The sequence below is a fragment of the Methylobacterium sp. Leaf89 genome (genome assembly GCF_001422215.1).
Classification (GTDB): Bacteria; Pseudomonadota; Alphaproteobacteria; order Rhizobiales; family Beijerinckiaceae; genus Methylobacterium.
Window position 1 is genome coordinate 780,057 of record NZ_LMML01000029.1, and the last position, 56,404, is coordinate 836,460.

Annotated in this window: 52 protein-coding genes and 1 tRNA gene (2 of these 53 only partly in view); 32 read left to right on the forward strand and 21 right to left on the reverse strand. The window is 69.9% G+C overall.

All coding sequences use genetic code 11. The features are described 5' to 3' along the window. On the reverse strand, positions 1 to 58 hold the 5' portion of the coding sequence (locus ASF18_RS18990; protein ID WP_056354048.1) for an HD domain-containing protein. 437 nt of this gene lie to the left of the window's left edge; only the first 58 of its 495 coding nucleotides appear in the window; the start codon lies at positions 56 to 58; its stop codon lies off the left edge, out of view. 210 nt (positions 59 to 268) lie between these two features. On the opposite strand from ASF18_RS18990, the gene ASF18_RS18995 reads away from it, so the two are divergent. Both ASF18_RS18995 and ASF18_RS19000 read left to right on the forward strand, forming a co-directional pair. Beyond that, on the forward strand, positions 269 to 682 hold the full coding sequence (locus ASF18_RS18995) for a hypothetical protein (protein WP_056354051.1): 414 nt from the start codon (positions 269 to 271) through the stop codon (positions 680 to 682). 351 nt (positions 683 to 1,033) lie between these two features. Continuing rightward, the gene (locus ASF18_RS19000; RefSeq protein WP_056354054.1) at positions 1,034 to 1,387 is read left to right on the forward strand and encodes a DUF3140 domain-containing protein; all 354 of its coding nucleotides are present in this window, start codon (positions 1,034 to 1,036) and stop codon (positions 1,385 to 1,387) included. A gap of 77 nt (positions 1,388 to 1,464) precedes the next feature. Here ASF18_RS19000 and ASF18_RS19005 read toward each other — a convergent pair. Then, positions 1,465 to 1,540, reverse strand: a tRNA-Ala gene (locus ASF18_RS19005). 121 nt (positions 1,541 to 1,661) lie between these two features. On the opposite strand from ASF18_RS19005, the gene ASF18_RS19010 reads away from it, so the two are divergent. The 4 genes from ASF18_RS19010 (at position 1,662) to ASF18_RS19025 (ending at position 6,671) form a co-directional block, all read left to right on the forward strand. Beyond that, positions 1,662 to 1,964, forward strand: a complete 303-nt coding sequence (locus ASF18_RS19010; RefSeq protein ID WP_056211211.1) for a YggT family protein — start codon at positions 1,662 to 1,664, stop codon at positions 1,962 to 1,964. A gap of 94 nt (positions 1,965 to 2,058) precedes the next feature. Next, positions 2,059 to 3,105 (forward strand): MaoC family dehydratase, encoded by a 1,047-nt coding sequence (locus ASF18_RS19015; RefSeq protein ID WP_056354057.1) that lies wholly within the window; start codon positions 2,059 to 2,061, stop codon positions 3,103 to 3,105. 1,098 nt (positions 3,106 to 4,203) lie between these two features. Beyond that, positions 4,204 to 6,276 (forward strand): TonB-dependent receptor, encoded by a 2,073-nt coding sequence (locus ASF18_RS19020; RefSeq protein ID WP_244472752.1) that lies wholly within the window; start codon positions 4,204 to 4,206, stop codon positions 6,274 to 6,276. 182 nt (positions 6,277 to 6,458) lie between these two features. Then, a complete protein-coding gene (locus ASF18_RS19025; protein WP_056354061.1) occupies positions 6,459 to 6,671 on the forward strand; it encodes a DUF4287 domain-containing protein in 213 nt (70 codons plus the stop codon). A gap of 81 nt (positions 6,672 to 6,752) precedes the next feature. On the opposite strand, the gene ASF18_RS19030 is transcribed toward ASF18_RS19025, so the two are convergent. Together ASF18_RS19030 and ASF18_RS19035 are read right to left on the reverse strand one after the other, a co-directional pair. Continuing rightward, positions 6,753 to 7,553, reverse strand: a complete 801-nt coding sequence (locus tag ASF18_RS19030; RefSeq protein ID WP_056211220.1) for a TSUP family transporter — start codon at positions 7,551 to 7,553, stop codon at positions 6,753 to 6,755. A 77-nt stretch (positions 7,554 to 7,630) separates the two neighbouring features. Continuing rightward, positions 7,631 to 8,203 carry a L,D-transpeptidase gene (locus ASF18_RS19035; protein WP_056354064.1) on the reverse strand — a complete coding sequence of 191 codons (573 nt, stop codon included), beginning with the start codon at positions 8,201 to 8,203 and terminating at the stop codon, positions 7,631 to 7,633. 248 nt (positions 8,204 to 8,451) lie between these two features. Between ASF18_RS19035 and ASF18_RS19040 the strand changes: the two genes are divergently transcribed. From ASF18_RS19040 to ASF18_RS19050, 3 genes are all read left to right on the forward strand, one after another. After that, positions 8,452 to 8,883 carry a hypothetical protein gene (locus ASF18_RS19040; RefSeq protein ID WP_156649992.1) on the forward strand — a complete coding sequence of 144 codons (432 nt, stop codon included), beginning with the start codon at positions 8,452 to 8,454 and terminating at the stop codon, positions 8,881 to 8,883. A gap of 332 nt (positions 8,884 to 9,215) precedes the next feature. Then, complete coding sequence (locus tag ASF18_RS19045) at positions 9,216 to 10,535, forward strand: efflux RND transporter periplasmic adaptor subunit (protein WP_244472753.1); 1,320 nt, start codon at positions 9,216 to 9,218, stop codon at positions 10,533 to 10,535. A 3-nt stretch (positions 10,536 to 10,538) separates the two neighbouring features. After that, positions 10,539 to 13,703, forward strand: coding sequence for a multidrug efflux RND transporter permease subunit (locus ASF18_RS19050; RefSeq protein ID WP_056354069.1), 3,165 nt, complete (start codon positions 10,539 to 10,541; stop codon positions 13,701 to 13,703). A 222-nt stretch (positions 13,704 to 13,925) separates the two neighbouring features. On the opposite strand, the gene ASF18_RS19055 is transcribed toward ASF18_RS19050, so the two are convergent. The 9 genes from ASF18_RS19055 to sseA form a co-directional block, all read right to left on the reverse strand. After that, positions 13,926 to 14,729, reverse strand: coding sequence for a succinate dehydrogenase iron-sulfur subunit (locus tag ASF18_RS19055; protein WP_056211228.1), 804 nt, complete (start codon positions 14,727 to 14,729; stop codon positions 13,926 to 13,928). A gap of 62 nt (positions 14,730 to 14,791) precedes the next feature. Then, positions 14,792 to 16,606, reverse strand: coding sequence for a succinate dehydrogenase flavoprotein subunit (gene sdhA, locus ASF18_RS19060; protein ID WP_056211230.1), 1,815 nt, complete (start codon positions 16,604 to 16,606; stop codon positions 14,792 to 14,794). A 29-nt stretch (positions 16,607 to 16,635) separates the two neighbouring features. Further along, positions 16,636 to 17,049, reverse strand: a complete 414-nt coding sequence (gene sdhD / locus ASF18_RS19065; RefSeq protein WP_056354072.1) for a succinate dehydrogenase, hydrophobic membrane anchor protein — start codon at positions 17,047 to 17,049, stop codon at positions 16,636 to 16,638. 12 nt (positions 17,050 to 17,061) lie between these two features. Further along, a complete protein-coding gene (gene sdhC / locus ASF18_RS19070; protein ID WP_056354075.1) occupies positions 17,062 to 17,463 on the reverse strand; it encodes a succinate dehydrogenase, cytochrome b556 subunit in 402 nt (133 codons plus the stop codon). A 165-nt stretch (positions 17,464 to 17,628) separates the two neighbouring features. Then, positions 17,629 to 18,933 (reverse strand): SLC13 family permease, encoded by a 1,305-nt coding sequence (locus ASF18_RS19075; RefSeq protein WP_056354078.1) that lies wholly within the window; start codon positions 18,931 to 18,933, stop codon positions 17,629 to 17,631. A 118-nt stretch (positions 18,934 to 19,051) separates the two neighbouring features. Beyond that, positions 19,052 to 21,277 (reverse strand): glycosyltransferase family 2 protein, encoded by a 2,226-nt coding sequence (locus tag ASF18_RS19080; RefSeq protein ID WP_082487728.1) that lies wholly within the window; start codon positions 21,275 to 21,277, stop codon positions 19,052 to 19,054. Positions 21,278 to 21,372: 95 nt separating this feature from the next. Then, entirely contained in the window at positions 21,373 to 23,178 is a 1,806-nt protein-coding gene (gene atzF / locus ASF18_RS19085; protein ID WP_056354082.1) for an allophanate hydrolase, read from the reverse strand. A gap of 266 nt (positions 23,179 to 23,444) precedes the next feature. Continuing rightward, positions 23,445 to 24,299 (reverse strand): urease accessory protein UreD, encoded by an 855-nt coding sequence (locus ASF18_RS19090; protein ID WP_082487730.1) that lies wholly within the window; start codon positions 24,297 to 24,299, stop codon positions 23,445 to 23,447. 9 nt (positions 24,300 to 24,308) lie between these two features. Beyond that, entirely contained in the window at positions 24,309 to 25,157 is an 849-nt protein-coding gene (sseA, locus tag ASF18_RS19095) for a 3-mercaptopyruvate sulfurtransferase (protein ID WP_056354086.1), read from the reverse strand. A gap of 198 nt (positions 25,158 to 25,355) precedes the next feature. Here sseA and ASF18_RS19100 point away from each other — a divergent pair, with 198 nt between their 5' ends. The 5 genes from ASF18_RS19100 (at position 25,356) to ASF18_RS19120 (ending at position 27,818) form a co-directional block, all read left to right on the forward strand. Then, positions 25,356 to 25,637, forward strand: a complete 282-nt coding sequence (locus ASF18_RS19100) for a hypothetical protein (protein ID WP_056354089.1) — start codon at positions 25,356 to 25,358, stop codon at positions 25,635 to 25,637. Between the two features lie 103 nt (positions 25,638 to 25,740). Next, positions 25,741 to 26,028 (forward strand): hypothetical protein, encoded by a 288-nt coding sequence (locus tag ASF18_RS19105; RefSeq protein ID WP_056272545.1) that lies wholly within the window; start codon positions 25,741 to 25,743, stop codon positions 26,026 to 26,028. 15 nt (positions 26,029 to 26,043) lie between these two features. After that, a complete protein-coding gene (locus ASF18_RS19110) occupies positions 26,044 to 26,397 on the forward strand; it encodes a hypothetical protein (RefSeq protein ID WP_056354092.1) in 354 nt (117 codons plus the stop codon). A gap of 39 nt (positions 26,398 to 26,436) precedes the next feature. After that, entirely contained in the window at positions 26,437 to 26,859 is a 423-nt protein-coding gene (locus ASF18_RS19115; protein ID WP_244472754.1) for a tautomerase family protein, read from the forward strand. Between the two features lie 185 nt (positions 26,860 to 27,044). Further along, on the forward strand, positions 27,045 to 27,818 hold the full coding sequence (locus ASF18_RS19120; RefSeq protein ID WP_056354568.1) for a prephenate dehydrogenase: 774 nt from the start codon (positions 27,045 to 27,047) through the stop codon (positions 27,816 to 27,818). A 16-nt stretch (positions 27,819 to 27,834) separates the two neighbouring features. Here ASF18_RS19120 and ASF18_RS19125 read toward each other — a convergent pair whose 3' ends face one another. Both ASF18_RS19125 and ASF18_RS19130 read right to left on the reverse strand, forming a co-directional pair. After that, the gene (locus ASF18_RS19125; protein ID WP_056354095.1) at positions 27,835 to 29,058 is read right to left on the reverse strand and encodes a GNAT family N-acetyltransferase; all 1,224 of its coding nucleotides are present in this window, start codon (positions 29,056 to 29,058) and stop codon (positions 27,835 to 27,837) included. Continuing rightward, the gene (locus tag ASF18_RS19130) at positions 29,055 to 30,473 is read right to left on the reverse strand and encodes a polysaccharide biosynthesis C-terminal domain-containing protein (protein WP_056354098.1); all 1,419 of its coding nucleotides are present in this window, start codon (positions 30,471 to 30,473) and stop codon (positions 29,055 to 29,057) included. The genes ASF18_RS19125 and ASF18_RS19130 overlap by 4 nt, the downstream gene beginning before the upstream one ends. Before the next feature lie 401 nt (positions 30,474 to 30,874). On the opposite strand from ASF18_RS19130, the gene ASF18_RS19135 reads away from it, so the two are divergent. From ASF18_RS19135 to ASF18_RS19155, 5 genes are all read left to right on the forward strand, one after another. Continuing rightward, entirely contained in the window at positions 30,875 to 32,362 is a 1,488-nt protein-coding gene (locus ASF18_RS19135) for a DEAD/DEAH box helicase (protein WP_056211254.1), read from the forward strand. 146 nt (positions 32,363 to 32,508) lie between these two features. Continuing rightward, positions 32,509 to 32,694, forward strand: a complete 186-nt coding sequence (locus tag ASF18_RS19140; protein ID WP_056211256.1) for a DUF1508 domain-containing protein — start codon at positions 32,509 to 32,511, stop codon at positions 32,692 to 32,694. Positions 32,695 to 32,844: 150 nt separating this feature from the next. Continuing rightward, positions 32,845 to 33,141: a hypothetical protein gene (locus ASF18_RS19145; RefSeq protein WP_056211258.1), complete on the forward strand. Its 297-nt coding sequence runs from the start codon at positions 32,845 to 32,847 to the stop codon at positions 33,139 to 33,141. A 189-nt stretch (positions 33,142 to 33,330) separates the two neighbouring features. Next, a complete protein-coding gene (locus ASF18_RS25100) occupies positions 33,331 to 33,459 on the forward strand; it encodes a hypothetical protein (RefSeq protein ID WP_280136479.1) in 129 nt (42 codons plus the stop codon). Positions 33,460 to 33,538: 79 nt separating this feature from the next. Further along, complete coding sequence (locus ASF18_RS19155) at positions 33,539 to 33,934, forward strand: acyl-CoA thioesterase (RefSeq protein ID WP_056354571.1); 396 nt, start codon at positions 33,539 to 33,541, stop codon at positions 33,932 to 33,934. Positions 33,935 to 33,965: 31 nt separating this feature from the next. Here the strand turns inward: ASF18_RS19155 and ASF18_RS19160 are convergent, their stop codons facing one another. After that, the gene (locus ASF18_RS19160; RefSeq protein ID WP_056272530.1) at positions 33,966 to 35,114 is read right to left on the reverse strand and encodes a putative zinc-binding peptidase; all 1,149 of its coding nucleotides are present in this window, start codon (positions 35,112 to 35,114) and stop codon (positions 33,966 to 33,968) included. Positions 35,115 to 35,522: 408 nt separating this feature from the next. Between ASF18_RS19160 and ASF18_RS19165 the strand changes: the two genes are divergently transcribed. Genes ASF18_RS19165 through ASF18_RS19175 form a run of 3 tightly spaced genes read left to right on the forward strand, consistent with a single transcriptional unit; the run spans position 35,523 to position 42,237 of the window. After that, complete coding sequence (locus ASF18_RS19165) at positions 35,523 to 38,807, forward strand: transglutaminase family protein (RefSeq protein ID WP_056354104.1); 3,285 nt, start codon at positions 35,523 to 35,525, stop codon at positions 38,805 to 38,807. Beyond that, on the forward strand, positions 38,804 to 41,323 hold the full coding sequence (locus ASF18_RS19170; protein ID WP_056354107.1) for a circularly permuted type 2 ATP-grasp protein: 2,520 nt from the start codon (positions 38,804 to 38,806) through the stop codon (positions 41,321 to 41,323). Before ASF18_RS19165 ends, ASF18_RS19170 begins: the two co-directional genes overlap by 4 nt. Then, positions 41,320 to 42,237, forward strand: a complete 918-nt coding sequence (locus ASF18_RS19175) for a transglutaminase family protein (RefSeq protein ID WP_056354110.1) — start codon at positions 41,320 to 41,322, stop codon at positions 42,235 to 42,237. Before ASF18_RS19170 ends, ASF18_RS19175 begins: the two co-directional genes overlap by 4 nt. Before the next feature lie 27 nt (positions 42,238 to 42,264). Here the strand turns inward: ASF18_RS19175 and mntR are convergent, their stop codons facing one another. Further along, the gene (mntR, locus tag ASF18_RS19180; protein WP_056211271.1) at positions 42,265 to 42,717 is read right to left on the reverse strand and encodes a manganese-binding transcriptional regulator MntR; all 453 of its coding nucleotides are present in this window, start codon (positions 42,715 to 42,717) and stop codon (positions 42,265 to 42,267) included. Between the two features lie 106 nt (positions 42,718 to 42,823). Continuing rightward, complete coding sequence (locus ASF18_RS19185; RefSeq protein ID WP_200917646.1) at positions 42,824 to 43,711, reverse strand: LysR substrate-binding domain-containing protein; 888 nt, start codon at positions 43,709 to 43,711, stop codon at positions 42,824 to 42,826. An 81-nt stretch (positions 43,712 to 43,792) separates the two neighbouring features. Here ASF18_RS19185 and ASF18_RS19190 point away from each other — a divergent pair, with 81 nt between their 5' ends. The 9 genes from ASF18_RS19190 to ASF18_RS19230 all read left to right on the forward strand — a co-directional run bounded on the left by ASF18_RS19190 (position 43,793) and on the right by ASF18_RS19230 (position 52,205). Further along, a complete protein-coding gene (locus tag ASF18_RS19190) occupies positions 43,793 to 44,104 on the forward strand; it encodes a septum formation initiator family protein (RefSeq protein WP_055953008.1) in 312 nt (103 codons plus the stop codon). A gap of 142 nt (positions 44,105 to 44,246) precedes the next feature. Beyond that, entirely contained in the window at positions 44,247 to 45,341 is a 1,095-nt protein-coding gene (pdhA, locus tag ASF18_RS19195; RefSeq protein WP_056354113.1) for a pyruvate dehydrogenase (acetyl-transferring) E1 component subunit alpha, read from the forward strand. Between the two features lie 100 nt (positions 45,342 to 45,441). Beyond that, on the forward strand, positions 45,442 to 46,884 hold the full coding sequence (locus tag ASF18_RS19200; protein WP_056354574.1) for a pyruvate dehydrogenase complex E1 component subunit beta: 1,443 nt from the start codon (positions 45,442 to 45,444) through the stop codon (positions 46,882 to 46,884). Positions 46,885 to 46,942: 58 nt separating this feature from the next. Continuing rightward, positions 46,943 to 47,224, forward strand: coding sequence for a DUF5076 domain-containing protein (locus ASF18_RS19205; RefSeq protein ID WP_056211469.1), 282 nt, complete (start codon positions 46,943 to 46,945; stop codon positions 47,222 to 47,224). Positions 47,225 to 47,270: 46 nt separating this feature from the next. Then, complete coding sequence (locus tag ASF18_RS19210; protein WP_056354117.1) at positions 47,271 to 48,701, forward strand: pyruvate dehydrogenase complex dihydrolipoamide acetyltransferase; 1,431 nt, start codon at positions 47,271 to 47,273, stop codon at positions 48,699 to 48,701. Positions 48,702 to 48,787: 86 nt separating this feature from the next. After that, positions 48,788 to 50,227 carry a dihydrolipoyl dehydrogenase gene (gene lpdA / locus ASF18_RS19215; RefSeq protein WP_056354120.1) on the forward strand — a complete coding sequence of 480 codons (1,440 nt, stop codon included), beginning with the start codon at positions 48,788 to 48,790 and terminating at the stop codon, positions 50,225 to 50,227. A 59-nt stretch (positions 50,228 to 50,286) separates the two neighbouring features. After that, positions 50,287 to 50,649, forward strand: a complete 363-nt coding sequence (locus tag ASF18_RS19220) for a GlsB/YeaQ/YmgE family stress response membrane protein (protein WP_244472755.1) — start codon at positions 50,287 to 50,289, stop codon at positions 50,647 to 50,649. Between the two features lie 130 nt (positions 50,650 to 50,779). Then, positions 50,780 to 51,742: a lipoyl synthase gene (lipA, locus tag ASF18_RS19225; protein WP_056354123.1), complete on the forward strand. Its 963-nt coding sequence runs from the start codon at positions 50,780 to 50,782 to the stop codon at positions 51,740 to 51,742. Between the two features lie 7 nt (positions 51,743 to 51,749). Next, positions 51,750 to 52,205, forward strand: coding sequence for a type II toxin-antitoxin system RatA family toxin (locus ASF18_RS19230; RefSeq protein ID WP_056354126.1), 456 nt, complete (start codon positions 51,750 to 51,752; stop codon positions 52,203 to 52,205). A 13-nt stretch (positions 52,206 to 52,218) separates the two neighbouring features. On the opposite strand, the gene ASF18_RS19235 is transcribed toward ASF18_RS19230, so the two are convergent. The 3 genes from ASF18_RS19235 to ASF18_RS19245 all read right to left on the reverse strand — a co-directional run bounded on the left by ASF18_RS19235 (position 52,219) and on the right by ASF18_RS19245 (position 56,064). After that, positions 52,219 to 54,009: an ABC transporter ATP-binding protein gene (locus tag ASF18_RS19235; RefSeq protein ID WP_056354129.1), complete on the reverse strand. Its 1,791-nt coding sequence runs from the start codon at positions 54,007 to 54,009 to the stop codon at positions 52,219 to 52,221. A gap of 259 nt (positions 54,010 to 54,268) precedes the next feature. After that, the gene (locus ASF18_RS19240; protein ID WP_056354134.1) at positions 54,269 to 54,772 is read right to left on the reverse strand and encodes a CinA family protein; all 504 of its coding nucleotides are present in this window, start codon (positions 54,770 to 54,772) and stop codon (positions 54,269 to 54,271) included. Beyond that, the gene (locus ASF18_RS19245) at positions 54,769 to 56,064 is read right to left on the reverse strand and encodes a bifunctional 2-C-methyl-D-erythritol 4-phosphate cytidylyltransferase/2-C-methyl-D-erythritol 2,4-cyclodiphosphate synthase (protein ID WP_056354137.1); all 1,296 of its coding nucleotides are present in this window, start codon (positions 56,062 to 56,064) and stop codon (positions 54,769 to 54,771) included. The genes ASF18_RS19240 and ASF18_RS19245 overlap by 4 nt, the downstream gene beginning before the upstream one ends. A gap of 181 nt (positions 56,065 to 56,245) precedes the next feature. On the opposite strand from ASF18_RS19245, the gene dusB reads away from it, so the two are divergent. Continuing rightward, positions 56,246 to 56,404, forward strand: partial view of a tRNA dihydrouridine synthase DusB gene (dusB, locus tag ASF18_RS19250; RefSeq protein ID WP_056354140.1) — the 5' portion only. 894 nt of this gene lie beyond the right edge of the window; 159 of the gene's 1,053 nt are visible here — the first part of the coding sequence; it begins with the start codon at positions 56,246 to 56,248; its stop codon lies beyond the right edge, outside the window.

The window sequence follows — 56,404 nt, forward strand, 5'->3', positions numbered from 1 at the left end:
CGATCTGCCCCGCATGCGCGATCATCGCGAAGCTGTGGGCCTCGAAGATGGATGCCATGCCGCGCGCTCCTCTCCGGCCGGACCTGCCGGCCCGGTAGACCATTCCGCCGAGCGATCCACAAGCGCGGCCGTGCACCGGTGGTTCGGCCCGGAAACGGGACACCGCCGACCGGTAACGTTAGCGGCCCATTAAGCGGAACCGTCGAAATCAGGGGATGTGCCGGGGCGTTCGCCCGGCCCTTCGAGTGCAGCGTGAGGACAGTGGCGTATGGGCAGCGTTCCGGCGATGATGGACAATGTGGTCCCCTTCCGACGCGCCCTCCGCCCCCAGCCGTCGGCGGCAGCCCCGTCGGCGCCCCGCGGCGGCCTCGCGGCCCGGCGCAGCGAGCAGCGTGCCCTGATGGATTCGGTTTATGCCACGGGCAGCCTGTCCGTGGCGGCGGGCGACCGCGAGACCAAGCTGATCGCGGCGCGGCTCCAGGTCTACGGCTTCGTGCTGATCGAGGAGATCGGGGCCGACGGCACGCCCCGGCGCCTGCGCCCGTCCGAGGCCATCCGCGCCCGGACCGAGTCGCCGTGGCGCCTCTCGAAGGCGAGCTACGGCGCGGGTGCCGGCCTCGCGGTCACCATCCCGGCCGTCGACGACTTCCTGTTCGACCAGCCGGCCGACCGTCCGGCCTGAGGAGGCCGCGCACGCTTCTGTGGCCGCCGGGAGACATCGGCAATTTCCTCGTCGGCGCCGTGGTTCTGATCATCGAATTCTCAGGCTGGGCGTGAGATGAAGGGTCTCGTTTCACTCCCGGCCATACCGCCATGCTGTCCGCCTCAGAAAACATCGTCATCCAGCACCGTGAGATCGTCGCCGTCCTGGTGACCTACGGGATATTCCTGGCCGGCGTGATGGGCGTGGCTTGGTTGATCGCGTAGCCGCGGCCCGGTTGATCGCGTAAGCTGAGCGGACGCGCCGTCGCGGGGTCGGAACCGCGCGGGTTTCACCCCGGTTTTCCGCCCGATCGTTTCGGGAGAGAACCGCATGGCAGACAAGGGCGACGACCACGCCGAGACCTACAAGGCGTTCCGCGAGGCCGTGAACATGACGGCGGCCAAGCTCGACGCGTTCCTGGAGACCGACGAGAGCCAATCGGTCGGCCAGAAGAAGGATGGCGGCGAAGCCACCGGCCACCGCGAGGGGCGGCGCATCGTCGAGCTTCTGCGCACCAAGAAGACCGACCTCACCGACGACGACTACGCGCACATGGCCAAGGTCGTCGGCTACGTGCACCGTCACCTGAAGCAGGGCGGCCCGAAGGAGGCCGACAAGGTGAAGGAGTCCCCCTGGCGCCTGTCGCTGATGAATTGGGGACACGATCCGCTGAAGGACGACTGAGTCCGGCCCGGAGCGGGCTTCGGATCAGGTCGGATCGCGGGTTGGAAAACCACCGGCCGTCCCGCGTTGGGGAAACCTGGTGGAGCTGAGCGGGATCGAACCGCTGACCTCCGCAGTGCGATTGCGGCGCTCTCCCATCTGAGCTACAGCCCCGTTCCGGGGTGGCGGCCTTTTAGGCTCGCTCACGCCGACCTGTCAATTCCCGAAATCCTGCAGCTTTGCGTGGGCGTGATGCGTCCCGCGGGCGCGGGCCACGAGGACATCGTTTCCGCGCATGAACGCCTTCATCTGGCTCTTCGACACCGTCGTGCAGCTCTACATCTACGTCCTCATCGCCAGCGCCGTCCTGAGCTGGCTCGTGGCGTTCAATGTGGTGAATGTCCGCAACCCGATCGTGTCGCAGATCGGCGAGGTGCTCTACCGCCTCACCGAGCCGGTGCTGCGCCCGATCCGAAACATCCTGCCCAACCTCGGCGGCGTCGATCTCTCGCCGATCGTGCTGGTGCTGCTGCTGCTGTTCGCCAGCCGCCTGCTGCACGAATTCGTGCCGACGCAGACCTCCGTCTACATCCGCTGACCGGTCGGGCTTTCGAGGGGCGGGGCGCAACGACGGCCCGCCCGACATCAAAAAAACAGACGCGCCACCGCGTCGCCCTGGGAACGAGACCGTCATGAAGACCAATCCCGGCCGATTCTTCGAGGATTACCGCCTCGGGGAAACCCTCCGTCACGCCACGCCGCGCACGGTCACCCTCGGCGACGTCGCGCTCTACACCGCCCTCTACGGCCCGCGCTTCGCCGTGCAGTCCTCGGACGCCTTCGCGCGCGCCATCGGCTACCCGCAGAGCCCCCTCGACGACCTCCTCACCTTCCACGTGGTCTTCGGCAAGACCGTGCCGGACATCTCCCTCAACGCGCTGGCCAATCTCGGCTACGCCGAGGGCGGCTTCCGCCGGCCGGTCTATCCGGGCGAGACCCTCTCGACAGTCTCCGAGGTCATCGGCCTGAAGGAGAGCTCGAACCGCCAGACCGGCGTCGTCTACGTGCGCTCCACCGGCTCGGACGCCAACGGCGAGACCGTGCTGAGCTACTGCCGCTGGGTGCTGGTGAAGAAACGCGACCCCGAGGCCAAGATCGCGCAGGAGCACGTGCCGACCTTCGCCAAGGTGGTGGACCCGGCCGACCTCGCCGGCGCCCTGCCGCCCCTGAACCCGGCCGCCTATGATTGCGCGCTCTCCGGCTCGCCCCACCGATTCGGCGACTACGTCGTCGGCGAGAAGATCGACCATGTCGACGGCATGACCGTCGAGGAGGCCGAGCATCAGATCGCCACCCGCCTGTACCAGAACACCGCCAAGGTGCATTTCGACGGCTACGCCGCCAAGGACACCCGCTTCGGCCGCCGGCTGATCTACGGCGGCGTCGTGATCTCCCTGGCCCGGGCCCTGAGCTTCAACGGCCTCGGCAACGCCTTCGCGCTGGCGGGCATCAATGCCGGCCGCCACGTCGCCCCGCTGTTCGCCGGCGACACGGTCTATGCCTGGAGCGAGGTCCTGGAGACCGCCGAGCTTCCCGGCCGCACCGACATCGGGGCGCTGCGCCTGCGCACGGTGGCCACCAAGAACCAGCCCTGCGGCAACCATCCCGACAAGGTCGGCGACGCCTACGACCCGTCGGTGATCCTCGACCTCGACTACTGGGCGTTCATGCCGCGCTGACCCCCCGGTCCCGGCCCGGCGCATGACGGGCCGGGCGGGCTGGTCCGGTGGCGACGAGCGGCGGATGCCGTGCGGGGTCGCGAACCGGACGTGGAAGGCGACGCAGTCTCGGGCCGTCGCCGTCGGCGAACCCCTCCCCGGCGACTCGGCGCCCTGCTCGCCGGCAGACCCGCGGCGGCGGTCGCGGGACGGCTCGCGACCATCCCGCCGAGGGTCGGGACCACCCCGCCGAACGCTCCGTCCGCGAAGGACCGGGCCTCGGCGTCCACGCCCCGGGCGGCGACGACGAGATTCTCGGCTTTGGACTGCTCCGCCGCGGACGCTCAACCGGTGCCCGTCGTCTGGTCGAGCCCCCCGCTCCCCCCGGCTTCGGATCCAGGCGCCGCGCGCACTGCGCGATGCCATCGGCGATGCCGCGACGGATCTCGTCGCCGCGGGCGCCCCCGGCGTTTCCGGTGCGGGCCGGCTCCGCGATATGCGCTTGGATCGCGTCGCTCAGGCTGCCGCCGACACAGTCGCCCCCGTCCAAAACGTCGCCTTGTCTGCGTGAAAGCCGACGCGTCTCGTGCGCAGGACTGCGGCTCCATTTCCCATCGTCGTCGAATACAGTCTGCCGGCCTCGCGCAGGAAGTCTTCAAAGCAGATCATCAGGACACCTGGGTCGACCTGCTTTTCTGGACACATGCGCCGGATCATCGCCCAAAAATGCGCGCAGCGACCGACCGGGGCCGGAGCGAAGCCCCCCTCCGCACCCCCGATTTCCGGTACTTCCGCATTAGAACAATTAGGAATTGTTGCCGCAAAGGCACGGGCCCCGAACCGTTTCCTGCCGACGCTTGATCACCAGCGCGTGATCGACTAACCGCCAGACATGTCGACGTATCGATGAGCAATTTAGGATCACTCTAAGGTAATCCTCAAGAGTTCGATACGCGGCGCGGGCGCCAGCACAAGGATCTACGGGTGCGCAAGATCACCTCAGCGCTGTCAGCAACCTCGACGTATGCTTTGATCAGCACGACTGCGCTGGTTTTCAGCTCGGCAGGTCTGACGTCGAGCGCCAAAGCGCAAGAATCCGTGCGGCTCGACGAGCTTTCGGTGGCGGGGCCTTCCGGGGGGACGGGGCGCGGCGGCCAGGGCGTCGGGCTCCTGAAGGATCTGCCGCCGCCCTATGCCGGGGGCCAGTTCGCGCGGGGCGGATCCCTCGGTGTGCTCGGAACCCGGGACGCCCTGAACACGCCGTTCAGCACCGTCAACTTCACGCAGCAGGTCATCCAGGACCAGCAGGCGCGCACCGCGGCCGATACCCTCGTCAACGACGCTTCGGTCCGCCTGACGACGGCCAGCAACGGCTTCAGCGACACCTTCCAGATCCGCGGCTTCGAGGTTCAGGCGCAGGATGTCGGGTTGAACGGCCTCTACGGCCTGGTCTCGTCCAATCGCGTGGCGGCGCAGTACATCGAGCGCATCGAGCTTCTGAAGGGACCCGGCGCGTTCATGTACGGCATTCCGCCGGGCGGCAGCGTCGGCGGCAGCATCAACATCGTTACGAAACGCGCCCTCGATGTGCCCTTCGTCCAGGTGACGCCGCAATATATCAGCCCCGGCAATTTCGGTGTTCATGTCGATGCCAGCACCCGCGGCGGCGAGAACAAGGAATGGGGCGTCCGCTTCAACGGCCTGGCCCGGGACGGTGAGGCGACGATCCGGGACGGAAACCTGCGGACGGGACTCGGGGCGCTGTCCCTCGACTATCAGGGTGAGCGCCTGCGCTGGGCGCTCGACGTGATCTCCCAGAACGACGAAACCAAGAATTTCCGGCCGCAGATCGGCCTGCAATCGGATATCGCCTTCATCCCGCGCCCGCCCAGCGGGCGCAGCAACTGGTTCCCGGGGACGCAGCTCCAGCAGCGGGACAACACGGTCGCCTCCTTCCTGGAATACGATCTGACCGACTGGCTGACGGCCTATGGCGGGATCGGATATCGCGCGGGGTCCAATCGGCAGACCTTCCCGGATTACCGGGTGTTCGGCTTCCCGAGCGGTGCCGACGTTCTCGGCAACTTCCGGCTCGTGAACGCCTTCTACGATTCCTACAGCAGCACCGTCAGCGGCAATGCCGGTCTCAAGGCCCGCTTCGACACCGGGTTCATCAATCACTCGGTGAACCTCGTCTATACCGGGTTCACGCGGGAGGACGGCTACGCCTACGTGGCGAACTCGGCCGACGAGTCGGTCCCGTCCAACATCTATCGGCCGGCGCCGCTGCCGGTCGTAACCGGCGAGCGGATCGCCCCGCAGCGCTATGCCGGGACCACCCTGACGAGCGTCGCCGTCGCCGACACGATGTCGGCCTTCGACGACACCGTCCTGCTGACCGCCGGCGTCCGCTATCAGATGGTGAACCAGAAGAGCTACGACACCGTCACCCAGGCGCGGACCAGCGAATACGACGCGGACGCCACGTCGCCGCTCGCCGGCATCGTGTTCAAGCCCTGGAAGAACGTCTCCCTGTACGCGAACTATGCCGAAGGCCTGACGGCCGGCACCATCGTGGGACCCGGCTACAGCAACGCGGGCGCGATCCTGAGTCCCTACAAATCGGATCAGCAGGAAGTCGGCATCAAGGTTGACTGGGGCACCATCACGACGACGGCGGCTCTGTTCCAGATCAGCCGGCCGGACCAGGTCCAGACGGCGACCAACGCCCTGGCGTATAACGGCGAGCAGCGCAACCAGGGTCTGGAGCTGTCGGCCTTCGGGGCGCTCGCACCGACCCTGCGCGGATTCGCGAGCGCGACCTTCCTGCGTCCCGAACTGACCAAGCCGATCGACCCGCTCCAGCGCGGGAACGACGCCGCGGGCGTCCCGGACCTGACCGTCTCCGCCGGCCTCGAATGGGATACCCCCTGGGTCCCGGGCCTCGCCCTGAACGGCCGGGTCCTCTACACCTCCGGCTCCTATCTCACCGGCGCCAACACCGTCCGCTTCCCGGACTGGACGCGGTTCGACCTTGGCTTCCGCTACGCGACGATCCTCGACGACAGGCCGTTCGTCTTCCGCTTCAACGTCGAGAACGTGGCGGACAACCGGTACTGGCTGACGACGGGCACCTTCGTAACGGTCGCCTCGCCCCGGACCTTCGTCGTGTCCGCCTCCTATACGTTCTGATGGGACCGAACGGCCTGGAGCGGCTCCGACCGGACGCGATGTCTCGGGGTCGCGACGGGAAACGGCGCAGGGACGCTCATCGCACCTCGTCGCTCCGACCGGGCTCTGGCGCGGAGGCCTTGCGGGCCGCGCCTCCCGACGGCAAACATCGGGCCGCCGACACCTTCGGAGGAAGCTTTGCCATGCCGGCTGAACCGACCAAGGGACCGGCGTGGTATTTCCCGTCGATCGAGAAGCGGTACGGCCGCCCGATCGCGGCGTGGCAGCAACTCGTCCGGGAGAGACTTCCGGCCAAGCACATGGACCTCGTGGCGATGCTGAAGGCCGAGCACGGGATGGGGCATGGACACGCCAACGCGATCGTGGCGCACGTCCTGGCAGCGCAGAAATCGTGACGCGCTCCCGCTGACACTGCGCGCCGACGGCGGCGGAGACCGCGCGGCCCTCTCAGTGGCGCAGACGCCCTGCGGTGGCCGTCACCCCCCGAACCATCCGGCCACCGCCCGGCGCAGCGGGTTGGCCGGGTCGGAGAGGAGGCGCAGGGCCATCAGGCAGGCGATGGTGACGAGGAGCGGGCGGATCAGCCGGGCGCCCATGCGGATCGCCAGGCGCGAGCCGATCTGCGCTCCGAGAAAGGCGCCCACCGCCATCATCAGGCCGATCGCCCAGACGACGTGGCCGCCGAGCGCGAAGAGTGCGAGGCTGCCGAGGTTGCTCGCGGCGTTGGCGAGCTTGGTGTGGGCGGTGCCCTTCACCACGCCCAATCCCAGCAGGGTCACGAAGCCGATCATGTAGAAGGCGCCGGCGCCGGGGCCGAACACTCCGTCGTAGAAGCCGACCGCCGGGGCCCAGGTCAGGGCGAACCAGTTCGGGGTGATCCGCGCGGTGGCGTCTTCGTTGCTCATGCGCTTGGCGGTCGCGAAGTAGATCGCGATGGCCACGAGGAGAATCGGCACGGCGGCGTCCAGCACCGCGCGCGGCAGCAGGCTGACGCAGAGCGCGCCCGCCACCGAGGCGCAGCCGGCGCTCACCGCGATCTTCCAGGCGTCGGGCCAGTGGATCAGGCGGCGGCGCGCGAAGGCGAGGGTCGAGGAGACCGCGCCGGCACTGCCCTGGAGCTTGTTCGTGGCGATCGCCGAGACGGGATCGAGGCCGGAGAGCAGCAGGGCCGGCAGGGTCAAGAGGCCCCCGCCGCCCGCGATCGCGTCGACGCAGCCGGCCGCCACCGCGACCGCGAACAGACCCGCGATCAGGCCGATATCCACCCCGAAGATCATCCCGTCCTCACGTCATGGTCCAGTGAGGGCCGACTGGAGGCGGGATGGCGATCGAGGGGAAGCGCCGGACGCACGCTTCAGTTGCGGACGACGACCTTGGTGCCGACCTTGGCGCGATCGTAGAGATCGACCACGTCCTTGTTGGTCATGCGGATGCAGCCCGAGGAGACGGCGGCGCCCATGGTCTCGGGCTCGTTCGAGCCGTGGATGCGGTAGAGCGAGGAGCCGAGGTAGAGCGCCCGGGCGCCGAGCGGATTGTCCTGGCCGCCGGCCATGAAACGCGGCAGGTCGGGGCGGCGCGCCAGCATCTGCGACGGCGGGCGCCAATCCGGCCACTCCTTCTTCATGGTCACGTGCTTCTCGCCGGACCACGAGAAGCCCTGGCGGCCGACGCCGACGCCGTAGCGCACGGCCTGGCCGCCGCCGAGCACGTAGTAGAGCCGCCGCTGGCTGGTCGAGACCACGATGGTGCCGGGCTTCTCGGCGCCCTTCCAGACGACGGTCTCGCGCGGAATCGCCTGCTCCTTGAAGATGTTCATGAAGTCGGCGATCGGTCCGCTGTCGAACGGGTTTCCGGCGAAGGCCGGTCCGGTCGATACGGTCAGGGCCGCCGCGAGGGCGGATGCGGCGAGAACGCGGCGCGTCTGCATGGTCTCTCCTCCAGCCGAGGACCGGCAAAGGGCGGGCGCGAGGACCCGGCTTTCCCGGAGGCTTGTGGTCGGGGGCGAGAGCCTTGGCGCGATGGGGAAGGGGGGTCAACCGCACCGCGATCGAACGCGGTGCCCCTGTGTGATCCCGGCAACGCCCCGACTCGGGATCCCTCGGAGGGCCATCAGGCCCCCAGACACGATGCCGCAGGAACTTGCGGCCAAGCCCGCTTATCCCCAGACTCGGTGCGGTGAGACCCAACACTGTCCAGATCGCACGCGCCGCCGAAGCGGCTTCGCACGTGCATGAACCGGCTTCGCCCTCGGCGGCGCGCCCGGTCGTGCGCGCCGTCGGCGTTCTTGCGTCCGGTCTCCTCGCGCTCCTGCTCCTCGTCTGCGCCGTCCTGCCTCTGATGCGGATGGCGGGGGACGTACCGCACGGCTTCGCCCGCCAGACCGTGATGTCTCAGGCCTCGCTGCCCGAGAACCGGGACACGATCCTGCGCGTCTCGGCTGCGATGGCCGACCTCGACGACAGCTTCGGCAGCGTCGCAACCCTGCGGATCCCGCGCGTGACGAAGCAGAGGGTGGATCGCCTCGCGATGCCGCGCAGCCTACGGGTCCTTGCGACGCGCGCGGTCGCTCCCCTCGAGCGCCCCCCCAGGCTCGCCCTCCCGGCCTGAACGGTCCGGAGTCGTCCAGCGCTCACGGAATTCGACGTCACTTTTTCGCGTTGAATACAACCCGTGTCGTCGGAACGCCCAGATTGTGGGCCATCTCCGGGATCGTCACCGGACGATTCGGGCCGGGTCTAAGCGATGCGACCCGCGCCGCCGCGGCGCGGGCGATGCCTCGGCCCCTGTCACCGCCCCCACCGCGCCCGGCCATGCCACATGGCCCAGCGCTTGCCATGGCCCGGACCGCTCGCGGCGACGGGGCCCTGGACCCTGAATGCGGCGATGCCGGCCTGCGCCACGCGGGCCATCCGCCAGAATCTCGCAGGAGCGACGCGATCGTGACGTCTTTCAACCACCGCCTGTTCGGGGCCCGGCCGACCGCGCTCGCCGCGGGCGTCGTCCTGGTCGCTCTCTCGGCCTGCAATCAGAAGCAGCAGGCCGCGGCGCCGGTTCCGGGCCCGATCCCCGAGGTCAACATCGTGACCGTCCGCGAGCAGCCGATTCCGTACGTCCGGGATCTCCCCGGCCGCGTGGCGCCCCTGCGCATCGCCGAGGTCCGCTCGCGGGTGTCCGGCCTCGTCGTGAAGCGCACGTTCGAGCAGGGCAGCCTCGTGAAGGAGGGCGACCTCCTCTATAAGATCGACCCGGCCCCCTTCGCGGTCGAACTGCAGAGCGCCGAGGCCGCCCTCGCCCGCACCGAGGCGGCGCAGGTCCTCGCGAGCCAGCAGGCCGACCGCCTGGAGCAGCTGCTGTCGCGCCAGACGGCGAGCCAGGCCCAGTACGACAGTGCCTACGCCGCCCTGAAGCAGGCCGAGGCCGAGGTTGCCGGCGCCAAGGCGGCCCGCGACCGGGCCAAGCTCAATCTCAACTGGACCGACGTCCGCGCGCCCATCTCCGGCCGCATCGGCCGCGCGCTCCTCACCGAGGGCACGCTGGTGGAGCAGGGCGGCACCGCCAACCTCGCCACCATCCAGCAGCTCGACCCGATCTACGTCGACATCACCCAGTCGGTGGGCGAGCTGAACAAGCTGCGCCGCGATCTCGCCAGCGGCGAGCTCTCGCGCCTCTCGGCGGACACGGCCAACGTTCACATCATCATGGATGACGGGACGCTCTACGGCTCGGCCGGCAAGCTGCTGTTCTCCGACGTCACGGCGGACCCGAGCACCGGGCAGGTCACCCTGCGCGTGCTGTTCCCGAACCCGCATGACGAGCTCTTCCCGGGGATGTACGTGCGCGCCCGCATCAAGCAGGGCATCGACACCGATGCGCTCGCGGTGCCGCAGCAGGCGATCCAGCGGACCAACGACGGCAAAGCCGAGGTCTGGGTGGTGCGCGACGACAGCAAGGTCATGCTTCAGCCCGTGGAAGTCGGCCCGGTGGTCGACAACCAGTGGGTCATCCGCTCCGGCCTGAAGGCCGGCGACCGGGTGGTCGTCGAAGGCGTGCAGAAGATCACCGTCGGCCAGCAGGTGAAGACCGTCGAGCTGAAGATCGCAACCGCCGACGCCGAGCCGAAGCCCCGTGATACGGAGGTACCGGAGCGCGAGGCCGCCGAGGCGCCCGGCACGCCCAAGCCTGCGTCATCGACCTCGGCGTCGCCCAATTCCGATTCACCGAGTTCTGCCTCACCCAAGCCCGTGTCGCAGGTGCGCTGAACCATGGCTCGCTTCTTCATCGACCGACCGGTCTTCGCCTGGGTCGTCGCCCTCTTCATCATCCTGGGCGGCCTGCTCACGATCCCGCAATTGCCGGTGGCGCAGTATCCCGTGATCGCGCCCCCCTCCATCGCGCTCTCGACCGCCTATCCGGGCGCCTCGGTGGAGAACCTCTACACGGGCACCACGCGGCTCATCGAGGATGAACTGAACGGGGCCGCCAACATCCTGAGCTTCGAATCGGCCAGCGACGCCTTCGGCGTCGTCGAGATCACGGCCCAGTTCCAGCCTGGCACCGATTCGAGCCTCGCGGGCGTCGAGGTGCAGAACCGCCTCAAGCGCGTCGAGGCCCGGCTGCCCGCCGAAGTGCGCCAGCAGGGCACCCTGGTGGAGGAGGCCTCTGCCGCGACACTGCAGATCATCACCCTGGTCTCGCCCGATAAGTCGATGGACGAGATCGCGCTCGGCGACTTCCTCATCCGCAACGTCATCAATGAGATCCGCCGCATCCCCGGCGTCGGGCGCGCGACGCTGTACTCCACCGAGCGAAGCCTGCGCATCTGGATCGATTCCGACAAGTTGCGCGGTCTCTCGCTCAACGCCTCGGACGTGTCGAAGGCGATCTCGAACCAGAACGTCCAGATCGCCTCCGGCGCCGTCGGCGCCATGCCGAGCCCGCAGAACAACCCGGTCAACTTCCCCATCATCGTGAAGGGCCAGATGACCGCGCCGGAGGAGTTCGGCGCCATCGTGCTGCGCGCCAATTCCGACGGCTCCAACGTGCGCTTGCGCGACGTCGCCCGGATCGAGCTCGGTGGCGAGGACTACAAATTCACGACCCGCCTCGACGGCGGCGAGGCCGCCGGCATCTCCGTCACCCTGGCCCCCGACGGCAACGCACTCCAGACCGCCTCGGCCATCCGCGCCAAAATGGAGGAGCTGTCGCAGTTCTTCCCGTCGAACGTGAAGTGGGACATCCCCTACGACATCACCCCGGCCGTCGAGGCTTCGATCGAGAAGGTGCTGCACACCCTCGTCGAGGCGGTGGTGCTGGTGTTCATCGTGATGTTCGTCTTCCTCCAGAACATCCGCTACACGCTCATCCCCACCATCGTGGTCCCGATCGCCCTGATGGGCACCTGCACGGTGATGCTGCTCGCAGGCTTCTCGGTGAACGTGCTCACCATGTTCGGCATGGTGCTCGCCATCGGCATCCTCGTCGATGACGCCATCGTGGTGGTCGAGAACGTCGAGCGCATCATGAACGAGGAAGGCCTCTCTCCGAAGGAGGCCACCCGCAAGGCGATGAGCCAGATCACCGGCGCCATCATCGGGATCACGCTGGTGCTGATCGCGGTGTTCATCCCGATGGCGTTCTTCCCCGGCTCGGTCGGCATCATTTACCGCCAGTTCTCCATCGCCATGGTGACCTCGATCGCGTTCTCGGCGCTGCTGGCCCTGTCGCTGACCCCGGCCCTGTGCGCGACCCTGCTGAAGCCCATCGAGAAGGGCCACGGCCATTCGAAGGGCGGCGTCTTCGGCTGGTTCAACCAGGTGGTGGATCGCGAGACCGCCCGCTACGGCCGCGGCGTCGCCGGGCTGATCAAGCGCTCCGGCCGGGTCATGCTGGTCTATCTCGCCCTGGTCATCGGCCTCGGCTACGCCTTCCTCCGCCTGCCGGAGGGCTTCCTGCCGGTGGAGGATCAGGGCTTCTTCACCGTCGACATCCAGACCCCGCCCGGCTCCTCCTTCAACCGCACCGAAGCGGCGGTGAAGAAGGTCGAGGAACACCTCCTCGCGCAGCCCGGCGTCGCCACCGTGACCGTCGTCAACGGCTTCTCATTCTCCGGCCAGGGACAGGTCACCTCGCAGGCCTTCGTGACCCTGAAGCCCTGGGGTGAGCGCGATGCCGACAACTCGGCGGCCAAGCTGATCGAGGGCACCAACAAGGCGTTGGCATCGTACAAGGACGCGGTGATCCAGGCCCTCGAGCCGCCGCCGATCGACAATCTCGGCAACGCCTCGGGCTTCAGCTTCCGCCTCCAGGACCGCGCGCAGAAGGGCTACTCGGCCCTGATGGCGGCCCAGGAGCAGTTGCTGTCGCTCGCCCGCAAGAGCCCCGTCCTGCAAAAGGTCTATGTCGAGGGCCTGCCCCCGGCGCCCCAGGCGGAACTCGTCATCGACCGCGAGAAGGCGGCCGCCCTCGGAGTCAACTTCGAAGAGATCAACAACACCATCCAGGTCAATCTCGGCTCGGTCTACACCAACGACTTTCCGAACCGGGGCAAGATGCAGCGCGTCATCGTTCAGGCCGAGGACGCACAACGCCTGAAGGCGGCCGACATCCTGAACTACGGGGTGAAGAACGCCTCCGGGACCATGGTGCCGATGTCGTCCTTCGCCGACCTGAAATGGGGCGTCGGCCCGGCCCAGATCATCGGCTTCAACGGCTACCAGTCGGTGCGCATCACCGGCGAGCCGGCCCCGGGCTACACCTCGGGCGACGCGCTGAATGAAATGGAGCGGCTGATGGAGCAGTTGCCGAAGGGCTTCGGCTACGCCTGGACCGGCCAGTCGCTGCAGGAGAAGCAGGCGGGCTCACAGGCCTCGCTGCTGCTCGGCCTCTCGATCCTGATCGTGTTCCTATGCCTGGCCGCCCTCTACGAGAGCTGGTCGATCCCGTTCTCCGTGCTGCTGGTCATCCCGCTCGGCGTCATCGGCTCCGTGGCGGCGGTGTACCTGCGCGGGCTGCCGAACGACGTCTACTTCAAGATCGGCATCATCACGATCATCGGTCTCTCGGCCAAGAACGCGATCCTGATCGTGGAATTCGCCAAGGACCTCTGGAAGCCGGGAACCTCCCTGGTGGACGCGACCATCGAGGCGGCGACGCTCCGCTTCCGACCGATCGTGATGACCTCGCTGGCTTTCATCTTCGGCGTGGTGCCCCTGGCGATCGCCTCCGGCGCCGCCTCGAAGAGCCAGCAGGCGATCGGCACCGGCGTGCTCGGCGGCATGATCTCGGCCACCATCCTGGCGGTGCTGTTCGTGCCGGTGTTCTTCGTGGTGGTGATGCGGATCTTCCGCCGCAAGGACGCCACCGAGGGCATCCAACCCAAGGTGGAGCCGGCCACGGTGCATGGGCCCCATCACGCCCCGGCCGAGTAGTCCGGCGCGGCGGAGCTCGCCCACCGGGGAGCCCCGCACATGAGAAAGGGGCGCGCGGTCCGATCGACCGCGCGCCCCTTTTCTTCCAGTGTCCGGTCGCGACCGGGGCCGAGCCTCAGACCAGATCCGGCTGATCCCTTCGGGATGGCGGATCTGGGCTTCGCCCAGACGACGCGCCGGCTTGCCTTAATTACGCTCCGCTTTGATCGAGCGGAGCCCGTATCAGACCTCGCGGGCGATCATCATCTTCTTGATCTCGGCGATGGCCTTGGCCGGGTTCAGGCTCTTCGGGCAGGTGTTGGCGCAGTTCATGATCGTGTGGCAGCGATACAGCCGGAAGGGATCGTGCAGCGCATCGAGGCGCTCGCCGGTGTTCTCGTCGCGGCTGTCGATCAGCCAGCGATAGGCCTGGAGCAGGGCCGCCGGGCCGAGGAAGCGGTCGCCGTTCCACCAGTAGCTCGGGCACGAGGTGGTGCAGCAGGCGCAGAGGATGCACTCGTAGAGTCCGTCGAGCTGGGCCCGGTCCTCCGGCGTCTGCTTCCACTCGCCCTCGGGCGCGGGCGTCTCGGTCTGGAGCCAGGGCTCGATGGACGCATGCTGGGCGAAGAAGTTCGTCAGGTCGGGGACGAGGTCCTTCAGCACCGGCATGTGCGGCAGCGGATAGATCCGCACCGCGCCGGTCTTCTTGCCCTTGGCGTGCTCCTGGCACTCGTCGATGCCCATGGTGCAGGCCAGCGCGTTCTGGCCCTCGATGTTCATGGCACAGGAGCCACAGATGCCCTCGCGGCAGGAGCGGCGGAACACCAGGGTGGAGTCGACCTTGCTCTTGATCCACAGGAGGGCGTCGAGGACCATCGGGCCGCAATCGTCGCGATCGACCTGGTAGACGTCGACGCGCGGGTTCTTCCCGTCGTCGGGATTCCAGCGGTAGATCCGGAATTCCTGCAGGTTGTTGGCGCCGGCGGGCCGAGGCCAGGTCTTGCCTTCGGTGATCTGAGAGTTTTTGGGAAGATTAAACTGAGCCATGGTGTGGCGTGCCTAAATCCGTCTCGTGAGAACCAGTCCAGGGAACGACGGGAGTCGTGTCCTCAATACACCCGCGCCTTCGGCTCGATGTACTGGATCTCGTTCGACATCGTGTAGGTGTGGACCGGACGGTAATCGATGCTGACCTGCTTGGACGAGTCGTCCATCCAGGCGAGGGTGTGCTTCATCCACTCCTTGTCGTCGCGGTCCGGGAAGTCCTCGCGGGCATGGGCGCCGCGGCTCTCCTTGCGGTTGGCCGCCGATTCCATGGTGACGACGGCCTGGCCGATCAGGTTGTCGAACTCGAGGGTCTCGAGGAGGTCGGTGTTCCAGATCAGCGAGCGGTCGTTGACGTGGATGTCGGGAATACCGGCGGCGACCTTGTGGATGAGGGTCTTGCCCTCCTCCAGCACCTCGCCGGTGCGGAACACCGCGCAGTTGTTCTGCATGGTCTTCTGCATCTCGGCGCGCAGCTGCGCCGTCGGGGTGCCGCCGCTGGCGTAGCGGAAGCGGTCGAGGCGGGCGAGCGCCTTGTCGGCGGAATCCTTCGGCAGGTCCATCTGGCGGGCGCCCGGCTCGACGATCTCGGCACAGCGCAGACCGGCGGCCCGGCCGAACACCACGAGGTCGATCAGCGAGTTCGAGCCGAGGCGGTTGGCCCCGTGAACCGAGACGCAGGCCGCCTCGCCCAGTGCCATCAGGCCCGGCACCACCGTGTCGGGGTTGCCGTTGCGCAGGGTCAGCACCTCGCCGTGATAGTTCGTCGGGATGCCGCCCATGTTGTAGTGCACGGTCGGCAGTACCGGGATCGGCTCCTTTGTGACGTCGACGCCCGCGAAGATCTTGGCCGATTCCGAGATGCCGGGCAGGCGCTGGTGCAGGATGGCCGGGTCGAGGTGGTCGAGGTGCAGGTAGATGTGGTCGTTGGACTTGCCGACGCCGCGACCGGCCCGGATCTCCATGGTCATGGAGCGGGAGACCACGTCGCGCGAGGCAAGGTCCTTGGCGCTCGGGGCGTAGCGCTCCATGAAGCGCTCGCCCTCGGAGTTGGTCAGGTAACCGCCCTCGCCGCGCGCGCCCTCGGTGATGAGGCAGCCGGCGCCGTAGATGCCGGTGGGGTGGAACTGCACGAATTCCATGTCCTGCAGGGGCAGGCCGGCGCGCAGCACCATGGCGTTGCCGTCGCCGGTGCAGGTATGGGCCGAAGTGGCCGAGAAGTACGAGCGGCCGTAGCCGCCGGTGGCCAGGATGGTCTGCTGAGCGCGGAAGCGGTGGATCTCGCCCGACGCCTGGTCGATGGCGATGACGCCGAGGCAGCGGCCCTCCTCGTCCATGATGAGGTCGAGGGCGAAGTACTCGATGAAGAAGTTGGTGTGGTTCTTCACCGCCTGCCCGTAGAGGGTGTGCAGCATGGCGTGGCCGGTGCGGTCGGCCGCCGCGCAGGTGCGCTGGGCGGTACCCTTGCCGTAATCGGTGGTCATGCCGCCGAAGGGGCGCTGGTAGATCTTGCCCTCTTCGGTGCGGGAGAAGGGCACGCCCCAGTGCTCGAGTTCGTAGACGGCGGCGGGCGCGTTGCGCACGAGGTACTCGATTGCGTCCTGGTCGCCGAGCCAGTCCGACCCCTTCACGGTGTCGTACATGTGCCAGCGCCAATCGTCCGGGCCCATGTTGCCGAGGGAGGCCGAGATGCCGCCCTGCGCCGCCACGGTGTGGGACCGGGTCGGGAACACCTTCGAGATGCAGGCGGTGCGCAGGCCGGCCTGGGAGCAGCCCACGGTGGCGCGCAGGCCCGCGCCGCCCGCACCCACCACCACCACGTCGAAGGTGTGGTCGTTGATCGTGTAGGCGGGGGTGCCGTTGGTTCCGTTGGTGGCCATGGGCTGATCCTTCGGGTTCGGGATGCGGGTCAGACGAGCTTGCCGAGGCTGACGCGCAGGATCGCGTACAGGCAGGCGACGGCGACGACGACCGCGTAGAAGTTGTTGGCGAGCAGGCTCAAGAGCTTGAGTGTCTTATCGTGCACGTAGTCTTCGATGATGACTTGCATTCCGATCCTCATATGGGCCGTGACCGAGATCACGGCGAGGATCAGGATGAGCGCCACCACCGGGTGCGACATCAGGGCGACGGCCTCCGGGTAGGGCCGGTTCGCCATCAGGGCGACGACCACCACGAAAGCCAGCATGAGCGGCGCGTTGGCGGCGGCGGTCAGGCGCTGGATCCAGAAATGGCCCGCGCCGTGGCCCGAAGCCCCGAGGCCCTTCACCCGGGCGCGGGGCGTACGCATGGTGACGTGGGTGTTCTGGCGATTGTCGACCATCGATCGGCCTCCTCAGCGCAGGGTCAGGGCGAGCGCCCAGATCAGGACGGTCAGGATGACGGAGCCGATCAGGGTGGCGCGGGCGAGGCCCATGCGCTGGGCGCGGTCGAAGCCGTAGCCGAGATCCCAGATGAAGTGGCGCAGGCCGCCCAGCATGTGGTGCATCAGGATCCAGGTGTAGACGAACAGCACCAGGCGCCCGACGATGGAGCCGAAGAACCACGACACGGTGCCGTAGGCGCCCGGACCCGCGGCGAGGGCCACCAGCCAGATCGCCACCAGGGCCGAGCCGCCGTAGAGCGCGGTGCCGGTGACGCGGTGGAACACCGACATCGCCATGGTCCAGGTCCAGCGGTAGATCTGGAGGTGGGGAGAGAGCGGCTGGGCGACCGTGGGACGGACGGTGGGAGCCATCGTGCGGAAGGTCCTCGACTGGGCGGCGCACCCCGATTTGAAGGTGCGCCAAGAAAAATTTGGATCGTCTCTAAAGTGCTAGCGGGCAGGCGCCAATGCGCAACCCCGGCTTGCCGCAGCGCACATGCGACACGGGCGCCAAATCGTCATTCGCCTCGCGCCGCGTCATGGCAGCCATCCGAGCATGCGCCACCACAGATAATCCAGGGGTGCGACGACGACGAGCGACGCGAGCCCCGTTGCCAGGGTCAGCTTGGTCGCTGCCCGCAGTGGCACCTTGCCGAGATCGACCGCGAGGACGATCGGCGGCGCCTGGTAGGGCAGGAACAAAGTCGAGTAGCCAACCACCTGGATCATCACCACGGCCATGAGGTCGAGACCGCTGACCCGGGCCATCTCGCCCGCGAGCGCCGTGTAGAGTGCCGGGGCGCCGTTCGCGGTGACCGCGAGGGTCAGGATCGCCGCGAGCCCTGTCAGAATCCCGAAATTGTAGCCCGGCGCGTCGGGCGTCAGGGGCGCGACGTGGAGCAGGGCATGGCCCAGGCGAGCGCCGAGGCCGGTCTCGTTCACGGTGGCCACGAGACCCAGGAGGGCGGCCACGTAGAAGCAGGTCCGCAGGTTCACGGCGCCGAAGGCCTCGGCGGGCAGGACGCCGATGCGGGGCATCAGGCAGAGGATCGCGGCGACGAGGCCCACCCAGGCGGGGGCGATGTGGTGCAGGCTGTCCGTGACCCAGAAGGCGAGGGTGGCGGCCAGGATCACGGCGAGGCGCCGCGCCTCCGGGCGCAGGGGTTCCTTGACCAGGGCGGCCCCGTTCTCGCCATGGTCGAGCCGGTCCGGAAACAGCCAGAGGATCGCCAGGACGAGCAGGACGCCCTTCGCCAGGGCTAGGACCGGCGCGTGCAGCAGCAGGTAGGACAGGTAGGCGATGTGGAGGCCGTACTGCGTCTCCGCGGTGCCGGCCATGACGAGGTTCGGGACGTTGGCGGGCAGGATCGCGGCGGAGAGGAGCGGCGTGGCGAGTCCCACCGCCAGGACCGCGCCGTGCCGGCCCGGGCGCCCGTTCGCGAGCCCGAAGGCGTCGCAGAGCGCGAGCACCACCGGGACCAGCAGGGCGATCCGCCCGAGATTGGACGGCATCACGAAGGCGACGGCGAAGGACAGGGCGACGATCCCGGCGACGAAGGCCGGGTAGGAGGCGGAGAGATGCCCCGACAGGCTTCGCGCCAGACGGTCGCCGAGGCCGGAGCGCGTCATGGCGAGCCCGACCACCATGCCGCTCAGGACAAGCCAGAACGCCGAGGAGGCGAAGCCCGAGAACACCGTCGCAGGGGGCGCGAGGTGGAACAGCATCGCCCCGGCGAAGAACAGCATCGCCGTGACGATCTCTGCGATGAGGCCGCTGGCCCAGAGGCCCATGCAGAGCACGAGCAGGAGCGCGGTCACCGCGACCGTCGCCTCCCCGCACATGAACGCCCCTGCCGGCATGCCCGACTCCGATCCGTCTCTTCCGGCGGGACGATGATCCTACCTTGGAGCCGTTCGCAATTCGGAGTTTTCCGATCCAGCCTTCGCGAAGCGCGAAGGCTCAGAAGCGGGCCGGGTCGAGCTCGAAGGTCGGGGGCAGGGCCTCGAACCACTCGCCGTAATAGGGATCGCGGGGGAGCTTCGCCGCCCAGCGATCGCGAAACCGCTGGTGCTCGGCCGGGTCGACGGTGCGGGCGCGATTGCGGCTCTCATAGTGGTAGAGGCTGGCCTGGGCGCAGTAGACGCTGCGCAGCCCGCGCTCGCGCAGGCGCAGGCACAGGTCGACGTCGTTGTAATTCACGGCGAAGCTCGCATCGAAGCCGCCGATGGCCTCGAAGTCCGTGCGCCGCACCATCACGCAGGCGCCGGTAACCGCAAGGTAGTTCCGGCTGCCGACGGTGGAGAAGAAGTGCCCGGGATCGTCGCCGGGATAGCCGCGCCGGACATGATCGGGGGTGGCGTCGACGATCGAGACGCCGGCATGCTGGATCTCGCCGGTCTCGAACAGGAGCTTGGGGCCGACGGCGCCGACGCCGGGGATCTGCAGCTGCGCCAGCATCGCCTCGATCCAGTCGGGCGTGATGACCGCGATGTCGTCGTTGAGGAAGACCAGAATGTCGCCGCTCGCCGCCGCGGCGCCGAGGTTCATCTTGGCCGCCACGTTGAAGACCGGCTCCGACCAGGTCACGCGCCGGGCGCCGTGGCGGGCGAGGGCCGCCTCCGTGCCGGATCGCAGGTCCCCGTTGTCCACCACCACGAACTCGATGTCGGGATAGGTGCTGGTCGCGGCGACGCTGTCGAGGCAGGCGGCGAGGAGATCCACCGTGCAGCCGCCGACGGTGCTGTCGCGCCCGGCCGTGGGGATCACGATGGAGACCAAAGGGCGCTCGGTCAGCTTGCGGCGCATCTCGAAACAGCCCTTGAACGCGCTCGAGCGGGCGAAGTCGAGTTCGCCGGTGCGCCGGGCCCGGTCCTCCAGGCCACGGATCGCCGCGGCGATGACGTAGTCCTTGTTGTCCATGGTCTGGGCGGTGGAGCCTGGGATCGCGCGCCAATGGTAGAGCACCTTCGGCACGTGGACGACGTTGCGGACATGCTCGGTGTAACGCAGGGCGAAGTCGTAATCCTGCGCCCCGTTGCATTCGTCGCGAAAGCCGCCGATTTGGCGGACGATGTCCATCCGGTAGAGCGCCAGGTGCGCCGTATACATGCAGGCTTCGAGGGCTTCGGGCGACCAGTCCGGCTTGAAGAACGGCTCGTAGCGGACCCCGTCGATCGAGATCTTGTCCTCGTCCGAGTAGATGAAGTCGACGCTCGCGTCGGCGTTCAGGATACGGACGAACTCGTAGAGCGCGTTATCGGGAATCGCGTCGTCGTGGTCCATCAGGGTCAGGTAGGTGCCGGTCGCCAGGGCCATGGCGTCGTTCGAAGTGGCCGAGATGCGCCCGTTCGTGGTGCGGCGATGGAGCTTGATGCGCGGGTCGGCGGCCGCGAAGGCCTGGAGCAGCGGCCAGATCTGCGGGTCGGGCGAGTTGTCATCGCAGAGGCAGAGTTCCCAGTCCGGATAGGCCTGGGCCTGCACCGAGGCGATGGCGGCTTCCAGCCAGCGCCGGGGAGTGTTGTAGACCGGCATGACGATGGAGATACGGGGGCGAGAGCGGAAGCCCTCGATCTCGGCCCGCATCGCCGCCACGCTGAGGCGGCTTGGCGTCTCCACCGTGTCGATCCAGGCCGTGTAGGAGGCCGGCACCGGACGGGGCCGGGCGCTCGCCCGGAAGTCGCGCCAGAGTTCCGCGGCGCCCTTCGCGCGCCAGGCGTCGCGGAGGTGGGCGAGGAGGCGGGCCGGCGCGCGCTCTGCCTCGGGCAGCGCCTGCACGCGGCGGCGGGCGGTCTCCGCGGTCGCGCCGAGGGGGCCGAGATGGGTCAGGGAGACGTGGCCCAGGCGAAAGCGTCCGGCGCCGCTCATCGGATCGAGGCGCAGGCCCCGGACCCGGCGCGGCAGGTGCACGAGGTTGTCGATGCCGGTCGCATCGGCCTCCAGCGGAATGGTCAGGGTCTCGCGAAACCCCTGGCCGTCATCGACGTAGAGGATCGGGACGAGCTTCGTGCGGTCGAGGGCGGTGAGGTCGGCGCGCAAGCGGACCCAGCCGCCGCGATGGCGCCGGCGTCCCTCCGCCGGCCAGAGGCGGAAATGCGGGTCCGACCCAGTCGCGCGCCACGTGTCGGGCGTCCCCTCCGCCTCGATCTGGCTGACGGCGTCGAGGCGACAGCGTAGGGTGCGCGGCAAACCCGGATCCTCTTCGAGGCGGGCGCAGGGCCTGCCGTGCCCGGGGGTTTAGGGCAAGCCCGCCGGCCCTCGCAAGGGCAGCCCCGGACCTCGCCTCAGCCGCGCCCGGCGGCGAGATAGGCACGCCACCCCCCTTGCCGGGTGATCTCTGGCGCCTCCGCGACGGCATGGGCTTCGCAGAGGAAGCCCGAGACGGGTTCGCCATCGGCCAGAGCGATCTTGCCGAGGCCGAGGGGCGCGGGAATCGCGGCGGCGAAACGCCCGAAGGCAGCCGCGTCGAGCGCCCAGACCTCGACCTCGAGCCCGGGGCCCGCGAAGCCGGGCGCGCGCACGAGGCCGGGTTTCGGCGGCACCGTGCCGGGCAGGGCATAGAGCCGGTAGTCGGGCGCCGTCCGGGTCGCGCGCAGGAACGTCGCTCCGAGGTCCTGGAGCTGGTGATTGAGGGCGAGCCCTGTGAGGTGCGCACCGACCACGACCAGGGGGATCTGCCCGGAGGGCGAGGCAGGAACGCGGCCTTCTTCGGGGAGGGAGCGGGCACGCTCGACGCCCATGCCGCCGGCGAGGTCGCGATGCAGGGCATCGGCCCAGGGCGCCAGGGCCTCGTCGCTGAAGCCGGGTCCCACCAGCGTCACGCCCGCCGGCAGGCCGTCCCGGCGGAACCCGGCCGGCACCGCGATGGCGGCCATCCCAAGCAGGTTGGCGAAATTGGTGTAGCGGCCGAGATGGCTGTTCCGGACGATGGGCTCCGCCGCCATCTCGGCCACCGTGTAGATCGTCGGCGCGGTCGGCAGCAACAGCACGTCGAGCCCGGCGAGGATCGCATCGGTCCGGCGCTTCAGGGCCTCGAAGGCGTACCGACCCCGGAAGGCGTCGACGGCGCTGTAGGTGCGGGCCGAGTCGAGGATGGCGCGCACGCTCGGATCCATCGCGGCGGCATGGTCGGCATGGAAGGCTTCGACCGCCGCCAGCCGCTCGGCGACCCAGGGGCCGTCATACAGGAGAGAGGCGATCTCCCGGAATGGCGCGTAGTCGAACGGCACGGCGACGGCACCGAGGCGCTCCAGCCGGGCGATGGCGTCGTCGTAGAGGGCCGCCGTCTCGGCATCGCCGTAGAACTCGCGCTCGGCCGGGGCGAGCACGCCAAAGCGCAGGCCCGTCGCCGGGAGGGGATGCGGGACCACCGGGCGCGAATACGGGTCGGCCGGGTCGAACCCCTCGGCGATCCGGCGCACGGCGAGGCCGTCCCCGACGGTGCTCGCGAACACCGTGATGCAGTCGAGGCTGCGGCAGGCCGGAACGAGGCCGGTGGTGCTCAGCGCCCCCGGCGTCGGCTTGATGCCGACGAGGTTGTTGAAGGCCGCCGGCACGCGGCCGGAGCCGGCGGTGTCGGTGCCGAGACTGAAGCAGGCGAGCCCGGCCGCCACGGCCACGGCCGAACCGGAACTCGATCCGCCTGAAACGAAGTCGGCGTTGAACACGCTGCGCGGGGCACCGTAGGGCGAGCGCGTGCCGTTGAGGCCGGTGGCAAACTGGTCGAGGTTGGTCTTGCCCGTTACCAGGGCGCCGGCGGCCTTCAACCGCGCCACCACCGCGGCATCGCGCTCGGGCGTGGTGGCGAAGGCCGGGCAGGCGGCGGTGGTGGGCAGGCCCGCCACGTCGATGTTGTCCTTGACGGCGAAGGGCAGGCCCCAGAGCGGCAGGGAATTCGGCTCCGGGTGCGCCTGCATCAGGGCGCGGGCCGCCGCGACGAGGTCAGCGCGCGGCACCGGGGTGATGAAGATGGCCGGGTCGGGCGAGGCCGCCATCCGCTCGGCGACGGTCTCGGCGAGGCCGACGGGGTCGAGGCTGCCGGAGGCGAAGGCCGCGCGCAGGCTCGCAATGTCCAGGATCGTGGGCAGCATGGATTCAGGTCTCCTGGGTCACCGCGACAAGATCACCGCGACAAGGCCGCCGCCGCGCCGGGTCGGGCCGGCGTGGATTCTCCGGCACGGGGTCCGCCGCCGGAGCGCCCCGACGCCCACGGACATTGCCCGGCCTCGTCGCGGACACTGCATCCTTCGTGCCGACCGGGCCGGCCTCGCCGACCGGATTTTCGGGACGGCAACCAGCGCCGGTGCCCGCACGCGTGCACCGGCCTGCCGAAATGGCGGTCGGCCCATCCGAATGCTCAGCTCTGCCAGACGCGGGGGAGGGGCCGTCCCCGATAGGCGGTGAGGAGGCGCTGGGCCACGGCCCGCAGGGCGTCCGGATCGCGGCCGAGAAGGCGGACGACGAGGTGTCCGTTCCAGGCGCTGGCCGCCGCGGCGACGCCGTCCACGCCGGTCGCGTCGAGCAGGGCGCGGGTCTCGTCCAGCCGGCCCTCCGCCACGGGCGAGACGTCGAGGAGCATCGCCATCGCCCGGGCGCCGTTGCCGATCGCCGTTCGGGCGAGCTGGTCCGAGAGGGCGCCGTCGAGGCGGAGGGTGTCGGCGTAGACGAGGCGTCCGTCGCGGCGGATGCGCCAGGTGTCGGAGAGGTGGCCTCGCGTCATCGGCTCGTTGCGGGCTGTCCGCCCGAAGGTAATGGCCTCGAAGGCGAGGAGGTGGGCACCCGGCGCCAGATCCGCCTCGAAGCGCCGCGCCAGGGCGGCTTGGTCGAACAGGATCGTTTCCTGCGGCAGGTGCGCGAGGCGCCCTCCGGCTCCTACCGTCACCACGGTGGCGATCCGGCTCACCGGCCCGTCCGAACGGTAGACCTTCTCGGCCGCCGTGGTGGTCAGGGTGAGGTCGCCCCCCGCACCGACATCGGCGGTGACGCGAAACGTGTCGCCGCAGGCGATGCCGCCAGCGGTGTTGAGGAGCACCGCCTCGCACGGGCCCTTCGGCCGGCGCGGCAGGCGCAGGCGCAAGGGTCCGCCCTCGCCGATGTCGAGGATGCGGGTGTCGTGCCCGTCCGCGCAGGCCACGCGCAGGTGGATGCGGCCCTGCGAGCGCTGGCGCTCCGGCGCGGCGCCGCGAACCGCCGGAGGGTCGGGGCTCAGCAAGGCGGCGGGTCAGGCCGGGCCGGTGGCGACCGGACGCTCAGGATCCGAGCCCCATTCCGACCAGGAGCCGTCGTAGAGGGCGCGGGGCGGCCGGCCCAGGGTCTCCAGCGCCAGCCCGACGATGGCGGCGGTGACGCCCGACCCGCAGGTGGTGATCACGGGCTTGCCGACATCGACGCCGTTCTCGGCGAAAACCGCGCGCAGGGCTGCCTCCTCCTTCAGGCGACCTTCGCTCTGGAGTGCGGCGTAGTGGACGTTGCTGGCGCCCGGCATGTGGCCGGGGCGGACGCCGGGGCGGGGTTCCGCCTCCTCGCCTCGGAAGCGCGCGCCCGAGCGGGCGTCGACCACCTGGGCGCTGCCCGATTCGAGGGCCCGGGCAATGTCCGAGGCATCCGCCACGGCGCCGTGGTCGAGGCGGGCGGTGAAGTGGCGCCGGGCGCGCGGCCGGCCCTCGCCGTCCTCGAGGGGGTAGCCCGCCGCCACCCAGGCCGGGAGGCCGCCCTCCAGGATCTCCACGTCGCGGACCCCGTAGGCCTTCAGCATCCAGCGCACCCGCGGCGCCGAGAACAGGCCCATCCCGTCATAGACGACGATGTGGGCGCCGTCGCCGACGCCCAGCGCCCTCATGCGGGAGGCGAAGACCTCCGGGCGCGGCAGCATGTGGGGCAGCGACGAGGTCTCGTCGCTCATGGTGTCGATGTCGAAGCGGATCGCGCCGGGGATGTGACCGGCGAGATACTCGGCCCGGGCATCGCGCCCCTGGGCCGGGAGGTACCAGGACCCGTCGAGGATCACGATGTCGGGCGCGCCGAGACGGGCGTGGAGCCAGTCGGCCGTGACGAAGGGCGTCGTCGGCATGGTGTTCTCTGTTCTGTGGGCCGGAACGCGTCCGGCCGGACTCGCCAGGAGGGTTGTCGGGAGTGGCCACCAAACCACATCCGGCCGGCAGTTGCACCCGTCACCGGCTGCTTTGCGATCTGAACCCGTTGTTGCCGCCCCGCGTTGAACCGGCAAGACGCTCCAGATCAATTCCTCATCTCCCGGAAAACAGCCGCCATGCGCACGCCGACCTTCCTCCTCGCCGCCGCCCTCGGCCTCGCCCTCGCGGGCGCCGCACAGGCGCAATCCTCGGTGACCGGCCCCGGCCAGAACACGATCAACGGTTCCGGAACCGGCATGGGCGGCGGCACCTCCAATGCCCCCGCGACAACCGGGACGGCACCGGGCGCCGGCGCCGTGCGCAACCCGAGCGCCGCCCCGCTGCCGAGCGCCGGGCGTGCCGTCACGCCGGGCACTGCAGCGCCGAGCACCCCGCCCTCCGGGCCCGCGTCCCGCTGAGGCCTCCGCCACCATCCGGGCCGAGGGCCGGGCCGCGAGGCCCGGCCTTTTTCGTCGCAGCCGGCCCGGCCATGGTGCCAAGGCACGGCCGCTGCGGTTATGGATGGTCGGGCCGTGCCAGCGTGATGGAGCCGCCGTGAACCCGCGCGAGACCTACCACATCGAAGTCCTCGCCGCGGAGGACGAGGCCGGCGCGCGCGGCGATGATCCCGTGAGCCAGCGCATTTCCGTGCGCACCTACACGGTCGAGGCCGCCAAGGAGCGGGCCCTGACCCTGTTCGCCCGGGCCCGGGCGCCCCAGCGCAGCGGCGCGCCCGCCGAAGCCGTGCGGGTCATCGACGGCGCCGGCACGGAGGTGTTCCGCTGGAGCCGGTTCGACGAACCGGCCTGACGGAGTGGTCCCGCCATGCGCGCCCTCATCCTGCCCGGCCTCGTCCTGCTGTTCGCGGCCCTCTTCGTGCGCAGCTACACGGTGCCCCCGGCCCCCGACCGGCGCGGCGGGACGAGCGTGTCGCTCGCCTGGCCGAACCGGCCGCTCTTCGGCAGCCCGCGGGCCGATTGTCTCGGCCTCCCGGCGGGCGACTCCGTCATCGCCTGCCTGATCGGATCGGTGTCGCGGGCGCGGGCGGACGGCATTCCGCTGATGCAGGTCGGCTTCTGCGGGACGTGTTACACCTTGTCCCAGCGCGCCGCCGCCCTCGGGCGCAACGAGGCCGCCGTGCAGGCGCGCCTCGGCGAGATCGCCCGCTTCGGCTGGTGAGACCACGTTCATGAGGCGCGGGGCCGCCGAGAGACCGCCATGCCCCTCATCCGCATCGACCTGAATCGCACGGCACCGCCGGATCGTGCCCGGACCGTCGGCGACGTGGTCTATGCCGCCCTGCGCGCGGTGGCGAGCGTGCCCGAGAACGACAAGTTCCCGATCGTCACCCGCCACGGGGCCGGGGAGATCGTGGCGCCCGAGGCCGGCTATCTCGGCGTGACCTGCACGGACGACCTCGTCATCATCCAGATCACCTGGAATGCCGGGCGCTCCGTCGCGGTCAAGCGCGCCCTGTACCGGCAGATCGCCGACGGTATCGCCGCGCGGACCGGGATCCGCCGCACGGACGTCTTATCAATTTCGTCGAGGTGGCGAAGGAGAACTGGTCCTTCGGCGACGGCGAGATGCAGTACGCGTCGGCCTGAAGGCCCACCCGCAGGGAGGCGGCGGCGGCATTGACGCGACACCCGGCGCGCCCTTAGACAGGCGCCACGATGACGACCGTCCTTCGCCCCCTCGCGTATCCGGCGCCGCACCCTTAGTGGCGCGGGGCTCGTCATGTCTCAACCGCTGCGTCGTCGGCGGTTGATCTCCATCCAGGACCACACGTCGACGACCCGGCTTCCACCGAGGTCACGTCCGTGCTGTCCCATTCCCCCGAGAATCCCCGTCCCCGCCTCGGCCTGATCGGCTTCGGTGCCTTCGGCCGCCTCGTGGCGCGCCACCTTGCACCGTTCTTCGTCATTCACGCCTACGACCCGGCGATGCCGGCCGAGCCGGGGTCCGATGTGTCCCCAGGCGCCCTGCGCGTTGCAGCGGATTGCCCGGTGGTGATCCTGGCGGCTCCGGTTCCGGCGATCCCCGGCATCGTGGCCGCGATCGGTCCGCATCTCCGCCCGGGCGCCCTCGTCCTCGATGTCGGTTCGGTGAAGGCCGTGGCCGCGACGGCGATGCGGGACGGACTGCCGGGGCACGTCGCCATCGTCGCCACCCATCCGCTGTTCGGGCCGCAGAGCGCCCGCGACGGCCTCCGGGGCCTGAAGATTGCGCTCTGCGAGGTGCGGGGCGGTCAAACCCGGCAGGTTGCCGCCTTCCTGCGCCGGCATCTCGGCCTCGACGTCATCCTGACGACGCCGGAGGCGCATGACCGGGACGCGGCGGTCGTCCAGGGCCTGACCCACCTCATCGCAAAGGTGATGGTGCGGATGGAGCCGCTGCCGACCCGCATGACCACCCGGAGCTTCGACCTCCTGATGCAGGCGGTGGCGATGGTGCGCCACGATGCGCCGGAGGTCTTCGACGCCATCGAGCGGGCCAACCCCTATGCCGGCGCGGTCCGACGGAGCTTCGTCGCCGCGGCGGCCCGGCTCGCCCACGACCTGTCGGACGCGCCGGAGCCGGCGGTCCGGGCGGCCTGAGGCGGGCGGGGTACCGTCAAGCCTCGGGATCGGGGCCCCGGGCCGCGGCAGTGCTGGAGAGGCGGTTCCGCAGGCGGTCGCGCCAGGCCTTCAGGCGGAGATTGGCCCCGGCCCGCCAGCCCTCCAGAAGGACGGCGAGGGGAAACAACCGGTCGCCGCCCGGTGCCTCGACCAGGATGTGGGCGAGGGCCAGCCGCTCGCTCCAGAAGGTCTCGGGGAGGGGATAGTCCGGCGGGGCGCAGGAATCCGCCGTGCTCAGCGTCGGATCGACCAGGATGGCCTGGGTCAGGCGGTGGAAGGCCAGGGCACCGGGCGAGTGCCGGGCGACGGCGGGATCGTAGGAGATCTTCAGGCTCCAGAGCCGCCCGCGCGTCGTGAAGCTGACCACGGCGGCCAGGGTGCGGCCGTCCCGGCGCAGGCGGTCGATCCGGACCGCCCCGCGGGCGCCGAGGCGGCCGACGACGGCGCGCATCATCCGGGTCTGGACCGCGTCGCCCGCGATGGCGGTGCCCCGCGCGCCCTTCCAGCCGGCGCCTTCCAGGGCGATGTAGTCGTCGATGGCCGCCGACAGCGCGGCCGGATCGCGGATCGTCTCGAACGCCACCGGGCCGTCCGCGTTCAGGCGGTCCCAGGCCTGGCGCAGCTTGCGCTGCTTGCGGGACGAGAGGTGCCCGAGATAGGCGGCGCGCGCCTCGGCGTCCCGGCCGGTCAGGTCGAGGAAGGCGCGCTCGTGCGCCCAGAAGCGGGCGTGGCGAAGGTGGTTGCGCCCGAGCCGGTCCGAGAGCAGGTCCGCGAAAGGGCCGGAGGTCGGAACATGGGTCAGCATCAGGCGCGGGCCGATGAGGCTGCGCAGGCCGAAGAGCAATCCGTCGAGGGCGCGACCCGGGTCGGCGCCGTCGAGGAGCGGGGCGCCGAAGATGCCGAAATCATGCATCCAGCCCATCGCGAGGAGCAGCGGCAGCCCCCAGCGCCAGCGCTTCACCCGCAGGGGCCAGACCGCGACGAGCCGCAGGCCGGGCTCCTCCGGGGCGCGGTCGCCGACCAGAGCGACCTGCACCCCGCTGCCGAAGGCGCCGGCGGCGGGCAGGGCGTAGTCGGGATCATAGAACAGGTTGTCGACGAGTGGCCGGCGGCCGAGGTCGTGCCAGGCCGCGATCCAGGGCGCGCCGGCCGCCAGGGGGCGCAAGGCGACCACGAGGCCGTCGGGGGTCGCGACCTGGCGCTGGGCGGAGCGGCTCATGAGGCGGCGCGACCGAAGCGGCGCGCCGCGAGGTCGGCGACGCCCAGGATGTTGAACGCCCACGCGGTCCCGGCCGAGACGGCGGCGAGGCAGGCGAGGCGCAGGCCGAGGGCGAGGCCCGGATCCAGGGGGAGGCGGCCGAGCCCGGCAATCGCCGCGGCGCAGGCCAGGGCGAGGCCGCAGATCGCCGCGAGATCGCGCAGGGGCACCGGCATGCGAAAGCGCTCGCGGGAGCCGAGGATGAAGACGAGGCAGGCCAGCGCCTGCCCCGTCGCCATGGCGATGGCCGCCCCCTCGACGCCGTAGCGCGGGATGAGCAGGGCCGAAAGGCCACCGATCGCCACGAGCAGCGTCAGCGATGCGACCGCATCGAGCTGGCTCTTCTGGGTGAAGTAGATGACCTGCCCGAAATAATACGACCGGAACATCTGCAGGATGCTGGCCGCCACCAGGAGGGGCGCCACCCGCAGGGCGGTCTCGCGGTAATCGGGGCCGAGCAGGAGGGTGACGAGGAGGCCGTCGAAGGCCAGGAAGAACACCGCGCCGAAGGCGGCGATCAGGGTGAGGAGGCGGATGGCATCCTCCAGCACCGGACCGGCCGCGGCGATGCCGCCGTCGCGGGCATCTCGCTTGGCGATCGAGATCAGCGCGAGGGCCACGCTGTCGCCGAAGACGACGAAGCTCTGGCGCAGGAAGTCGGCGAAGGCGCCGTAGGCCCCGAGCTCCGAGACGCCGATGCTGGCCCCGATCACGAGGCGGTCGGCAGTCTGCGCCAGGGCGGCGGCCCCGAACGAGAGCACCAGGGGCCAGCCATAGGCGAGGAGGCGCCGCGCCTCCGCCCAGCTCCCGCCGCCCCGCAGCAGGCCGCGGATGACATAGAGCGTGGGCAGGGCCGCGACGATGTTGGCGCCGGCGGTGGCCAGCAGCAGCGGGATCGCGCCGCCACCGAGGAGGAGAGCGCTGCTGCCGAGGACCAGGACCAGCACGGCGCGCAGCACCACAGACACGGCGACCGCGCCGACCTCCAGCCGCGTCCGCGCGATCTCGGCGGCGCCCTCGAAGGCCATCATGCCGAAGACGGCGGCGAAGATCGCGAGCGCGGCGTGCGGCTCGAGCAGTCCGAGCCCGGCGGCGCACGCCGCGATCAGGGCGGCGAGCGCCGCCATCGCGCCGAGGAGTCGGACTACGGTGCCGACCTGCAAGATCGCACGCTCCTCGGCGTAGAGGGCGAAGAACGAGAATTTCGGCCACTGGCAGGTGGCGCTGTACAGCACCAGCGCCCAGGACAGGATGAGCAGGTAGAGTCCGAACACGTCCGTGGGCGCGAGCCGGGTGAATACCGCGAGGGCGCCCATGTTCAGGGCTGCGGCGACACCCCGCGAGCCGACATAGGTAAGGGTGTGGCGCGCGATCATCCGACCCCGTGAAGTGCCGGGCGGTCCGGCTGGTGGGACGAGGTAACACGCCAGTGTTGCCGCCGCGTCAATCCGTTCGTCCGCCATTCGCCCTCGACGTTGGCGATGGACGCGAACGGCCTGTGTCGTCGTCAACGTGGCCATTGACTTCGCACCCGCGAAGGATCATATCGCAGGTGCAGCGTCAGCGGCCGTCATGGTTCCGCTTGAGAGGGCTGCGTGACGGATTGCCGGATCGCTTCTGCGGGCCCCGCGCGACCTGAGCCCCTCTCTTCAACGTGCATGCACCCGGACTGCCCCGGCACGCGGGCGGCTCCAGCTCAACGGACCGACCACCTTTTTCGACGATTTCCCTCGCCACGAGGGCGTCCGGCGCGGTCCCGCTGCCTGAAAGTGACTCCTTGACCCAATTCACCGATTTCGGCCTCGCCCAGCCCGTGCTGCGCGCCCTGGAAGAGGCCGGCTACAAGAGCCCGACCCCGATCCAGGCCCAGGCCATCGCCCCCGCCATGCAGGGCCGCGACCTCTGCGGCATCGCCCAGACGGGCACCGGCAAGACGGCGGCCTTCGCGCTGCCGATCCTGCACCGCCTCGCCGAAACCCCGCGCAAGGCGATCCGTCGCGGCTGCCGCGTGCTGGTGCTCTCGCCCACCCGCGAGCTCGCCAACCAGATCGCGGAGAACTTCTCCGATTACGGAAAATACCTCTCGTTCACCAACACCGTGGTGTTCGGCGGCGTCACCATCTCCCGCCAGGAGAAGGCGCTGGCCAACGGCGTCGACATCCTGGTCGCGACCCCTGGTCGCCTGATGGACCTCATCGAGCGTCGCTCGCTGACCCTCGAGGCCGTCGAGATCCTCGTCCTCGACGAGGCCGACCAGATGCTGGACCTCGGCTTCATCCACGCCCTCAAGCGCATCGTGAAGATGCTGCCGAAGGAGCGCCAGAGCCTCTTCTTCTCGGCGACCATGCCGAAGAACATCGCCAGCCTCGCCGACCAGTACCTGCGCGATCCGGTCCAGGTGGCGGTGACTCCGGTCGCCACCACCGCCGAGCGCGTCACCCAGGAGGTCATCTTCGCCCATACCGGCGCGAAGCAGGCCCTGCTGAACCACATCCTGCGCGATCCGGCGATCGAGCGCGTCCTCGTCTTCACCCGGACCAAGCACGGCGCCGACCGCGTCGTGCGCGGCCTGGAGAAGGTCGGGATCAACGCCTCGGCGATCCACGGCAACAAGTCGCAGCCGCAGCGCGAGCGGGCGCTGGCCGCCTTCAAGGACGGTTCCTGCCGGGTGCTCGTCGCCACCGACATCGCCGCCCGCGGCATCGACGTCGAGGCGGTGAGCCACGTCATCAACTACGACCTCCCGAACGTGCCGGAGAGCTACGTCCACCGCATCGGCCGCACCGCGCGCGCCGGGGCGAACGGGCTCGCGATCTCGTTCTGCAACGACGAGGAGAAGGCCTACCTGCGGGACATCGAGCGCACCACGCGCCAGAAGATCCCCGTCGGCGCCTTCCCCGAGGGCTTCACCCCGCCGTCTCGCCAGGAGGCGGCGGACAACGCCCAGGCCGAGGAGCGCCGTCCGGCGCCGAACGGCCAGCGTCCCGGCCAGCGCCAGGGCCAGCGTCCGAGCAGCCGCCCGGGCGGCCGTCCCGGCCAGGGCCGTGGCTTCGAGGGGCGCGGCGGTGAGAACCGCGGTGGCTCCGGACGCCCGAGCCGTTCCGACGGCGCGGCCCGTCCGCAGGACGGCCGCGGCGATCGCCGGCCGGCCGCCCAGGGCGAGCCCCGCGCCGAGCCGCGCGGCGAACGCCCCCGGGCCCCGCGCCCGCAGGGCGGCGGCGAGGGTCGCGCCATCGGCTGGCTGGATCGCGGCCCGCGTTCCTGATCCGTCACATCCGACGCATTCGAGCGCCGTCCCGGTTTCCGGGGCGGCGTTTTCGCGTCCGATGCCCCGGGCATTGCCATGCCGTTTCGCGGGGCCACATCACAGGGGGCCGGGTACCGAGCCCGGCGTCTTCGGAGGCATGGGCGATGCGGTTTGAACTCTACCGGGATTCCGCCGGCGGATGGCGCTGGCGCCTGCGGTCGCAGAACGGAAACGTCGTCGCAGATTCGGCGGAGGCCTATCTGCGTCGTGAGGATTGCGAGCACGGTATCGGCCTCGTGAAGGGCAGTGCCGATGCACCGACGGTGGACATGACCCTGAAGATCGCGTGACGAACCACATGCAGGGCTTCGTTGACCATCACGGCAACGCTTGCCGAGCCGTGGGAAACGCTTTCGCACCTCGTGCGTTTGCTGCATCCGGGCCTCGCGACGAGGGATGCCGGTGTGTCGAGACTCGACAGAATTCAGGGAGTTGAGAACGTGCTGAGGAAACTCGTGCTGGCCGCGCTGCTGGCCCTAGGCTTCGCCGCCACCGCGCCACAGGGCGCTTCGGCCGCCCCCGTCGGTCCTGCCCTCGCCCTCCAGAGCGAGGCTGCGCCGGCCGCTGTGCAGACGGTTCAGTATTACGGCTATCGCCGCCGCTTCTATGGCCCGCGTCGCTTCTACGGCCCGCGCCCCTTCTACGGCCGTCGCTATTACGGCCCGCGCCGCTTCTACGGCCCGCGTCGTTTCTATGGTCCGCGTCGCTTCTACGGCCCGCGCCGCTTCTACTACTAAGGAACGGGCTGCGTCCCGACACGGACGCGAAGCCTTCGACGGCCCGGCCTTCGTTACGACGAGGGCCGGGCCGTCCTCGTTTTTAGCAATAAACTTCAGGCCGATGGCTGTGACCCACCGGCGGGATGCGATAAGTTGCTGCCTTGGAAGACGGCCGACATCGAAACGGCTCGCTTCGGAGGTTACGCCATGAACGTCCTTGCGGCCCGCCGCGCCGAGGCGCGCGCACTCTGGGAATTGGTTCCCCTCGAACTCGTTCTCTCCGCCTTCGCGATCATCCTGGCGGGTGCCCTGAAATATGCCGACGTGATGCCCTGAAGGCGGTCGCGATGCCTCGGCAAAGGGCCCGGCATCGGCCTACACTGCGGGCGGTCGAGGGTGAGACGTGAGCGGGATCATGACGGAGACGGACGAGGCGCGGCGCCCCAGCGGGGACCTGACGGTGCGCACCATCGCGATGCCGGCCGACACGAACGCCAACGGCGACATCTTCGGCGGCTGGGTCATGTCGCAGATGGACCAGGCCGGCGGGATCGCCGCCGTGGAGCGCTCGCAGGGACGGGCGGTCACGGTCGCGGTGAATGCGATGACGTTCATCCGGCCCGTGCGGGTCGGTGACGTCCTTTGCGTCTACACCCGGATCAATCGGGTGGGGCGCAGCTCCATGAAGATCGAGGTCGAGGCCTGGGCGCGGCGCTTCCGCACCCAGTTTCGGGAGCAGGTCACCGAGGCGACCTTCACCTTCGTGGCCATCGACGACGAGGGCCGGCCGCGCGCCATCGAACCGACCTGACCGCCCGGGAGGTCCGATCGGGGCCGGGCACTCAGGCGTTGGGGGCCGCCACCTTCTGGCGCAGGCCCGTGATGACCGCCTTGAGGACATCCGCGTCGGCATCGGAGCTGCCCATGCAGCGGACCGATTCGATCCGTTCGTGCACGAAGGACAGCTTGGCGATCACCGCCGGGGTCAGCTTGAACGGGAACAGGGCCGGCTGGCCCATGCTGCGGCTGAGCGAATTCACCGCGTAGGTGAGGGGCAGCCACGCCTCCACGATCCGGCTGAAATCCGTCATCCGGTAGGGGTCGAAGTCGATCACCACCGGCTCGGACGAGCCGTGGCGCAGGCGCGGACGCACATGCATCTCGAAGGTGCTGGCGGTCTCCAGCGTGTCGACGATGTGGAGGTATTGAGCCCAGGTCTCGGCAAAGTCCTCCCACGGATGCGCCGTGGCGTAAGCGCTGACGTAGCTCTCCTCCCAGTCCGGCGGTGCTCCGTGGGCGTAGTGGCGCTGCAGGGCGCCGGAATAGTTCAGCCGCTCGTCCCCGAACAGAGACCGGAAGGTCCACAGGCTCTGGTCGAAGCGCACCAGCACGTTCCAGAAGTAATGTCCGATCTCGTGGCGGAAATGCCCGAGCAGCGTGCGGTAATACTCGCCGAACAGCATCCGCCGCCGCTCGCGCTCGACGTCGTCGGCCTCGGCGATGTTGAGGGTGATGAGACCGCTGCGATGCCCGGTGAGGACGGGTGGCCCGATCTGATAGCTTTCCGACGGATCGACCAGGAAATCGAAGGCGAGACCCGTGGCGGGGTTCTCGTCACGGGTCATCAGCGGCAGGTCGAGGCGCAGCAGCGAATAGAACAGCCGATGCTTGGCCGCCTCGATCTGGCGCCAGCGGGTCAGGTTCCAGGCGATGGAGAGATCGGGCACCACGTGGTTGTGGCGGCAGGTGACGCAGTAGCGGTTGGGGGAATCGTCCGGGACCAGCCAGTTGCAGGCGTCGTGATCCGCGTTGGCGCAGAACCGGTACTTGCGGCCCGGATTCGCGTAGGCGTGCCAGAGGCCGTTCACCGGCTCCACCGCCGACATCTCGTGGACGTCGCAGACATAGCCCAGCCGACGCTCGCAGCTCTCGCAATGGGTGCTCTCGAAGCTGATCGGCTGGTGGCAAGCCTGGCACTGGAAGATCTTCATGGAGCCGTCGGGGGACGCCTTTCCTGTCTGTCCGCGGAGCGTCGCATGCCGCCCGCGAGGGAACCCTCTTAGCCTATCCGCACGCGATACGGTGGCAAAGCATGGGAGGGGACCGAAGTTCCGGCCCCTGGGGCTCGGCCGGCTTGGCCGAACCGCGGGAGCACGAAACTTGCAGGCCGTCACGGGCCGTACCCGTCCTGGCCATCCCCCGGCGCGAGGATGGGGCGGTCGTCGTGCGGGCGGCCTTCCGGGTCCCCACGCGCAAGGGCATCGCTTGCGGGTCTCCGTTGGCGTATGTCTATGGTGAAGCTTTCTTCGGAGCACCGCAGGGTGGTGCCCCGTCCCTCCGCCGCCGGCGCGTGCCGATCCGCCCGCCCGGCGCCCTGTCCAGTCACAGCGGGAGCCCCCGTGTCGATCAAAGCCGCCCTGCACCACGTCACCCACTACACCTACGATCGGCCGATCACGCTGGGCCCCCAGGTGATCCGCCTGCGCCCGGCGCCGCATACGCGGACCGCCGTTCCGGCCTACTCGCTCAAGGTTCTGCCGGAGAACCACTTCATCAACTGGCAGCAGGACCCGAACGGCAACTGGCTCGCCCGGCTGGTCTTTCCGGAGAAGACCACCGAGCTGAAGATCGAGGTCGACCTCACCGCCGACATGTCGGTGATCAACCCATTCGACTTCTTCGTCGAAGACTATGCCCAGACCCGCGGCTTCACCTACGCGGACGACCTCACGGCCGAGCTGAAGCCCTACCTCGTCCTCGACGACGCCATGGCGCCGGAGGTGGATGCCTTCCTCGAGCGCCTCCCGGGCGAGCAGAACACGGTCCTGTTCCTCGTGGCCCTGAACGCCCAGGTGGCGCAGGAGATCACCTACGGCGTCCGCATGGAGCCCGGCGTCCAGACCGCCGCCGAGACCCTGACGCTGAAGAGCGGCTCCTGCCGCGACTCGGCCTGGCTGATGGTGCAGATCCTGCGCCGCCTCGGCATGGCGGCCCGCTTCGTGTCGGGCTACCTGATCCAGCTCATCCCCGACACCACCGCCGTCGACGGGCCGGCCGGCACCACCACCGACTTCACGGATCTGCACGCCTGGGCCGAGGTCTACCTGCCGGGCGCCGGCTGGATCGGGCTCGACGCCACCTCCGGCCTCCTCTGCGGCGAGGGCCACATCCCGCTGGCGGCGACCCCGCACCACGCCTCCGCGGCGCCGATCTCCGGCCTCGCCGAGCCGGCGGGCGTCGAGTTTGGCTTCGAGATGACGGTGACCCGCGTGGCCGAGGCGCCGCGCATCACCAAGCCGTTCTCCGAAGAGGTCTGGGCCGCGATGGACGCCCTCGGCGACCGCATCGACGCCGACCTCGCCGAGCAGGACGTGCGCCTGACCATGGGCGGGGAGCCGACCTTCGTCTCCATCGACGACTTCGAGTCGCCCGAGTGGAACGCCGCCGCGGTCGGCCCGACCAAGCGCGGCCTCGCCGACAAGCTGATCCGTCGCCTGCGCGATCGATTCGCCCCCGGTGGCATGCTGCATTACGGCCAGGGCAAGTGGTATCCGGGCGAGAGCCTGCCACGCTGGGCCTTCGCCCTGTACTGGCGCCGGGACGGTGTGCCGGTCTGGAAGGATGCCGGCCTGATCGCCCCCGAGGACGGCCCCCGCCACGCCGACATCCACAAGGCCAAGGCCCTGATCGACGGAGTCGCCAAGCGCCTCGGCCTCGGGGCCTACGTGTTCCCGGCCTTCGAGGATCCGGTCTACTGGTCCGACAAGCGCGACGAGTTGCCCCCCAACGTCACGACGGCGGAGCCGCACTACCCGAACCCGGAGACCAATGCCCGCATGGCGCGGGTCTTCGCGCGCGGTCTCGGCGAGGCCGCGGGCTATGCCCTCCCGCTGGCGAGCCTGCCCACCGGCAAGGCGAGCGATTCCGACCGGCTCTGGATCTCGGAGCCGTGGGACTTTCGCCGGGGCCACGCCTTCCTGACGCCGGGCGACTCGCCGGTGGGCTACCGCCTGCCCCTGTCCTCGCTGCCCTTCGTGCCGCCCGAGCACTATCCCTATTACCAGCCGCAGGACACGCTGGAAGCCCGCGCCCCGCTCCCCGAGGGCCATCCCGGCCCCGAGACCGTCAACGGCTCCGGCGTCACCGGCGTCGCGGTCCGCACCGCCTTCGCGGTGGAGCCGCGCGACGGCATCCTGCACGTCTTCATGCCGCCCCTGCAGCGGGTCGACGAGTACCTGGAGCTCCTGGGCCATCTCGAGGCGACGGCCGCCGCGCTGAAGCAGCCGCTCCACATCGAAGGCTACGAGCCCCCCTTCGACCCGCGCCTCAGCGTCATCAAAGTCACGCCCGATCCCGGCGTGATCGAGGTCAACGTGCATCCCGCCGCGGCCTGGCGCGACGCCGTGCGGATCACCACCGACCTCTACGAGGATGCCCGGCAGATCCGCCTCGGCGCGCAGAAGTTCATGACCGACGGCCGACACACCGGCACCGGCGGCGGAAACCACGTGGTGCTCGGCGGCGCGACACCGGACGACTCGCCGTTCCTGCGCCGGCCCGACCTCCTGAAGAGCCTGGTGCTGTACTGGCAGCGCCACCCGGCGATGTCCTACCTGTTCTCGGGCCTCTACATCGGTCCGACGAGCCAGGCGCCGCGCATGGACGAGGCGCGCCACGATGGACTCTACGAGCTCGAGATCGCCATGGCGCAGGTGCCGAAGCCCGACGAGCCCAACATCCCGCGCTGGCTCGTGGATCGCATCTTCCGCAACATCCTCGTGGACGTGACCGGCAACACCCACCGGTCCGAGATCTGCATCGACAAGCTCTACTCGCCGGACGGCCCCACGGGGCGCCTCGGGCTCCTCGAATTCCGCTCGTTCGAGATGCCGCCGGACCCGCGCATGAGCCTGGCGCAGCAGCTCCTGCTGCGGGCGATCGTCGCCTGGCTCTGGCGCGAGCCGCAGGAAGGCGGCTGTGTCCGCTGGGGCACGGGCCTGCACGATCGCTTCATGCTGCCCCACTTCCTGTGGGCCGATTTCCTCGGCGTGCTGGAAGACCTCCGGGCGGCCGGCTACGACTTCGACCCGGCGGCCTTCGTGGCGCAGCGCGAGTTCCGCTTCCCGGTCTTCGGAACGGTGGAGCAGGGCGGCGTGAAGCTGGAGCTCCGCCAGGCCCTCGAACCCTGGCACGTGCTGGGCGAGGAGGGCGCGATCGGGGGAACCGTGCGCTACGTGGACTCGTCGGTGGAGCGTCTGCAGGTGAAGGTCGAGGGCTACGTGCCCGGCCGGCACGTCATCGCCTGCAACGGCCGGCGCCTGCCGATGACCGGCACCGGGACCGCCGGCGAGGCGGTGGCCGGCCTGCGCTTCAAGGCGTGGCAGCCCGCCTCCTCGATGCACCCCACGATTCCCGCGCACTCGCCGCTCACCCTCGACATCCTCGATGCCTGGAGCGGCCGGTCGCTGGGCGGCTGCCGGTACCATGTCAGCCATCCGGGCGGACGCAACTACGAGACCTTCCCGGTGAACACCTACGAGGCGGAGGGGCGTCGCCTCGCGCGCTTCCAGGCCCACGGCCACACCCCCGGCAAGATCGCGATGCCGCCCGAAGAGACCAATCGCGAGTTTCCGATGACGCTCGACCTGCGCACCCCCGCACCCCCGGGCTTCACCCTCCCATGAGCGCAGCGGCCGCGGCGGAGATACAGGGACGGGCCGAGCGCCTCGCGCGCTGGACCTCCGCATACCGGCCACATCGGGACGTCCCCGACGAGCTGATGGATCACGAGGGCCGTCCCAAGGGGGCCTGGCCGCGGTTTCTCGACCAGCTCGGCGGCATGGACGAGGTCGAGATCGGCGCCCGCTTCATCTCGGCGGTCCGGCGCATCCGCGACACCGGGATCTCCTATCGGATCTACGGCGACAAGCGCGAGCATGCCTGGCCGCTGGGCTCGCTGCCGCTCGTCCTCGAACAGGCGGACTGGGAGACGCTGAGCGCCGGCATCGTCGAGCGCGCCGCGCTGATGGAGACGATCCTCGCCGACCTCTACGGCCCGGAGCGCCTCGTGGCCGAGGGCCTGCTGCCAGCCGCAGTGGTGGCGGGCAGCCCGGAATTCATGCGTCCCCTGGTCGGCGTCACGCCGCCGGGCGGTCGCTTCCTCAAGCTCTACGCCGCCGACGTGACGCGCGGGCCCGACGGGCGCTGGCGGGTGCTCGCCGACCGGACGCAATCGCCCTCCGGGCCCGGCTACGCCCTGGAGAACCGGCTCGTCCTCACCCGCGCCTTCCCGGACCTCCATGCCGACCTGCAGGTCGAGCGCCTGGCCGCCTTCTTCCAGGCCTTTCGCGATGGCCTCGCGGTGGGTGCGCAGCGCAGCGACCCGCGGATCTGCCTCCTGACCTCAGGGGTGTTCAGCTCGACCTATGTCGAGCAGGCCGCGCTCGCCCGCTATCTCGGCTTGCTCCTGGTGGAGGGCGACGACCTCGTGATGCAGGACGGGGCCCTGCACATCCGCACCGTTGCCGGCCTGAAGCGGGCGGACGTGCTCTGGCGGCGCATCGACTCCGACTACCTCGACCCCCTGGAGCTCAACCCGGCCTCGCGCCTCGGCGTCCCGGGCCTCGTGGAAGCCCTGCGCAACGGCAACCTCGTCGTCGGCAACATGCCGGGTTCGGGCATCCTCGAATCCGGTGCGCTCGCCGCCTACCTGCCCGGCATCGCACGGCATCTCCTCGGGCGGGACCTGACACTCGCCGGGCCGAAGACCTGGTGGTGCGGCGATCCGCGGGCGCTGGCCGAGATCCGCGACCGGCTCGACAGCTTGAGCCTGCGTCCGGTGGCGACGCCTCCGAAGGGAGCCGTCCGCGACGCGATCCTGGCCCCGCACGCCCTCGATGCCGAACGCGACCGCCTGCGCGCGGCCCTGCGCGACCGGCCTTTCGATTACGTCGCCCAGGAGACGATGCCGCTCGCCACCATGCCGGCCTGGGATCCGAGCGGCGGCTCCCTGCGCCTGGTGCCGCGGCCCTTCGTGCTGCGGGTCTTCGCGGCGGCGACGCCCGAGGGCTGGCGCGTGATGCCGGGCGGCTTCTGCCGCATCTCGGAGCGGCCCGATGTCGAGCCTCTTGAGATGCGTGCCGGCATCAAGTCGGCCGATGTCTGGATCCTGTCGCGCGATCCCGTGGAGCCGGTCACCCTGATTCAGACCGGGCCGGCGCGGGTGCGCCGGATCGCCGGGCACCTGCCGTCGCGGGCGGCCGACAACCTGTTCTGGTTCGGGCGCTACGTCGAGCGGGCCGAGGCGGTGATCCGCCTCGTCCTCGCGCATCTCGGCAGCGTCGGTTCCGCCGTGATCGCCGACATGGCGGGCGACGCGAAGGCGCCCACCGCGCTGCGCATTCGTGCACTCCTCGACGAGTGGGGGGCCATCGAGGCCCCCGACCTGCCCACCGCGGCCCTGGCCCAGCAGGCCCTCGGCGGCCACGACGCCCACGGCTCCGCCCTGCGCCACAGCCTGTCCGCGCGGATCAACGCCGCGACCCTGCGCGAGCGTCTCTCCGGCGAAGCCTGGCGGGCGCTGGCGGACCTGAAGGAGGTCCTGGAGATCGAGGCCGGGCAGGCGTTGCCGGAAGCGCAGCTCCTGGGCCTCGCCGAACGCGCCCTCAGCCACATCGCGGCCCTGTCGGGTCTCGCCCAGGAGAACATGAACCGCACCACCGGTTGGCACTTCGTCGATCTCGGCCGCCGGATCGAGCGCGCCATCAACACCTTGAGCTTCGCCACCCGCTTCGCCGGCGACGGCGCCAGCGCCGAGGACCTCGGCGTGATGCTGTCCCTGTGCGATTCGCACGTCTCGTTCGGTGCCCGCTACCTGCAGGGGGTGGCCCTCGATCCGGTGCGCGACATGGTGCTCCTCGATCCGTTCAATCCGCGCTCGGTCGCCTTCCAGCTCGAGGCGATCACCCGGCATCTTGGCCAGCTTCCGGTTCTGCGGGCCGACGGGTTGCCCGAGCCGCACCAGCGCATCGCCGCCAAGCTCTTAGCCGAGTTCGCCACCGGCGAGGCGGCGGAGTTCGACGGCGCCGCCCTGATGCGCCTGGAGAACGAGGTCGAGGGCCTCGCCGACGCCGTGGCCACCCGCTACTTCCCCAACGGGCCGCATGCCCTGCGCCCGGAAAAGCTCGTGGGGCTCGCGTGATTTATACGCTGCGCCACCTCACCACATACCGGTACGCCCGCCCCGTGCGCTTCGCCCGCTGCACCCTGCGCCTGCGCCCGCGCGACGGGGAGGGGCAGACCGTGCTGGAGAGCGGCCTCACGATCACGCCCGATCCGCGGACCCGCATCGTCCGGCGCGACTATTTCGGTCTCGATGCCACCGCGGTCACGATCGACACGCCCCACACCGAACTGCGGGTGGAGGCCCTGTCACGGGTTCGGGTCGAGCGCGATCCGCCGCCGCCGGTGGAATCCGGCCGCCCCTGGGAGCAGGTGCGCGACGAGGCGGTGAATGGGCGCGGCCTCGGCCCGGACCGGCCGGTGCACTTCCAATTCCCGAGCCTGCGCGTGCCGCTGGTGCCGGAGGTGACGGATTATGCCCGGGCGAGCTTTCCCCCGGGCCGGAGCGCCTATGGCGGCGCCTTCGACCTGATGCAGCGGATCCGGGCGGACTTCACCTTCGACGCGAAGGCCACCACCGTGCACACGCCCCTCGCCGAGGCCTTCGCCCTCCGGGCCGGCGTCTGCCAGGACTTCACCCACATCATGATCGCGGCCCTGCGCGGCCTCGGCCTGCCGGCCGCCTATGTCAGCGGCTACCTCCGGACGATCCCGCCCGCCGGTCGCCCGCGCCTGCGCGGCGCCGATGCGAGCCATGCCTGGGTCTCGGTCTGGTGCGGGGACGGCTGGATCGGCCTCGACCCCACCAACGGCATCGGCATGTGCGACGATCACATCGTCGTGGCCCGTGGACGCGACTACACCGACGTGTCCCCCATCGACGGCATCGTTTCCGCCTCGGGCCCGCAGAAGCTCAAGGTCGAGGTGGACGTGGTGCCGGACGGTGAGCCGATGCCCGAGCATGCGGCTCCGCTCCAGGCCACCCCGGCCTGACCGGCCCCGCCGGGATCCGACCGGACCCTAGGCGGATTTGGCCGTGAACAGACGGAAGGCTTCCAGTGTCTCGGCGCTGACGTGATGCTCGATGCCCTCGGCGTCGCGGCGGGCGATCTCGGGGCTGACCCCGAGCGCGCAGAGGAACTGCTCGACGATGCGGTGGCGCTCGCGGCTCTGCACGGCCAGGGCCTGCCCGGCCTCCGTGAGGAAGACGCCCCGATAGGGGCGCTGCTGAACGAGGCCGTCCTCGGCGAGGCGCTTCAGCATCTTGGCGACGGTCGGCTGGGCCACGCCGAGGCGCGCGGCGATATCCACCTGCCGCGCCTCGCCGCCATCGCCGATCAGGTCAGCGATGAGCTCGACGTAATCCTCGACGAGTTCCAGCCGGCGCGCCTCGCGGGCTTGCCGGAAGCTCTCCACGTGGACGTCGGGATCGACCAGGGAGGTGTCGGGCGCGGAGGACGTCGAATCCTGCATGTGGCCGGCGAACTCCCCCGAACAATGGCGCCCTCGAACGGGAGCCCGAGCCGGTTTGTACCGAAGCCGCGCCCCGGATGGGAGCCCCCGGGGTCCGAAAGCCGCCTCAACCGCGCAGGTGAGCCACAAAATCCCGCGTGAACCGGGGCAGATCGTCCAGCGAGCGCAGGCAGATCGTGAGATCGCGCAGGGCCCAGGCATCCTCCAGGGGCACGATGGCGAGGGCCATGGTGCGCGCGGCACGGGCCGCAGTGGTCTCGGGGACGATGCCGAGGCCGACGTCGCAGGCCACGAGCCGGCAGATCGCGTCGAAACTGCGCAGCTGCACCCGGAGGCGCATCGGAGGCCGGCCCGTGCGTGCGGCCTTGTCGGCCAGGAAGCGGGTGAGAGCGCTGGTCCGGTCGAGGCCGACCAGCGGATGCTCGATCACCTCCGCGAAGGCGACCGAGGCGCGCGCCGCCAGGGGGTGCCCGGTGGCCGCCACCATGACGAAGCGGTCCTGCCGGAACGGATAGGTCTCCAGTGCGCCGGTATCGACGGTGCCGGCGACGATACCGAGATCGGCCGAGCCCTCGGCCACCAGCCCGACGATCTCGTCCGAGGTCCGCTCCTCGATGTCCACGCTGACACCGGCCTGACGGGCCAGAAAGGCGCTCAGGACCTCGGGCAGGAATTCCGTGAGGGCGTTGGTGTTCGAGACGAGGCGGATCTGCCCCACGGTGCCGCCCGAGAAGGCGGCCAGGTCCTCCTGCATCCGGTCGATCCCGTCGAGGAGCCCGCGCGCATGGGCGAGGAGCGACCGCCCCGCCGGCGTCGGCACCACCCCCTGGCGCCCCCGCGTCAGCAGCGCGGCCCCGAGGGTCTCCTCCATGGCGCGGATGCGCACGGAGGCGGCGGCGAGGGCGAGATTCGCCCGGGCCGCGCCGTGGGTGATCGAGCCCGCCTCCACCACGTGCCGGAACAGCGAGAGATCGACCAGATCGAAGCGCATCATCGGCTCGGGGCCCCCCTGCGCAGGGCGACCCTTCGCGGTTCCGTCAGCACTTCCTTAACCCTGTGGGTGCATCGTGCCGGCATGGTGGTCCGTCGTCGCGTCCGTGCTGTTCTGATGCCCCTCGGCCTCTACGCCGTGTCGGGCCTCGTCGTGGGCTTCTTCGTGCATCAGGCCGAAAGCGGCAACCGCGGCCTCGAGGCCAAGCGCGCCCTCAAGGTCCAGGCCCGCGCCCTGAATCAGGAGCTCAACGCCGCCAAGGCGGACCGGGCGATCTGGGAGCACCGGGTGGCCCTGCTGCGCAGCGATCAGATCGATCGCGACCTCTTGGAGGAGCGCGCCCGCGTCATGCTCGGCCGTGTCCATGCCAACGACGTGGTCATCATCGATCCCTGATCGGCCCCGGACGGCGAAACCCGTCGCCCGCGCAGGCGCTTCGCAACTGACAACTTCCCCGTTCTGTCGGGTGGGCGGCCTCGCTTTCACTTCGGGCGTGCCCTAGAACCCCCGGTGAACAGATGGTCCCGGGGAGTTGCCGATGGATGCCGCGAAGGATGCAGGCCAAGCCGCCTCCGACACAAGCCGGGCGGAGGCTGAGCGATCCGGGGGGGCGAAGCCCGCGGGCGCGGCCGAAACCCACGCGCCGGCCCCGAACGCGCCGCAGTTCACCCGCGAGGAAGATCTCCACGCCTATCACGAGATGCTGCTGATCCGGCGCTTCGAGGAGAAGGCCGGACAGCTCTACGGCATGGGCCTGATCGGCGGCTTCTGCCACCTCTACATCGGCCAGGAAGCGGTGGTCATCGGCATGCAGATGGCCTCGGTCGACGGCGACCAGGTCATCACCGGGTACCGCGACCATGGCCACATGCTCGCCTGCGGTATGGATCCGAAGGGCGTCATGGCCGAGCTGACCGGCCGGCGCGGCGGCTACAGCCGCGGCAAGGGCGGCTCGATGCACATGTTCTCCCGCGAAAAGCAGTTCTTCGGCGGCCACGGCATCGTCGGCGCCCAGGTCTCGCTTGGGACGGGGCTGGCCTTCGCCGACGCCTACAAGAAGAACGGCAACGTCAGCCTGACCTACATGGGTGACGGTGCGGCCAACCAGGGCCAGGTCTACGAGAGCTTCAACATGGCGCAGCTCTGGAAGCTGCCGGTGGTCTACGTGATCGAGAACAACCGCTACGCCATGGGCACTTCGGTGGCCCGCGCCTCGGCCCAGACCGACTTCTCCCGGCGCGGCATCTCCTTCGGCATCCCCGGCGAGCAGGTGGACGGCATGGACGTGCGCACCGTGCGCGAGGCGGCGACCCGGGCGATCCAGCACGCCCGCTCGGGCGAGGGCCCCTACATCCTCGAGATGCAGACCTACCGCTATCGCGGCCACTCGATGTCCGACCCGGCCAAGTACCGGACCAAAGACGAGGTCTCGAAGATGCGCGAGGAGCACGACCCGATCGAAATGGTGCGCAAGCGCCTGATCGAGATGCACGGGGTGCCCGAGGCCGAGCTGAAGGCCACCGACGCCAAGGTGCGCGAGACCGTGAACGAATCCGCCGAGTTCGCCACGCACGATCCCGAGCCGGATCCGGCCGAGCTGTGGACCGACATCCTGCTGGAAGCCCGCGCCTGAGACCCATCATGTGTCGGAGACGGGGCGGCATCCCGCGCATGCGGCCGCACCCCCCGTCTCCGAAGGGCTGACCGCCTCATCCTCGATCGACGAGTATTTCATGGCGACCGACATCCTGATGCCCGCCCTCTCCCCGACCATGGAGGAGGGCAAGCTCTCGAAGTGGCTGAAGAAGGCGGGTGACCCGGTCAAATCCGGCGACGTGCTGGCCGAGATCGAGACCGACAAGGCGACCATGGAGGTCGAGGCCATCGACGAGGGCGTACTCGCCAGGATCCTCGTCGAGGAGGGCACCGAGGGCGTGAAGGTCAACACGCCGATCGCGATCATCGCCGCCGAGGGCGAGGACGTTTCGGCAGCGTCCGCTGGCGGCGGTGTCCCGAAACCCGAGACGTCCGCGCAGCCCGCTCCGGCGCCCGACATGCAGGCCGAGGGCCAAGCCGAGAAGCCGGCCCCGAGCGCCAAGACCGGCGACGACGCGCCCAGGGCCCCGGCGGCCCCCGCCACCATTACCAACAAGGCGCCGGCGCCGGTCATGGAGGAGTTTCCGGAGGGCACCGAGATGGTCTCGACGACCGTCCGCGAGGCCCTGCGCGACGCCATGGCCGAGGAGATGCGCAAGGACGACGCCGTCTTCGTGATGGGCGAGGAGGTCGCCGAGTACCAGGGCGCCTACAAGATCACGCAGGGGCTGCTGCAGGAGTTCGGCGCCCGCCGCGTCGTCGACACCCCGATCACCGAGCACGGCTTCGCCGGCATCGGCGTCGGCGCGGCCTTCACGGGCCTGCGTCCCATCGTGGAGTTCATGACCTTCAACTTCGCCATGCAGGCGATCGACCACATCATCAACTCGGCGGCCAAGACCCTCTACATGTCCGGCGGCCAGCTCGGCTGTCCCATCGTGTTCCGCGGCCCCAACGGTGCGGCCGCCCGCGTCGGCGCACAGCACAGCCACGACTACTCGGCCTGGTACTCCAACGTGCCCGGCCTGAAGGTCATCGCGCCCTACACCGCGTCGGACGCCAAGGGCCTGCTCAAGGCGGCCATCCGCGATCCCAACCCGATCATCTTCCTCGAGAACGAGATTCTCTACGGCCAGAGCTTCCCGGTGCCGAAGCTCGACGACTTCGTGCTGCCGATCGGCAAGGCACGGATTCACCGTCCCGGCACCGACGTGACCATCGTGTCGTTCTCCATCGGCATGACCTACGCCCTCAAGGCGGCGCAGGCCCTCGCCGAGGAGGGTATCGAGGCGGAGGTGATCGATCTGCGAACCCTGCGCCCGATGGACACCGAAACGGTGGTGGAATCGGTGAAGAAGACCGGCCGCTGCGTCACCGTGGAGGAGGGCTTCCCGCAATCGGGCATCGGCGCCGAGATCTCGGCCCGCCTGATGGTCGATGCCTTCGACTACCTCGACGCCCCGGTCCTGCGCGTCACCGGCAAGGACGTGCCGATGCCCTACGCCGCCAACCTCGAGAAGCTGGCGCTCCCCAACGTCGCCGAGGTGATCGAGGCGGCAAAGGCGGTCTGCTACCGCTGAGGGCCGCGCGCGTTCCCCTCCCACTCTCCCCGTCCGGGGAGAGACCGGAGACGAGATGATGACCGACAAATTCGAAGAACTGTCCGCCCCGCCGGATGCCCTCGAGAACGGTGGCGTCGAGGTCCTTCGCGCCAGCGTCGTCGACGGGGCCGTGAGCATCGCCCTGCGGCGCTCCTTCGACGACGCAGCCACCTGGGGGCGCCTCCTCGCCGATCTCGCCCGTCAGGCGGCGCGGGTCTACGCGCTGGAGACCGAGATGTCGGAGGATGACGCCTTCGCGCGCATCCGCGCCGGCTTCGAAGCCGAGAGCCTCGACCCCGACGCGCCGATACTGAACTGACCGCCGCTCCCCCGATACCGCCCGCTGACGATCAGGATTTCCCCCCATGCCGATCAACGTCCTGATGCCCGCCCTGTCGCCCACGATGGAGAAGGGCAACCTCGCCAAGTGGCTGAAGAAGGAGGGGGACGCGGTGAAGTCCGGCGACGTGCTCGCCGAGATCGAGACCGACAAGGCCACCATGGAGGTGGAGGCCATCGACGAGGGCGTGCTTGCCAAGATCCTGGTGGCCGAGGGCACGGCCGACGTGCCGGTGAACGACCTGATCGCCATCATCGCGGCGGACGGCGAGGACCCGGCCAGCGTGCAGGCCCCCGGCGGCGGGGCCGCCGAAGCCCCGAAGGCCGAATCCCCCAAGGCGGAGGCGACCGCCGAGAACGCCACGCCCGGCGGCGGAACGATGTCCTACGCCCGGGTGAACGAGGCCCCGGACGGCGCGAAGCCCACGGGTGGCAAGAGCGAGGGCGCGAGCCCCGGCGCCGCGCCCTCGAACGAGGTCGGACGCGTCTTCGCATCGCCGCTGGCCCGCCGCGTCGCCAAACAGGAAGGCGTCGATCTCGGCGCAGTGACGGGCTCCGGCCCGCGCGGGCGGGTGATCGAGCGCGACGTCCGCGCGGCGCTCGCGGCCGGAACCGGCAAGGCGGCCCCCGCCGCCGCGCCGAAGCCCATCGAGGCCCCGCAAGCGGCGCCCGCGCAGGCCACACCGCCCCCCGCCAAGGCGGCGCCCCCCGCCGGCCTCTCCGCGGACCAGGTACGCGGCTTCTACCCGAAGGGCACTTACGAGGAAGTCCCCCTCGACGGCATGCGCAAGACCATCGCCAAACGCCTCACCGAGGCGATGCAGTTGGCGCCGCACTTCTACCTGACGGTGGATTGCGAGCTCGATGCGTTGATGGCCCTGCGCGAACAGCTCAACACGAGCGCCGGCAAGACCAAGGACGGCAAGCCTCTGTTCAAACTCTCGGTCAACGACTTCGTCATCAAGGCGATGGGCCTCGCCCTGATGCGGGTTCCGGCGGCCAACGCCGTCTGGGCCGAGGACCGGATCCTGCGCTTCGACAATGCCGAGGTCGGCGTGGCGGTCGCCATCGACGGCGGCCTGTACACGCCGGTAATCCGCCGGGCCGACCAGAAAACGCTCTCCACCATCTCCAACGAGATGAAGGACTTCGCCGCCCGGGCGCGGGCAAAGAAGCTGAAGCCTGAGGAATACCAGGGTGGCGTCACGTCCGTGTCCAACCTCGGCATGTTCGGCATCAAGCACTTCACGGCGGTGATCAACCCGCCGCAATCTTCGATCCTGGCGGTGGGTGCGGGCGAGAAGCGCATCGTGGTCCGCGACGGCGCCCCGGCCGTGGCCCAGGTGATGACCACCACCCTGTCCTGCGACCACCGCGTCCTCGACGGAGCGTTGGGCGCCGAACTGATCTCGGCGTTCAAGGCGCTGATCGAGAACCCCATGGGGATGCTGGTTTAGGCGGGACAGAACGTCCGCCTGGCGAATACGGCTGAACCACCCCCACCCCGGTCCCTCCCAGTGCGTGGAGGACGTAGGAGCGCCCAATGGCCGACACCTATGACATCCTCATCATCGGCGCCGGCCCCGGCGGCTACGTGGCGGCGATTCGGGCGGCGCAGCTCGGGTTTAAGACGGCGGTGGTGGACCGCGAGCATCTCGGTGGCATCTGCCTGAACTGGGGCTGCATCCCCACCAAGGCGCTGCTGCGCACGGCCGAGATCTACCACTACATGCAGCACGCCTCCGATTACGGCCTGTCGGCCGAGAAGGTCGGATTCGACACCGCGGCAATCGTCAAGCGCTCGCGCGGGGTCTCGACCCGGCTGAACGGCGGCGTCGGCATGCTGCTGAAGAAGAATAAGGTCGACGTGATCTGGGGCGAGGCCACCATCACGGCGGCCGCCAAGGGTAATCAGTCGGGCCAAGTCACCGTCAAGGAGACCACCCGCGCCCCGGCCCCCAAGGGCGCTCTGGCGGCGGGCGCCTATTCAGCCAAGCACATCATCGTCGCCACCGGAGCGCGGCCCCGCGCCATACCGGGCATCGAGCCGGACAAGAAGCAGATCTGGACCTACTACGAGGCCATGGTGCCAGAGACGATGCCGAAGAGCCTGCTGGTTATGGGCTCCGGCGCCATCGGCATCGAGTTCGCCTCGTTCTACCGCACCATGGGCGCCGAGGTGACGGTGATCGAGCTGCTGCCGCAGATCCTGCCGGTGGAGGACGCCGAGATCGCGGGCCTCGCCCGTAAGCGCTTCGAGAAGCAGGGCATCAAGATCCTCACCGGCGCCAAGGTGACGAAGGTGGAGAAATCCGCCGACGTCGTCACGGCGACGATCGAGACGGGGGACGGCAAGTCCCAGCAACTGACGGCAGAGAAGCTGATCTCGGCGGTGGGCGTCGTCGGCAACATCGAGGGCATCGGCCTCGAGACTCTCGGCGTTACCATCGAGCGCGGGATCGTGGTCACCGACGGCCTCGGGCGCACCAATGTGCCCGGCGTCTACGCCATCGGCGACGTCGCGGGGCCGCCGATGCTCGCCCACAAGGCCGAGCACGAGGGCGTCCTCTGCGTCGAGACGATCAAGGGCCTGCACACCCACGCCATGGACAAGGCCAAGATCCCCGGCTGCACCTACTGCCAGCCGCAGATCGCCTCGGTGGGCCTCACCGAGGCCAAGGCCAAGGAGCAGGGCTTCGCCGTGAAGGTCGGCCGGTTTCCCTTCGCGGGCAACGGCAAGGCCATCGCGCTGGGCGAGCCGGACGGCCTGGTGAAGACGATCTTCGACGCCAAGACCGGCCAGTTGCTGGGCGCCCACATGGTCGGCGCCGAAGTCACCGAGCTGATCCAGGGCTACGTCGTCGCCATGAACCTGGAGACCACCGAGGAAGACCTGATGCATACGGTCTTCCCGCACCCGACGCTCAGCGAGATGATGCACGAGAGTGTGCTGGATGCATACGGGAAGGTGATCCACACCTGATCCGGCGCCGCGACCCGAGCGGCACTCCGGCTCCTTCGAGGCCGCGCCGAACGCCCGCCTTGCCAGCCGCCGGCCAAGGCGACACCCGAGCGCCCGCCGACCGGAACGATCGCGTGCCGCGCACAGGAGAGCCCGCGCTGGATGGACACGTCTACGGCGCCCTGGGTCAGCCCGGCGTCGCCTTGCTCATGGCGATCGTCGTCGGGGCGCTGGCGGGATGGCTCGCCGAGCGGTTGACCGCGGCGAACATGGATCGCCTTGCCGATTTCGTGACGGGGATCCTCGGCGGCCGGCTCGGCAACGGCCTCGCCCACAAGCGGCCCATCCCGATCTTCGGATTCTCGCACAACCCGATTTCGACGACGGTCGGCGCGATCCTCATGGACACGATCGACCCGACGGTGGCCGGACGCCGGTCTTGAGCCGGCGGCGGAGCTGACGAACGACGGTCCCTGTCGCGCCGTTCCGCCGCGGCGGGTTTGCGGTCGGGGGCGTCACGCCTTAAGTCCTGGGCACGCGCCGGCGTCTCGCGGGCGAATCCCGTGGATTGTCATGGCCGTCGTCCTCGACCTCCTTCGTAACGACCAGCGTCCGCGCCACCCCGAGAAGGCGCACCGGCCCGATAAGCCGATTCAGCGCAAGCCCGACTGGATTCGCGTGAAGGCCCCCGGCTCCAAGGGCTGGGAGGACACGCGCAGGATCGTCCACGAGCACGGCCTCGTCACGGTCTGCGAGGAGGCCGGCTGCCCCAACATCGGCGAGTGCTGGGAGAAGAAGCACGCCACCTTCATGATCATGGGCGACACCTGCACGCGGGCCTGCGCCTTCTGCAACGTGCGCACCGGCCTGCCGGAGGGCCTTGATGTGGGCGAACCCGACAAGGTCGCGGATTCCGTGGCCAAGCTCGGCCTGCACCACGTGGTGATCACCTCGGTGGATCGCGACGATCTCGCCGATGGCGGCGCCGAGCACTTCGCCCGCACCATCCGGGCGATCCGCGCGCGCAGCCCCGCCACAACCATCGAGGTGCTCACCCCGGATTTCCTGCGAAAAGCCGGCGCCCTTGAGATCGTGGTCGCGGCCCGGCCCGACGTGTTTAACCACAACATGGAGACCGTGCCGGGCAACTACCTCACGGTCCGCCCCGGCGCGCGCTACTTCCACTCGGTGCGCCTGCTCCAGCGCGTGAAGGAACTCGACCCGACCATCTTCACCAAGTCCGGCATCATGGTCGGCCTCGGCGAGGAACGGAACGAGGTGGTTCAGCTCATGGACGACCTGCGCTCGGCGGATGTCGACTTCCTCACCATCGGCCAGTACCTCCAGCCGACCAAGAAGCACCACGAGGTGGTGCGCTTCGTGCCCCCGGACGAGTTCAAGGGCCTGGAAACCACCGCCTACACCAAGGGCTTCCTCCTCGTCTCGGCGACGCCCCTGACCCGCTCCTCCCATCACGCCGGAGAGGATTTCGCAAAGCTGAAGGCGGCCCGTCTCGCCCACATCGCCAACGCCTAGAGTCTCGATGCCCTCATTCCGGATCAACCGCGCGGTGCGCCACTCGCCGCGCCAGATGTACGACCTCGTGGCCGACGTGGAGCGCTACCCGGACTTCCTGCCCCTCTGCGAATCCCTACGCGTGCTCCGGCGCCAGCCGGGGGCGGACGGCACGGAGGTGCTCGTGGCCGAGATGGGCGTCGGCTACAAGGCGATCCGCGAGCGCTTCACCACGCGCGTCACCCTGGACCCCGAGAACCTGCGCATCGTCGCCGAGTACATCGACGGCCCGTTCCGCCACCTCGAGAACCGCTGGGCCTTCAAGGAAGCCGTGGACGGGGCGTGCACGATCGATTTCTTCATCACCTACGAGTTCAAGAGCCGGACGCTCGGGATGCTCATGGGCACGATGTTCGATCGCGCCTTCCGCAAGTTCACAGACGCCTTCGAGGCGCGGGCGAACCGGGTCTACGGCGCGGCCTGAGCCGCGCCGCCCTTCACGCCGCCGCCACGCCGCCGCTGGCCTGGCGCTCGAACAGGGCGCGGTAGCGTCCCCCCGGCCGAACCCGCAGGTCGTCGTGGGTCCCGTCCTCGACGATGCGGCCGCCGTCGAAGACGAGGATCCGGTCGAGCGCGCGCACGGTGGAGAGCCGGTGCGCGATCACGATGGCCGTGCGCCCGTGCATCAGCCGCTCCATCGCCTCCTGGATCAGCGCCTCCGATTCCGAGTCGAGGCTCGAGGTGGCCTCGTCGAGAATGAGGATCGGCGCGTCGGCCAGAAAGGCGCGGGCCAGTGCCACCCGCTGGCGCTCCCCGCCCGAGAGCTTGACGCCGCGTTCGCCCACCAAGGTGGCGTAGCCCTGAGGCAGGCGGGCGATGAAGTCGTGCGCGTTGGCGAGGCGGGCCGCGCGCGCGATCTCGTCCGCCGAGGCCCCGGGGCGGGCATAGGCGATGTTCTCGGCCAGCGACCGGTGGAACAGGACGGGCTCCTGCGGCACGATGGCGATGTGGGCGCGCAGGGACGCCTGCGTCACGCCGGCGACGTCCCGCCCCTCGATGCAGACGCGGCCGCCCGTGACGTCGTAGAGGCGCTGTACCAGCTTGACGAAGGTCGTCTTGCCGGAGCCCGAGCGGCCGACGAGCCCGACCCGCTGCCCGGCGGGGATGTGCACCGAGAGGTCGCGATAGAGCGGCGTCGCGTGCCCGGCATAGTGGAAGGTGACGCGGTCGAACTGGAGGTCGCCGCCCTTTGCGACGAGCGCCGTGGCGCCCGGCCGATCCGCGACGCCGTAGGGCTCGGCCTCAAGGGCCACGAGTTCCTCCATCTCGTTCACCCCCCGCTGCACCCGGTTGATCTGACTGCCGATGTCCCGCAGGTAGCCATGCACCACGAAGTAAGTGGTGAGCACGTACGCCACGTCGCCGGGAGTCGCCGCCCCCATCCACCACAGCCACAGGGCCGTGCCGACGATCGCCGTGCGCAGCAGGAGGAGCAGCGCGAACTGCGCCGTGATGCTCCAGGTGATCCGCATCCAGGTGCGGTGCGTGCGCCGGTTCCACTTGCCGAGGAGCCGCGCGAGGCGCGCATCCTCGCGCGCCTCGGCGCCGAAGGCCTTGACCACCGCATTGGCCCCGACTGCGTCGCTCAGGGCTCCGCCGAGCCGGGAATCCCAGACGTTGGAGAGCTGGGCCGCCGGTGCGATGACCCGCGTGGCGAGGGCCACGACGATGCCGAGATAGATCACCGAGCCGAGGCCGATCACCAGCCCCATCACGGGCCATTGCAAGCCGAGGAGCAACATGGTGCCGACGAGCACCACGAAGGCCGGCAGCAGTTCCAGCAACAGCGTGTCGTTCAGGCCTTCGAGGGCCCACATCCCGCGCGAGACCTTGCGCACGGTGGAGCCCGAGAAGCTGTTGGCGTGCCACTCGGTGGAAAGGCGCTGAACCCGGTGGAAGCCTGCCTGCGCCACCGTCTGCATGGTCGAGAGGGTGAGCGGCACCACAAGGGACCAAGCCATGTGACGTAGACCCAGGGTGACGAGCCCGAGGCCGCCCATGGCGGCGAAGGCGACGAGGGCATCCAAGCGGGCCGACGCGCGGTCGACGGCCGAGAGCGCATTGACCAGCCGACCGGCGAACAGGGGCAGGAACACGTCGGCCAGGGTCGATCCGACGATCGCCGCGACGACACCGCCGAGGAGGCGGAGCCGACTGCGCCACTGGCGGACGAGGAACGCGAGAACGGCCCGATAGGCCTTCGCGCCTTTCAGGCGGTCGAGAATCATGGACGCGATCACGGCGCGGAACGCGCGCCGACTCCGTGGACGGCCCGGGCGCCGCAGCGAGTGGCCGAAGAAGGGGGGGACGGAACGGGGACGCGCTGGCGCGCTCAGGCGCGCGGCGACGTCAGACCGGCAGGCGCACGCGGCGCGGGCGGGCCGGGGCGGCGAACGATATCGATGTCATGCAGCCTCCCCTGGGTTCGCGGGCGAACACGGCGTGGGTGCGCCGTGAGTGGCATCCTGGCAGTCGGGCGTGTCGGTTTCAAGACGTCGGTGCGAGGACCGATTCGAGGAGGCCGAGCGCATCGGCCACCGCCTGCCGGCGGATTTCGGTGCGGCCGAGGTCACCGTAGCGACGCTCCAGGTGGCGCACGGTGTTGCCCCTGGCGGCGAGACCGAAATGCACGAGGCCGACCGGCTTGTCGGCGCTGCCGCCGCCGGGCCCGGCGATACCGGTGATCGCAACAGCGACACTGGCGCGGGCATGGGCCAGGGCCCCATCGGCCATGGCGCGGGCCACCGGCGCACTCACTGCGCCGTGGGCGGCGATGAGGTCGGCGGGTACGCCGATGCACTCGGATTTCGCGGCGTTCGAGTAGGTGACGAAGCCACGCTCCACCACCACCGAGGAGCCCGGGATCGCAGTGAGCAGCCCGGCGACGAGGCCGCCGGTGCAGGATTCGGCCGTGGCGACCGTCAGGCCCGCCGCCGCGTAGGCGGCAACAAGCGCCTCCGCCCGGGCCAGCAGGGCGGGATCGTCGATCACGCGCGGCGCTCGGCCGTCTCGTCGGCGGCGTTGAGCTCGGCCGTCATCTCGGGCAGCCGCACCGTGGCGGCGGCCTGAGCGGCGAGGCCCTCGGCACGGCCGACGAAGCCGAGCTTCTCGGTGGTGGTCGCCTTGATCGAGACGGAACTCAGCGGCACGCAGGCGATCTCGGCGATGCGGGCGCGGATGGCTTCGCGATGCGCGCCGATGCGCGGGGCCTCGGCCAGGACGGTGATGTCCAGGTGGTCGATCTTGCCGCCGCGCGCTCGCACCAGGTCCACCGCATGGGCGAGGAAGCGGTCGGACGAGGCGCCGCGCCACTGCTCGTCGCTCGGCGGGAAATGGGTGCCGATATCGCCGTCCGCGATTGCACCGAGCAGGGCATCGGTGAGGGCGTGGAGGGCGACGTCGCCGTCCGAGTGGGCGAGGACGCCCCGGTCCGCCGGGATCTTCACGCCACCGAGCCAGACATGGTCGCCCTCCGTGAAGGCGTGGACATCGAAGCCGGTACCGAGGCGGGTGACGTAGGTGGTCATGGGATGGGCCTCGCTCAGGGCGGTGGGGTGTTGGCCGGAGAAGCCGCGATCGGCCTCGATCAGGTCGGCCGGCTGGGTGATCTTGCGGTTGCGCGGGTCGCCCTCGAAGACGACGACGGCTAAGCCAGCCCATTCGGCGAGGGCCCCGTCGTCGGTGAAGGCGTGCAGGTCGGCCTCGGCCGCGCGGCGATGGGCGTCGCGCAGCGGGCCGTAGGCGAAGGACTGGGGCGTCTGAACCGCGCGCAGGCCCTCGCGCTGCGGCGTCTCGCGGACCCGGCCGGTGCCGTCGCCGAGGTCCTCCACCACCTTGATCGTGTCGGTGACGGCGATGCCCGGCACGGCGGCGCGATGGTCGCGGCCGGCCACGAGGGCGCGCTCGATCAGGGCCACATCCACGTGCGGACGCGCGGCGTCGTGAACGAGGACGAGATCCGGTGCGCCGGCGCCGTCCAGGGCCTCGAGTCCGGCGCGGACCGATTGCTGGCGGGTGGCGCCGCCGGGCACGGGATCGGCGAGCTTGTCCCGGATGGCGGCGTCGAGATCGTCGAGGCAGGCGCGATAGAAGTCCGCGGCGTCCGGGGCGATCACCGGCTGGATTCGGCCGATGCCCGGATGAGCCGCCAGGGCCGCCAGCGTCCGGGTCAGCACCGCCTGGCCGCCGACGCGGCGGTACTGTTTCGGGGTGTCGCCCCCGATGCGGATGCCGCGACCGGCGGCGACGACCACCGCTGCCGCATTCCACGCGGTACCGGACATGGGTATGCTCCCGCGCTTCGGGTGTGTGAAGATTCGCGCACCGACCAGTCCCACGCGCGCGCGATGCGAATGGCTCGGTGGCCCACCGATGGGCGGTCTGTCGTTTAAGCGCGGGAGAAGCTGAAATCAAATCCCGGGAATCGCTTGCGCGGCCTGCCGATTTGTCTATTTGTTGAGCACAATGTGCGCTGATGATTATTTGAGCTTTCTCCGCGGGTCGGAGACCGAGGGCGGCCTCGCGCCCCCCGGCGGCGAGCGACCCGTTCCGGTCCTCTTGGCGCCGCTGTCCGGCGTCACCGACCTGCATGTCCGACGCATCGCGCGACGCCTCGGTGCGAGC

Bases quoted from the DNA above. Each gene is read 5' to 3' on its own strand.
- ASF18_RS18995 (WP_056354051.1), top strand. From the start codon at position 269: ATGGGCAGCGTTCCGGCGATGATGGACAATGTGGTCCCCTTCCGACGC.
- ASF18_RS19000 (WP_056354054.1), top strand. From the start codon at position 1,034: ATGGCAGACAAGGGCGACGACCACGCCGAGACCTACAAGGCGTTCCGC.
- ASF18_RS19010 (WP_056211211.1), top strand. From the start codon at position 1,662: ATGAACGCCTTCATCTGGCTCTTCGACACCGTCGTGCAGCTCTACATC.
- ASF18_RS19015 (WP_056354057.1), top strand. From the start codon at position 2,059: ATGAAGACCAATCCCGGCCGATTCTTCGAGGATTACCGCCTCGGGGAA.
- ASF18_RS19025 (WP_056354061.1), top strand. From the start codon at position 6,459: ATGCCGGCTGAACCGACCAAGGGACCGGCGTGGTATTTCCCGTCGATC.
- ASF18_RS19030 (WP_056211220.1), bottom strand. From the start codon at position 7,553: ATGATCTTCGGGGTGGATATCGGCCTGATCGCGGGTCTGTTCGCGGTC.
- ASF18_RS19035 (WP_056354064.1), bottom strand. From the start codon at position 8,203: ATGCAGACGCGCCGCGTTCTCGCCGCATCCGCCCTCGCGGCGGCCCTG.
- ASF18_RS19050 (WP_056354069.1), top strand. From the start codon at position 10,539: ATGGCTCGCTTCTTCATCGACCGACCGGTCTTCGCCTGGGTCGTCGCC.
- ASF18_RS19055 (WP_056211228.1), bottom strand. From the start codon at position 14,729: ATGGCTCAGTTTAATCTTCCCAAAAACTCTCAGATCACCGAAGGCAAG.
- sdhA (WP_056211230.1), bottom strand. From the start codon at position 16,606: ATGGCCACCAACGGAACCAACGGCACCCCCGCCTACACGATCAACGAC.
- sdhD (WP_056354072.1), bottom strand. From the start codon at position 17,049: ATGGTCGACAATCGCCAGAACACCCACGTCACCATGCGTACGCCCCGC.
- sdhC (WP_056354075.1), bottom strand. From the start codon at position 17,463: ATGGCTCCCACCGTCCGTCCCACGGTCGCCCAGCCGCTCTCTCCCCAC.
- ASF18_RS19075 (WP_056354078.1), bottom strand. From the start codon at position 18,933: ATGTGCGGGGAGGCGACGGTCGCGGTGACCGCGCTCCTGCTCGTGCTC.
- atzF (WP_056354082.1), bottom strand. From the start codon at position 23,178: ATGCTGCCCACGATCCTGGACATTGCGAGCCTGCGCGCGGCCTTCGCC.
- sseA (WP_056354086.1), bottom strand. From the start codon at position 25,157: ATGCCGACGACGCCCTTCGTCACGGCCGACTGGCTCCACGCCCGTCTC.
- ASF18_RS19100 (WP_056354089.1), top strand. From the start codon at position 25,356: ATGCGCACGCCGACCTTCCTCCTCGCCGCCGCCCTCGGCCTCGCCCTC.
- ASF18_RS19105 (WP_056272545.1), top strand. From the start codon at position 25,741: ATGGTCGGGCCGTGCCAGCGTGATGGAGCCGCCGTGAACCCGCGCGAG.
- ASF18_RS19110 (WP_056354092.1), top strand. From the start codon at position 26,044: ATGCGCGCCCTCATCCTGCCCGGCCTCGTCCTGCTGTTCGCGGCCCTC.
- ASF18_RS19115 (WP_244472754.1), top strand. From the start codon at position 26,437: ATGCCCCTCATCCGCATCGACCTGAATCGCACGGCACCGCCGGATCGT.
- ASF18_RS19125 (WP_056354095.1), bottom strand. From the start codon at position 29,058: ATGAGCCGCTCCGCCCAGCGCCAGGTCGCGACCCCCGACGGCCTCGTG.
- ASF18_RS19130 (WP_056354098.1), bottom strand. From the start codon at position 30,473: ATGATCGCGCGCCACACCCTTACCTATGTCGGCTCGCGGGGTGTCGCC.
- ASF18_RS19140 (WP_056211256.1), top strand. From the start codon at position 32,509: ATGCGGTTTGAACTCTACCGGGATTCCGCCGGCGGATGGCGCTGGCGC.
- ASF18_RS25100 (WP_280136479.1), top strand. From the start codon at position 33,331: ATGAACGTCCTTGCGGCCCGCCGCGCCGAGGCGCGCGCACTCTGGGAA.
- ASF18_RS19155 (WP_056354571.1), top strand. From the start codon at position 33,539: ATGACGGAGACGGACGAGGCGCGGCGCCCCAGCGGGGACCTGACGGTG.
- ASF18_RS19160 (WP_056272530.1), bottom strand. From the start codon at position 35,114: ATGAAGATCTTCCAGTGCCAGGCTTGCCACCAGCCGATCAGCTTCGAG.
- ASF18_RS19170 (WP_056354107.1), top strand. From the start codon at position 38,804: ATGAGCGCAGCGGCCGCGGCGGAGATACAGGGACGGGCCGAGCGCCTC.
- mntR (WP_056211271.1), bottom strand. From the start codon at position 42,717: ATGCAGGATTCGACGTCCTCCGCGCCCGACACCTCCCTGGTCGATCCC.
- ASF18_RS19185 (WP_200917646.1), bottom strand. From the start codon at position 43,711: ATGATGCGCTTCGATCTGGTCGATCTCTCGCTGTTCCGGCACGTGGTG.
- ASF18_RS19190 (WP_055953008.1), top strand. From the start codon at position 43,793: ATGGTGGTCCGTCGTCGCGTCCGTGCTGTTCTGATGCCCCTCGGCCTC.
- pdhA (WP_056354113.1), top strand. From the start codon at position 44,247: ATGGATGCCGCGAAGGATGCAGGCCAAGCCGCCTCCGACACAAGCCGG.
- ASF18_RS19200 (WP_056354574.1), top strand. From the start codon at position 45,442: ATGGCGACCGACATCCTGATGCCCGCCCTCTCCCCGACCATGGAGGAG.
- ASF18_RS19205 (WP_056211469.1), top strand. From the start codon at position 46,943: ATGACCGACAAATTCGAAGAACTGTCCGCCCCGCCGGATGCCCTCGAG.
- ASF18_RS19210 (WP_056354117.1), top strand. From the start codon at position 47,271: ATGCCGATCAACGTCCTGATGCCCGCCCTGTCGCCCACGATGGAGAAG.
- lpdA (WP_056354120.1), top strand. From the start codon at position 48,788: ATGGCCGACACCTATGACATCCTCATCATCGGCGCCGGCCCCGGCGGC.
- lipA (WP_056354123.1), top strand. From the start codon at position 50,780: ATGGCCGTCGTCCTCGACCTCCTTCGTAACGACCAGCGTCCGCGCCAC.
- ASF18_RS19230 (WP_056354126.1), top strand. From the start codon at position 51,750: ATGCCCTCATTCCGGATCAACCGCGCGGTGCGCCACTCGCCGCGCCAG.
- ASF18_RS19235 (WP_056354129.1), bottom strand. From the start codon at position 54,009: ATGATTCTCGACCGCCTGAAAGGCGCGAAGGCCTATCGGGCCGTTCTC.
- ASF18_RS19245 (WP_056354137.1), bottom strand. From the start codon at position 56,064: ATGTCCGGTACCGCGTGGAATGCGGCAGCGGTGGTCGTCGCCGCCGGT.